The organism is Actinacidiphila guanduensis, from assembly GCF_900103985.1.
GTDB lineage: Bacteria > Actinomycetota > Actinomycetes > Streptomycetales > Streptomycetaceae > Actinacidiphila > Actinacidiphila guanduensis.
Genome location: NZ_FNIE01000006.1, coordinates 172,670 through 229,510, shown reverse-complemented (window position 1 = coordinate 229,510; position 56,841 = coordinate 172,670). Strand labels below are relative to the sequence as shown.

49 protein-coding genes and 1 tRNA gene (2 of these 50 only partly in view) are annotated in these 56,841 nt (G+C 71.7%); 23 read left to right on the top strand and 27 right to left on the bottom strand.

All coding sequences use genetic code 11. The annotated features are described in order from the left end of the window. A protein-coding gene (locus tag BLR33_RS15185) for a TetR family transcriptional regulator (RefSeq protein WP_093784982.1) crosses the window boundary here: on the bottom strand, positions 1-259 show its start. The gene continues 389 nt to the left of window position 1, outside the view; only the first 259 of its 648 coding nucleotides appear in the window; it begins with the start codon at positions 257-259; the stop codon falls past the left edge of the window. Between the two features lie 300 nt (positions 260-559). Between BLR33_RS15185 and BLR33_RS15180 the strand changes: the two genes are divergently transcribed. Both BLR33_RS15180 and BLR33_RS15175 read left to right on the top strand, forming a co-directional pair. Further along, on the top strand, positions 560-1,336 hold the full coding sequence (locus BLR33_RS15180; protein WP_093784981.1) for a VOC family protein: 777 nt from the start codon (positions 560-562) through the stop codon (positions 1,334-1,336). A gap of 259 nt (positions 1,337-1,595) precedes the next feature. Then, entirely contained in the window at positions 1,596-4,013 is a 2,418-nt protein-coding gene (locus BLR33_RS15175; protein ID WP_176930274.1) for a serine/threonine-protein kinase, read from the top strand. Between the two features lie 404 nt (positions 4,014-4,417). Here BLR33_RS15175 and BLR33_RS15170 read toward each other — a convergent pair whose 3' ends face one another. Both BLR33_RS15170 and BLR33_RS15165 read right to left on the bottom strand, forming a co-directional pair. Then, entirely contained in the window at positions 4,418-4,597 is a 180-nt protein-coding gene (locus tag BLR33_RS15170; protein ID WP_093784980.1) for a hypothetical protein, read from the bottom strand. Positions 4,598-4,767: 170 nt separating this feature from the next. Continuing rightward, entirely contained in the window at positions 4,768-7,710 is a 2,943-nt protein-coding gene (locus tag BLR33_RS15165; protein WP_093784979.1) for an AfsR/SARP family transcriptional regulator, read from the bottom strand. A 472-nt stretch (positions 7,711-8,182) separates the two neighbouring features. Here BLR33_RS15165 and BLR33_RS15160 point away from each other — a divergent pair, with 472 nt between their 5' ends. Further along, entirely contained in the window at positions 8,183-8,947 is a 765-nt protein-coding gene (locus BLR33_RS15160) for an AMP-binding protein (protein WP_245771419.1), read from the top strand. 101 nt (positions 8,948-9,048) lie between these two features. Here the strand turns inward: BLR33_RS15160 and BLR33_RS15155 are convergent, their stop codons facing one another. Beyond that, positions 9,049-10,590 carry a CehA/McbA family metallohydrolase gene (locus BLR33_RS15155; protein WP_093784978.1) on the bottom strand — a complete coding sequence of 514 codons (1,542 nt, stop codon included), beginning with the start codon at positions 10,588-10,590 and terminating at the stop codon, positions 9,049-9,051. Positions 10,591-11,071: 481 nt separating this feature from the next. Here BLR33_RS15155 and BLR33_RS15150 point away from each other — a divergent pair, with 481 nt between their 5' ends. From BLR33_RS15150 to BLR33_RS15140, 3 genes are all read left to right on the top strand, one after another. Beyond that, the gene (locus BLR33_RS15150; protein ID WP_093785194.1) at positions 11,072-12,256 is read left to right on the top strand and encodes a phosphodiester glycosidase family protein; all 1,185 of its coding nucleotides are present in this window, start codon (positions 11,072-11,074) and stop codon (positions 12,254-12,256) included. A 263-nt stretch (positions 12,257-12,519) separates the two neighbouring features. Then, entirely contained in the window at positions 12,520-13,623 is a 1,104-nt protein-coding gene (locus BLR33_RS15145) for an ADP-ribosylglycohydrolase family protein (RefSeq protein ID WP_176930273.1), read from the top strand. Between the two features lie 155 nt (positions 13,624-13,778). After that, the gene (locus BLR33_RS15140; protein ID WP_093784976.1) at positions 13,779-14,978 is read left to right on the top strand and encodes an aminotransferase-like domain-containing protein; all 1,200 of its coding nucleotides are present in this window, start codon (positions 13,779-13,781) and stop codon (positions 14,976-14,978) included. A 243-nt stretch (positions 14,979-15,221) separates the two neighbouring features. On the opposite strand, the gene BLR33_RS15135 is transcribed toward BLR33_RS15140, so the two are convergent. From BLR33_RS15135 to BLR33_RS15125, 3 genes are all read right to left on the bottom strand, one after another. Continuing rightward, entirely contained in the window at positions 15,222-15,431 is a 210-nt protein-coding gene (locus tag BLR33_RS15135; RefSeq protein ID WP_093784975.1) for a DUF397 domain-containing protein, read from the bottom strand. A 181-nt stretch (positions 15,432-15,612) separates the two neighbouring features. Further along, positions 15,613-16,467 carry a helix-turn-helix domain-containing protein gene (locus BLR33_RS15130; protein ID WP_093784974.1) on the bottom strand — a complete coding sequence of 285 codons (855 nt, stop codon included), beginning with the start codon at positions 16,465-16,467 and terminating at the stop codon, positions 15,613-15,615. A gap of 419 nt (positions 16,468-16,886) precedes the next feature. Further along, a complete protein-coding gene (locus BLR33_RS15125) occupies positions 16,887-17,588 on the bottom strand; it encodes a GOLPH3/VPS74 family protein (protein ID WP_093784973.1) in 702 nt (233 codons plus the stop codon). Between the two features lie 1,322 nt (positions 17,589-18,910). Between BLR33_RS15125 and BLR33_RS35205 the strand changes: the two genes are divergently transcribed. Continuing rightward, positions 18,911-20,458 (top strand): D-alanyl-D-alanine carboxypeptidase family protein, encoded by a 1,548-nt coding sequence (locus BLR33_RS35205; protein WP_093784972.1) that lies wholly within the window; start codon positions 18,911-18,913, stop codon positions 20,456-20,458. Positions 20,459-20,650: 192 nt separating this feature from the next. Here the strand turns inward: BLR33_RS35205 and BLR33_RS15115 are convergent, their stop codons facing one another. The 3 genes from BLR33_RS15115 to BLR33_RS15105 form a co-directional block, all read right to left on the bottom strand. Further along, entirely contained in the window at positions 20,651-22,885 is a 2,235-nt protein-coding gene (locus BLR33_RS15115; protein ID WP_093785193.1) for a heavy metal translocating P-type ATPase, read from the bottom strand. A gap of 136 nt (positions 22,886-23,021) precedes the next feature. After that, the gene (locus tag BLR33_RS15110) at positions 23,022-23,234 is read right to left on the bottom strand and encodes a heavy-metal-associated domain-containing protein (RefSeq protein ID WP_093784971.1); all 213 of its coding nucleotides are present in this window, start codon (positions 23,232-23,234) and stop codon (positions 23,022-23,024) included. Between the two features lie 147 nt (positions 23,235-23,381). Further along, positions 23,382-23,825, bottom strand: a complete 444-nt coding sequence (locus BLR33_RS15105; protein ID WP_093784970.1) for a MarR family winged helix-turn-helix transcriptional regulator — start codon at positions 23,823-23,825, stop codon at positions 23,382-23,384. Positions 23,826-23,991: 166 nt separating this feature from the next. On the opposite strand from BLR33_RS15105, the gene BLR33_RS34760 reads away from it, so the two are divergent. Together BLR33_RS34760 and panD are read left to right on the top strand one after the other, a co-directional pair. Further along, positions 23,992-25,914 (top strand): FUSC family protein, encoded by a 1,923-nt coding sequence (locus BLR33_RS34760; protein WP_143031693.1) that lies wholly within the window; start codon positions 23,992-23,994, stop codon positions 25,912-25,914. A 119-nt stretch (positions 25,915-26,033) separates the two neighbouring features. Continuing rightward, on the top strand, positions 26,034-26,456 hold the full coding sequence (gene panD, locus BLR33_RS15095; RefSeq protein WP_093784968.1) for an aspartate 1-decarboxylase: 423 nt from the start codon (positions 26,034-26,036) through the stop codon (positions 26,454-26,456). A gap of 27 nt (positions 26,457-26,483) precedes the next feature. On the opposite strand, the gene BLR33_RS15090 is transcribed toward panD, so the two are convergent. Then, on the bottom strand, positions 26,484-26,690 hold the full coding sequence (locus BLR33_RS15090) for a hypothetical protein (RefSeq protein ID WP_093784967.1): 207 nt from the start codon (positions 26,688-26,690) through the stop codon (positions 26,484-26,486). Between the two features lie 266 nt (positions 26,691-26,956). Here BLR33_RS15090 and BLR33_RS15085 point away from each other — a divergent pair, with 266 nt between their 5' ends. After that, positions 26,957-27,748 (top strand): VOC family protein, encoded by a 792-nt coding sequence (locus BLR33_RS15085; RefSeq protein WP_093784966.1) that lies wholly within the window; start codon positions 26,957-26,959, stop codon positions 27,746-27,748. Between the two features lie 40 nt (positions 27,749-27,788). On the opposite strand, the gene BLR33_RS15080 is transcribed toward BLR33_RS15085, so the two are convergent. After that, positions 27,789-28,787 carry a pseudouridine synthase gene (locus tag BLR33_RS15080; protein ID WP_093784965.1) on the bottom strand — a complete coding sequence of 333 codons (999 nt, stop codon included), beginning with the start codon at positions 28,785-28,787 and terminating at the stop codon, positions 27,789-27,791. Between the two features lie 365 nt (positions 28,788-29,152). Then, on the bottom strand, positions 29,153-29,644 hold the full coding sequence (locus BLR33_RS15070; RefSeq protein ID WP_093784963.1) for a helix-turn-helix domain-containing protein: 492 nt from the start codon (positions 29,642-29,644) through the stop codon (positions 29,153-29,155). A gap of 234 nt (positions 29,645-29,878) precedes the next feature. Here BLR33_RS15070 and BLR33_RS15065 point away from each other — a divergent pair, with 234 nt between their 5' ends. The 3 genes from BLR33_RS15065 to BLR33_RS15055 all read left to right on the top strand — a co-directional run bounded on the left by BLR33_RS15065 (position 29,879) and on the right by BLR33_RS15055 (position 31,983). Further along, a complete protein-coding gene (locus BLR33_RS15065; RefSeq protein ID WP_093784962.1) occupies positions 29,879-30,058 on the top strand; it encodes a helix-turn-helix domain-containing protein in 180 nt (59 codons plus the stop codon). A 442-nt stretch (positions 30,059-30,500) separates the two neighbouring features. Beyond that, positions 30,501-31,331, top strand: a complete 831-nt coding sequence (locus BLR33_RS15060) for an SAM-dependent methyltransferase (protein WP_093784961.1) — start codon at positions 30,501-30,503, stop codon at positions 31,329-31,331. Between the two features lie 166 nt (positions 31,332-31,497). Continuing rightward, positions 31,498-31,983 carry a DUF5709 domain-containing protein gene (locus BLR33_RS15055; RefSeq protein ID WP_245771416.1) on the top strand — a complete coding sequence of 162 codons (486 nt, stop codon included), beginning with the start codon at positions 31,498-31,500 and terminating at the stop codon, positions 31,981-31,983. 104 nt (positions 31,984-32,087) lie between these two features. Here BLR33_RS15055 and BLR33_RS15050 read toward each other — a convergent pair. Next, positions 32,088-32,160, bottom strand: a tRNA-Arg gene (locus tag BLR33_RS15050). A 120-nt stretch (positions 32,161-32,280) separates the two neighbouring features. Here BLR33_RS15050 and BLR33_RS15045 point away from each other — a divergent pair. Next, on the top strand, positions 32,281-33,420 hold the full coding sequence (locus BLR33_RS15045) for an LLM class flavin-dependent oxidoreductase (protein ID WP_093784960.1): 1,140 nt from the start codon (positions 32,281-32,283) through the stop codon (positions 33,418-33,420). Beyond that, entirely contained in the window at positions 33,417-34,064 is a 648-nt protein-coding gene (locus BLR33_RS15040; protein WP_093784959.1) for a CE1759 family FMN reductase, read from the top strand. The genes BLR33_RS15045 and BLR33_RS15040 overlap by 4 nt, the downstream gene beginning before the upstream one ends. 67 nt (positions 34,065-34,131) lie before the next feature. Here BLR33_RS15040 and BLR33_RS15035 read toward each other — a convergent pair whose 3' ends face one another. Beyond that, positions 34,132-35,469 (bottom strand): hypothetical protein, encoded by a 1,338-nt coding sequence (locus tag BLR33_RS15035; protein ID WP_245771415.1) that lies wholly within the window; start codon positions 35,467-35,469, stop codon positions 34,132-34,134. A gap of 460 nt (positions 35,470-35,929) precedes the next feature. On the opposite strand from BLR33_RS15035, the gene BLR33_RS15030 reads away from it, so the two are divergent. Continuing rightward, entirely contained in the window at positions 35,930-37,456 is a 1,527-nt protein-coding gene (locus tag BLR33_RS15030) for an MFS transporter (RefSeq protein WP_093784958.1), read from the top strand. A gap of 118 nt (positions 37,457-37,574) precedes the next feature. Next, positions 37,575-38,399 carry an ABC transporter ATP-binding protein gene (locus BLR33_RS15025; RefSeq protein WP_093784957.1) on the top strand — a complete coding sequence of 275 codons (825 nt, stop codon included), beginning with the start codon at positions 37,575-37,577 and terminating at the stop codon, positions 38,397-38,399. A gap of 69 nt (positions 38,400-38,468) precedes the next feature. On the opposite strand, the gene BLR33_RS15020 is transcribed toward BLR33_RS15025, so the two are convergent. Beyond that, positions 38,469-38,945 carry a MarR family winged helix-turn-helix transcriptional regulator gene (locus BLR33_RS15020; protein ID WP_093784956.1) on the bottom strand — a complete coding sequence of 159 codons (477 nt, stop codon included), beginning with the start codon at positions 38,943-38,945 and terminating at the stop codon, positions 38,469-38,471. A gap of 247 nt (positions 38,946-39,192) precedes the next feature. On the opposite strand from BLR33_RS15020, the gene BLR33_RS15015 reads away from it, so the two are divergent. After that, positions 39,193-39,807, top strand: coding sequence for a TetR/AcrR family transcriptional regulator (locus BLR33_RS15015; protein ID WP_093785190.1), 615 nt, complete (start codon positions 39,193-39,195; stop codon positions 39,805-39,807). Between the two features lie 264 nt (positions 39,808-40,071). After that, positions 40,072-41,580, top strand: coding sequence for an MFS transporter (locus BLR33_RS15010; RefSeq protein ID WP_093784955.1), 1,509 nt, complete (start codon positions 40,072-40,074; stop codon positions 41,578-41,580). Between the two features lie 245 nt (positions 41,581-41,825). On the opposite strand, the gene BLR33_RS15005 is transcribed toward BLR33_RS15010, so the two are convergent. From BLR33_RS15005 to BLR33_RS14995, 3 genes are all read right to left on the bottom strand, one after another. After that, positions 41,826-42,440, bottom strand: coding sequence for a hypothetical protein (locus BLR33_RS15005; protein WP_093784954.1), 615 nt, complete (start codon positions 42,438-42,440; stop codon positions 41,826-41,828). Positions 42,441-42,459: 19 nt separating this feature from the next. Continuing rightward, a complete protein-coding gene (locus BLR33_RS15000) occupies positions 42,460-43,245 on the bottom strand; it encodes a dioxygenase family protein (RefSeq protein ID WP_093784953.1) in 786 nt (261 codons plus the stop codon). Positions 43,246-43,365: 120 nt separating this feature from the next. Further along, the gene (locus BLR33_RS14995) at positions 43,366-43,890 is read right to left on the bottom strand and encodes a GNAT family N-acetyltransferase (RefSeq protein ID WP_093784952.1); all 525 of its coding nucleotides are present in this window, start codon (positions 43,888-43,890) and stop codon (positions 43,366-43,368) included. Between the two features lie 193 nt (positions 43,891-44,083). Here BLR33_RS14995 and BLR33_RS14990 point away from each other — a divergent pair, with 193 nt between their 5' ends. Continuing rightward, positions 44,084-45,079: a sigma-70 family RNA polymerase sigma factor gene (locus BLR33_RS14990; RefSeq protein WP_093784951.1), complete on the top strand. Its 996-nt coding sequence runs from the start codon at positions 44,084-44,086 to the stop codon at positions 45,077-45,079. Between the two features lie 126 nt (positions 45,080-45,205). Beyond that, complete coding sequence (locus BLR33_RS14985) at positions 45,206-45,925, top strand: VIT1/CCC1 transporter family protein (protein ID WP_093784950.1); 720 nt, start codon at positions 45,206-45,208, stop codon at positions 45,923-45,925. A gap of 30 nt (positions 45,926-45,955) precedes the next feature. On the opposite strand, the gene BLR33_RS14980 is transcribed toward BLR33_RS14985, so the two are convergent. Next, the gene (locus BLR33_RS14980) at positions 45,956-47,185 is read right to left on the bottom strand and encodes a low temperature requirement protein A (protein ID WP_093785189.1); all 1,230 of its coding nucleotides are present in this window, start codon (positions 47,183-47,185) and stop codon (positions 45,956-45,958) included. Between the two features lie 127 nt (positions 47,186-47,312). Continuing rightward, a complete protein-coding gene (locus tag BLR33_RS14975) occupies positions 47,313-48,485 on the bottom strand; it encodes a PLP-dependent cysteine synthase family protein (protein ID WP_093784949.1) in 1,173 nt (390 codons plus the stop codon). A gap of 113 nt (positions 48,486-48,598) precedes the next feature. Between BLR33_RS14975 and BLR33_RS34355 the strand changes: the two genes are divergently transcribed. Beyond that, positions 48,599-48,913 (top strand): hypothetical protein, encoded by a 315-nt coding sequence (locus tag BLR33_RS34355; protein WP_107408883.1) that lies wholly within the window; start codon positions 48,599-48,601, stop codon positions 48,911-48,913. Positions 48,914-48,977: 64 nt separating this feature from the next. Here the strand turns inward: BLR33_RS34355 and mscL are convergent, their stop codons facing one another. From mscL to BLR33_RS14940, 6 genes are all read right to left on the bottom strand, one after another. Continuing rightward, positions 48,978-49,454, bottom strand: coding sequence for a large conductance mechanosensitive channel protein MscL (mscL, locus tag BLR33_RS14965; protein ID WP_245771414.1), 477 nt, complete (start codon positions 49,452-49,454; stop codon positions 48,978-48,980). Between the two features lie 102 nt (positions 49,455-49,556). Beyond that, positions 49,557-49,961 (bottom strand): hypothetical protein, encoded by a 405-nt coding sequence (locus BLR33_RS14960; protein ID WP_245771413.1) that lies wholly within the window; start codon positions 49,959-49,961, stop codon positions 49,557-49,559. Positions 49,962-50,315: 354 nt separating this feature from the next. Beyond that, positions 50,316-51,167 carry an S-methyl-5'-thioadenosine phosphorylase gene (locus tag BLR33_RS14955; protein WP_093784946.1) on the bottom strand — a complete coding sequence of 284 codons (852 nt, stop codon included), beginning with the start codon at positions 51,165-51,167 and terminating at the stop codon, positions 50,316-50,318. A gap of 102 nt (positions 51,168-51,269) precedes the next feature. After that, positions 51,270-51,575 carry an FmdB family zinc ribbon protein gene (locus tag BLR33_RS14950; RefSeq protein WP_093784945.1) on the bottom strand — a complete coding sequence of 102 codons (306 nt, stop codon included), beginning with the start codon at positions 51,573-51,575 and terminating at the stop codon, positions 51,270-51,272. 66 nt (positions 51,576-51,641) lie between these two features. Beyond that, positions 51,642-52,922 (bottom strand): MFS transporter, encoded by a 1,281-nt coding sequence (locus BLR33_RS14945; protein WP_093785187.1) that lies wholly within the window; start codon positions 52,920-52,922, stop codon positions 51,642-51,644. Positions 52,923-53,118: 196 nt separating this feature from the next. Continuing rightward, on the bottom strand, positions 53,119-54,645 hold the full coding sequence (locus BLR33_RS14940; RefSeq protein ID WP_093784944.1) for a potassium/proton antiporter: 1,527 nt from the start codon (positions 54,643-54,645) through the stop codon (positions 53,119-53,121). Positions 54,646-54,788: 143 nt separating this feature from the next. Here BLR33_RS14940 and BLR33_RS14935 point away from each other — a divergent pair, with 143 nt between their 5' ends. After that, positions 54,789-56,841, top strand: the 5' portion of a protein-coding gene (locus tag BLR33_RS14935) for a penicillin acylase family protein (RefSeq protein WP_093784943.1). Its footprint extends 662 nt past the window's final position; the window shows 2,053 of its 2,715 coding nt (coding positions 1-2,053); it begins with the start codon at positions 54,789-54,791; its stop codon lies off the right edge, out of view.

Genomic DNA, 56,841 nt, shown 5'->3' with positions numbered 1-56,841 from the left:
CCGCGACCAGGTCGGTCAGCGCGGTGCCCTCCTTGGCCATCTCGTCGGCGAGCTCCAGGACGGCGCCCTCGACGTCGGGGAAGTACTGGTAGAACGTTGCGGGGGAGGTGCCCGCCATCCGGGCGACGTCAATCACCTTGACGTCCCGGTACGGCGACGTGCTGAGCATCTCGCCGAGGCAGTCGAGCAGCTTCTGCCGCGTCGCCTGTCCCCGGCGGCCCGCCACACGGCCGTCGACGGTACGAACTTGTCCTGTCATGCCGTCAGTTTACCGGCGGGTGATCGACGCGCGATTTGGCGGCGTGCAAACGGGGAGGCACCTGTTCCGTTTGGCGAACCGCCAGTTCAACGCGGGTTTCTCAGGTCTCAGAGGCACCACGGGAAGCTTGTTTTTATGCCCGCAATGGAATGATTTGCCCATCGTCTGCAGGCGCCGGAGAAAATTGACCGTATGTTCGAATTCGCGTCCGTGCAGTGGGGAAGATCACTTACTACGGTGGCCCTGACGGCGTGCCGAGACGGCGCCGCGGACCGTTTTGGACGTACGAGAGGACCTGTCATGCCAGCATTCGGTGAAGGCGCACCCTGCTGGGCGGACGCCGCGCTGCCCGACCTCGCCGCCGGCCGCCGGTTCTACGGCGAGCTGCTCGGCTGGACCTTCGAGGACCAAGGCGAGGAGTACGGCAACTACACGATGGCCCTGCGCGACGGAAAGGCTGCCGCCGCGCTCATGAGTGCCATGGAACCCGGCACCCCCGCCGCCTGGTCGCTCTACTTCTCCACCGCCGACGCGGCCAGGACGGCCGCCGAGGTGGGCAAGGCCGGCGGCCGGGTGGTCTTCGGACCCCACCCGGTCGGCGAGGCAGGGGTGATGGCGGTCGCGGTGGACCCCGCGGGCTCGAACTTCGGGCTGTGGCAGCCCGGCGGGCACCCCGGCTTCGGCACCGTCAACGAGCCCGGCGCCTTCTGCTGGGCCGAGATCGTCACCCAGGACGCCGAGGCCGTCGACGCCTTCTACACCGCCCTGTTCGGTTACCAGGGGCGCCAGTTCGGCGGCGGCGCGGACTTCGACTACAAGGCGTTCTCGCTGCCCGGCGGCGAGAACCCGGTGCTCGGCCGCCTCAAGGACACCTCCGGCGGGCGCACCGGCTTCCAGGTGTACTTCACCGTCGCCGACTGCGACGAGGCCGCGGCCACCGTGCGGCGGCTCGGCGGCGAGGTCGTCTTCGGCCCCCAGGACTCTCCCTTCGGCCGCACCGCCCTGGTGGCGGACGACCAGGGTGCCCGCTTCGCCGTCATCGACACCCAGCGCACCGTGGGGGAGGTGCCCGCCTGAGCCCTGCCGCCGCCGTCCGGGCCTCCAGGGGAGCCGGCCGGGTTCCCCACCGGCGCCACCGCGGATCCGGCCGAGCGGGGGGCCGGTTGGTAACGAGTTCGCTCCGTGGGCGTGTCGCGGCGGCCGCGGGTTCGCAACCGGCCCGCATCCCAGGAAGAATCGGCCCGTACCCTGGCACGGGAGCCAGCGAGGGGCCGCACGGGCCGCAGCGCACGGGGAACGGCCGCGGACAGCGCGGGTACGGGGAGGTGGCAGGGCAGTGGTGGAGCCGCTGACGCAGCACGATCCGAGACGGATCGGCCCTTTCGAGGTGCTGGGACGGCTCGGGGCGGGCGGCATGGGCCTGGTGTTTCTGGCCCGCTCGGCGTCCGGTCGCCGGGTTGCGATCAAGACCGTGCGCGCCGAGCTCGCCGAGGACCAGCTCTTCCGCGTCCGCTTCACCCGGGAGGTCGAGGCCGCCCGCGCGGTCTCCGGCTTCTACACCGCCGCCGTCGTGGACGCCGACCCGCGCGCCGCCGTCCCCTGGCTCGCCACCGCCTACGTCCCCGCCCCCTCCCTGGAAGAGATCGTCAACGAGACGGGCCCCATGCCCGCCCAGGCCGTGCGGTGGCTCGCCGCGGGCATCGCCGAGGCGCTGCAGTCCATCCACGCCGCCGGGCTCGTGCACCGGGACATGAAGCCGTCCAATGTGCTCGTGGTCGAGGACGGCCCGAGGGTCATCGACTTCGGCATCGCCTCAGGGGTGTCCAACACGCGGCTGACGATGACGAACGTCGCCGTCGGCACACCTGCCTACATGTCGCCCGAGCAGGCCCGCGACTCACGCAGCGTGCGCGGCGCCAGCGACATCTTCTCCCTCGGCTCCACCCTGGTCTTCGCCGCCACCGGCCATGCGCCCTTCCACGGCGCCAACCCTGTCGAGACCGTCTTCATGCTGCTGCGCGAGGGGCCCGACCTGACGGGGCTGCCCGGCGAGCTGCGGCCGCTGATCGAGTCCTGCATGCGGATGGAGGCCGAGCAGCGCCCCACCCCGGCCGACCTGCAGGCCCAGCTCGCGCCCCACCTGTTCTCCTCCGGCAGCGACGACACCGGCACGGCCTCGGCCTGGCTGCCGCCCGCCGCCGTCGCGCTCATCGAGGAGCGCCACCGGGGCCGCTCGGCCGGCGTCGCAGGGGCGCGCGGAGGCCGCTCCGCAGGCCCTCAGGTGCCCGTGCGGCCCGCGCAGCCCCCAGCGGCACCGCCGCCCCCGCAGCAGCCTCCGCGACCCCAGCAGCCCCCGCGCAGCATCCCCGGCCCCGTACCCCTCCAGCAGCCCGCCGCCCAGGTGTCGGCGGCCCCCGTGCAGCTCGCGGGCTCGGCGCCCATCGGGCCGGGGCTGCGTGCCGCCAGGAGCACACCGGACAAGTCGGCCGCGGCACCCGCGGCGGGCACCGAGTGGGTGGTCGGCCGCGGCGCCCAGCTCGCGGCCGAGGGCAAGGGCACCCACCGCGCGGTCCGGCCGGCCTCCGTGCCGGTGCCCGCGCAGCCGCACCCGGCCACCCCGCCGGGGGAGTGGCGGCCCTGGCGCTTCCGCATGTCCAACGACGTGTGGGGCACCCCGGTGGTCGACTCCGGGCTCCTTTACGTGACGTCCTTCGAGGTGCACGCCCTGGACGTGGCCAGCGGGCGCCGCCAGTTCAAGACCCGCGACGTCGCCTGGACGATGACGGTCTCCGCCGGCCGCATCCACGCCTCCGACGGGCCGAACCTCTTCGCGCTCGACGCGTCCGACGGGGGTGAGCGGTGGCGCACCCCCATCGACGGCTGGGTGTACGCCGTACGCGCCGCCGCCGGCTGCGTCGTCACCGGAACGCGGGGCGGCGGCATCCAGGCGTGGGACGCCGACCTCGGGACCCTGCGCTGGGAGCGCTCGGGCGCGCAGACGGAGTTCGAGTCGCCCGACGCCGGACCCGTGGTCGTCGAGCGCGTCGTGTACTACCAGGGCGGCGGAGTGCTGCACGCGGTCGACGCGGCGGCGGGCGGCGAGCTGTGGTCCTATCCCGTGGGGGAGCCGGCCGTGGCGGGCTCCATGGTGACCAGCCCCGTCGTCGCCGACGGCGTCGTGTACCTCGCCTCGGGCACCGGCGTCCACGCGCTCGATGCGCGTACCGGTGCGCGGCGTTGGCACTTCGAGGCGCCCGCGGTGATGTTCGCGCCGCCCGCCTACGTGCCCGGCCCCGGCTCTGCCGGCGGAGGCGTCTACGTGGTCGACCACCTGGGCACGGTCTACGCGCTGGACCCGGCCGACGGCCGGGACCGCTGGCGGGTGGCCACCGAGCCGCGCCAGACCGTCGAGCCGGTCGTGGTCGCGGCGGGAGGTGTCCACCTGGGTGCCGGGAGCGCCCTGTACACCCTGGACGCGGTGAGCGGCACCCCTCGCTGGCGCTTCGCCGCCCAGGACGAGATCGTCGGGTCGCCCGCGGTCGCCGACGGACGCGTGCACTTCGGCTCCAAGGACCACTGCCTGTACACCGTGGACGCCCAGGGCGGCCAGCTCCGATGGAGGCTGGAGACCGGAGGCGAGATCACCGGCTCCCCGGTCGCGGCGGACGGTGTGGTCTACGCCTGCTCCAAGGACCGCTGCGTGTACGCCCTGGACGCCGCCAAAGGTACCGGGGCGACCTCCCGCCGGAGCTGAGCGGTGGATCGGCAGCCGCCTCCTGAGGTGCCGGGGCGGCATCTAAGGCCGCTGCCTGAGGTGTCAGGTCCGCCTCCATGGATGGCAGCCGGCCACTCAGGAGGACAGGCTCGCCGCATGAGCAGTCCGCCACTCGGGACGCCACGGTGGTCGCCTGTCCGCCGGACATGCGGAAAGGCCGACCGCAGCGCCCCCTCCACGCTGCGGCCGGCCTCGTCGTCCCCGCGGTGGGCAGGCCCCCTGAGCCGGCTCACCGCTCCCCTGGACGACGCCCCCTGATCCCCCCTTCCGAGCGGCACCGAAGGTCCGCCGACCACCGGTGCTTCCCGGCTCCCCCAAGCCGGGATCCCCCCCGTTGCGTCAGGCCGGCGCCCCCACGCGCGGCCCGACACGAGTGCGTCCGATCAGCCCTTGGGGGCCGAGTCCTGGAACTGGTTGTTCGGCTTGACGGTGCCCGTCGACCCAGTCGACGAGGTGGGGGCCGCGGCCTCCTCCACCGTCTCCGGCTCGCCGTCCTGGAACTGGTTGTCGGGTGTGACGTTGTGGCCCGCTGCAACGGGCTCTGAAGGCTTCTCGGTGCTCATCGGCCTGCTCCTGTGCTGTGTGCGGACGTACTGATGCCGAGGCCCACCCGGCGGCAACCCCCGTCTACCACCGGGTGGGCGGTTCGGTGCGGCGATGAAATCGTGGCAGGTGACGATAATCAACCGATAAACGGCCCCCACGGCCCTGCCGACGGACCGTCATCCGGCTGTCATCCGGCTGCTGACGAGGGCGTTTGCTGCGCCAGGAGCAGGCGCACGTCCTGGCTCTCCGGTGCCCCGAGACCGGAGAACAGGCCCAGGGCGTCGTTCCAGCAGGCGACCGCGCGCACCGGTTGGTGCATGCCCACCAGGGCGTGCCCGAGAACGACCAGGGCGTTGGCGGTGCGCCAGTCGCCGCCCACCTCCCGAAGGATCACCAGCGACTGCTCGACATGGGCGGCGCTCTGCCGCCACCGCTCCGCCGCCAGGTGCACCTCCGCGAGGCGGAAGAGGGTCATGCCCTCCCAGAACTGCTGCCGGGCGTCGCGGAAGACCTGCAGGGCCTCGGTGAGGCAGCTGAAGGCCTCGTCCAGGCGCCCGGTGGCGGTCAGCGGGATGCTCAGCGCGTAGAGGGCGTTGCCGAGGCGGAACCCGGCGCCCAGCTCGCGGTAGATGGCCATGACCTCGCGGCCGGTGTTCACCGCCTCCTCGTCGTTGCCCATGCCCAGTTGCGCCCAGGAGAGGTTGGACAGGGCCGCGCCCTCGCCGTACTTGTTGCCGTCCGAGCGGAACGCCTGCAGGGCGGAGGTGTGGTACTGGAAGCACTCCTCGTAGCGGCGGTCCTTGTACGCGATGATGCCCCGCAGGTTGGGCGCGTAACTGCACGTCAGCGGATCCTCGGCAGCCAGGCCGACGACCATGGCGCGCCGTGCCTCCTCGTCGGCCTCCGCGAAGCGGCCGGTCATCCGCAGCAGCTGGGCCACCAGGAGACGCGAGCGGCCCTCCACAAGGGTGTCGGAGCAGGCGTAGGAGGCCTCCACCAGGGCGCGGGCGGCCTGCTCGTACTGACGCGCGTGGATGCCGGACTCCATCAGGTCCCAGGCGGTGAAGAGCAGGTCCGCCGCACGGCGGGCCGAGCCCTCGCAGCCGCCGGCCGCCGACTGCTCGACGGCCGCGAGCAGCCCCTGGGCCTCGGAGAAGAGCCACTCCAGGGCGGCGTCGCGGCTGCCGAAGGCCAGGCCGGGGTGGGTGGTGGGCGCCAGGTGGTCCAGGACGCGGTCGCCGGGGTTCTCCCACGTGTAGACGCCCACGGCCGAGGCGAGGTAGAAGTCCAGCAGCCGCGAGAGCGCCGAGCAGCGCTCCGCCTCGGTCTCGTCCTGCTCGGCCCGCTCGCGCGCGTACAGACGCAGCAGGTCGTGGAAGCGGTAGCGGGCGGGGGCGGCGGACTCGATGAGGCTGATGTCGACCAGGGCCTCCAGCAGCTCCTCGGTCTCATAGGGGTCCAGACCGAGGACGGCGGCCGCGGCCTCCAGGGAGATGTCCGGCCCGTCGGGCAGCGACAGCAGCCGGAAGGCACGTGCCTGGGCGGGGGACAGGTGGCCGTAGCCGAGGGCGAAGGTGGCCTTCACCGCGAGGTCGCCGGCGCGCAGCTCGTCCAGCCGGCGGCGCTGGTCGGCGAGCTTGCGGGCCAGCACCGAGACCGTCCAGGTGCGGCGGGCGGCGAGCCGTGCTGCTGCGATGCGGATCGCCAGCGGCAGGAACCCGCAGGCCCCCACCACGTCCAGTGCCGCCTGCCGCTCACCGGAGACGCGCTCGTCGCCCACGATCCGTGTGAAGAGCTGCAGCGCCTCTTCCGGCGACATGACGTCGAGGTCGACCAGGTGGGCGCCTTCCAGGTCGACCATGCGCACGCGGCTCGTCACCAGGGCGGCGCAGCCGGGCGTCCCGGGCAGCAACTGCCGGATCTGGGCGGCGTCGTGGGCGTTGTCGAGCAGGGCCAGGACGCGGCGGCCGTCGAGGATCGAGCGGTAGAGGGCGGCACGCTCGGCCAGGGACTCGGGGATGGCGGGATTGGAGACGCCCAGGGCGCGCAGGAAGCCGCCGAGGACGGCCTCGGGATCGGCGGGGCGTGCGTCGGTGCCCTGGAGGTCGACGTAGAGCTGCCCGTCGGGGAAGGCGTCGCGGACGGCGTGCGCGACATGGACGGCGAGGGTGGTCTTGCCCACACCGCCGATGCCGGCCACCGCGGACACCGACATCACGCCGCCTTCGGTGCCGCGGTCGGACGCCTCCGCGAGCTGGCGGCCCAGTTCGCGGACCACTGCCGCGCGGCCGGTGAAGTCGGACACTGTGGCGGGCAGTTGCGCCGGGCGCACGATCTCCTGGGCGGCGGGTGCGGCGCTGACCGGCGCGGCGAGGTCCGGGTCGGCCTCCAGGATGCGCTGGTGCAGGTCGGCGAGTTCGGCGCCCGGGTCGATGCCGAGTTCGTCGGCGAGCAGGCGGCGGGTGTCGGCGAAGACGCCGAGGGCCTCGGCCTGCCGGCCACTGCGGTAGAGGGCGAGCATCAGCAGTGCGCGCAGCCGCTCGCGCAGCGGGTGTTCGGCGGACAGCGCGGTCAGTTCGGAGACCGCCTCGGCGTGGGCGCCCAGCTCCAGGTCGAGTTCGAGGCGGGCCTCGATGAGACCGATGTGCCACTCGGCAAGGCGGTTGCGCTGGGTCTCGGCGTAAGGCCCGGGCAGTCCGGCCAGCGGCTCGCCGTGCCACAGGTCCAGCGCCGTGGCGAGCAGCTTGCGCGCCTGCCCCGGGTCCGTGGGGCGGACCCGCTCCGCCTCCGCGGCCAGGCGCTCGACGACCGCGCAGTCCAGGGCGTCGGGCTCGACCTTGAGCGCATAGCCGCCGGAGTCCGTCACCAGGGCGTCCGGCCCGAGCGCCTTGCGCAACCGGAAGGCGTACGAACGCAGGGCGGCCAGAGCGGTGTTGGGCGGAGTCTCGCCCCACAGGGCGTCAAGGAGCTCCGACGCGGTGGCCGTTCGCCCGCCGCGCAGCAACAGGGCGGCCAGCAGGGCCCTCTGCTGGGGCGCCCCGGTGCGGATCGACTCCTCACCGCGCCAGGCGCGCACCGGGCCGAGGACCGCGAACCGCAGGCTCCCGCTCGGCTCCGCCCTGGTTTCCATCGTCTGCCCCCTGAACCGCCCGCGGCGGGTCTGCCCCGGGAAGCTGTCATCCGCGCCCGTATATCTGTCGTTCATCGCCGGACGGAACAGTTCTCGCATGGCCCGCGGAACCGTGGATTCGGCCCGTCGGAGCCAGTTTGCCGTGTCGGGCCGCCCGGGTCACCCCGTGCATGGTCCCGATCCGGCCTCACAGCGAATGTTGGGCTGAATCAGAGGTTCCGTCTGTGCGCGTGCGGAGGTTGTGCTGTGTGGGGAACGTCGGACCGGGTGCGCCCGCTGCGAACGGGCAGGTGACGGGGACGCCATGTGCACCTGGTGTGCGATCGGGTCACCCGATTCAGTGGTTTCGGGTGATTTCCCACAGGAAAGTACCTCTGTGTCCGACGCGGTGCTTCCCTGGCCGGCACCGCTCGGCGCCCACCCGGTCCAGGGGGTACGACCCGTTCCGCCCGCATCCGCCGGGGCGGATCCGGTGACCCGCGGCGGCGGCAGGCACAGCCGGCCCCGGCGCGGCCGCGGCGGTGGCAGCCGCCTCGGTGCCCGGGACAGCGCGCGCCTGCCCGGCCCGATGCTGCGCCTGCGGGCCGAGCGCCGTCCGCAGGGCGTGCCCGCGCTGCCCTACGGCGGGCCCGCCGCCTCCGGCACCGCCGGGTGCAGCTACGCCGAGCTGGACCGCCGGGCGCGTGCGGTCGCCGCGCGGCTCGGCAGCCTGCTGCAGCCCGGCAGCCGGGTCCTGCTGGTCTACCCCGAGGGCCCGGACCTGGCCGGCGCGTTCCTCGGCTGCCTGTACGCCGGCATGTCCGCGATACCGCTGGTGCAGTCCGCACCCGTGGCGCCGGCCGCCGTCGGTTGGGCGGTGCGCCGGTGCGATCCCGCGCTGGTGCTCACCGGCGGCCAGGGATGGACGCCGCTCGCGGTGGACCGCACCCGCACGGACGTCGTGGAGGCCGACGGCATCCGGGTCTCCGGCGAGCCCGTGTGGCGGCTGGCCCAGCAGTGGCAGCCGGTCGGCGTGCTCCGCGGCGCCCCGGCCTACCAGCGATACCACGACGACGGCGCGGCCGGCGGCCGGCTGGAGCCGGCGATGTCGCACAGCGACCTGAGCGACGTCATGGACGAACTCGCCCAGGCCGTCCGGCTCGGCACCGACGAGGAGAACGTCGGCTGGATCGCGGCCGTGCACGGGGTCGAGGACGCCGTGTGGCGCATCCTGCTGCCCATCCGCATCAGCGGCTGAAGCGCGGCCGGACCAGTCCGCCCCGCGGGCGGCCGGACGGCCGCCGGGGCGTACGGACGGGTTCGGCCGCCGCGCGAGGTCTCGGGACGCGCGCCAGGACCCTACGAGCGGTCCAGCCAGATCGGGTTGGTGATCGCGGCGGCGGGGCCGGGCAGCCCGGAGGCGCCGCCGTCGGCGGCAGGGTGGCGGACCTCGGCGCGCACATAGGCGGCCAGGGACGTCGTCGTCACCCATTCGACGACACCGGACGCGGGCAGCGCCTCGGCGACGACCTGGCCCTCGTCCGTGAGCAGCCGCACCACGCAGGTTGCGGGCACCCCGGAGACCTCCAGCCGGACGGTCACGTCGGTATCCGACGGCAGCCGCAGGCGCTCGCCGATGCCGGCGTGCCGGCCGCGCGGACCGGTGGCGGAGAAGGACAGCTGCACGTCGGCGTTCTCCGCGATCCATGTGTGCCCGGCGCGGATGCCGGCCTGCAGGGATCGCCGGTCCAGGCCGTCAGCGAGGACCACCGTCTGCGGCAGGCCCACCAGGTCGGGGTCGCGGTGCGCGTCGGAGTTGCCCATCGCCGGGATCCAGTGGCCGTCACCGCGGCGCACCGCACCGGTGAGCAGGTTGTCCCAGGTGAGCAGCGACGCCTCGTCGTCAGGGGTCCAGGGGCCGTTCCACACCTCGATGGCGTCGGCGTTCCCATAGCCGAACTTCCACTGGCCGGCCAGGCTCGCGCCGTACGGGTGGGCCGGCACCACGATGCCGCCCACCCGCCGGATCTGCCGCGCGAAGCGGTCGAAGGCGTCGTCGCGGGCCCGGTAGCGCCAGTCGATCCAGGTGCCGCCGTCGAGCCCGATGGCCAGGTAGTGGCCGTTGCGGGTGGTGACCTCCTCGCCGGTGAGGATCAGCAGGTCGTTGCCGGCCAGCATGCCGAGCAGCGGGTGCGCCGAGGAGGTGTTGTGGTCGCTGGAGTTGATGAAGTCCAGCCGGGCGGCCCGGGCGAGGGCTGCGAGCTGCTCCAGGGTGCGGCCGCCGTCGGAGTGCACGGTGTGCAGGTGGCAGTCGCCGCGGTACCAGCCGCGGCCGTGTCCGCGTACCTGCTCGGGCGGGTAGTCCGGCGGCGGTGTGCTGCCCGGCGTCCCCTGGTCGAGGGTGACCGTCACCGAGTAGTCCAGGCCCTGCGGCGCGACCGTGTACGGGCCGAGGACGACGTGCCAGGTGCCCGCTCCGACCGGGCCGGGCAGGTAGCCGGGTGTCGCCTCCTCGGCGCTGATCTCGAACCCGGTGCGCGCCCCACCCGACCAGCCGCGGAAGCCGCTGCCGCCGATGTCGGTGCCGCGCTGGTCGAAGATGCCGATGTCGCGGGCATTGCCGAGGGTTCCGGCCGGCACCGGCGGCTTGTCGTAGGTGTACGACACGGAGATCCGGCGCACGCCGCGCGGCACCTCCACGGGCAGGTACACGAAGTCGGCGACGCCGGTGGGCAGGTGGCCGGTGACGGTGCGGGTCAGGCTGCCCGAACCGCCGGCGGGGGCACCGCCTCCCGCGCCGGACCCGGAGTCGGAGGCGGCTGCGAAGTCCACAGGGGCCAGCGTAAGGACGCCGGCTGCGCCCGCACTCGCGGAGAGCTTGAGAACATCTCGTCGGTCCATGACATCAACGGTCACTCGTTCGGGTGACGTGCGCGTCGCGGCTTCCTGTGCGCGGGGCAGCGGGGAGCCGCCGGAACCGTGCGCTCCGTGAGGCGAGCGGGGCAGGTGGGGATCAAGCACTTGGCCGCCTTGGATGCTGCCCGGGCGCCCTGGAGGCAGGGCAGGGCGGCAACCGCCGCCATGGAGGCGGCCGTGATCCGCCGCCATGGAAGCGGCACCAGGGCTCGCCGCCATGGCGGCCAGGTCCGTTGGGCCTCCATTGCGTCGGGTCTGCGCCCTGTGCCCCATCTGCTCGGCCGCGCAGGTGAATTCACCCGGCCGCCGCTCCGCTGTTCCGTCGCCGCCCTGGCGCCGCCTGCCGCGAACTGCTGAAGTCCTCCTGAACACCAGTGGGTTGTGTGCGCCTGGAGGGGGAGACGTGAACAGTCGCAAGGTGACGCGGGGAAGGGCGTTCGGGGCGTCGGCGCTGGCACTGGCCGCCATGGCGGCCACCGTCGCAGGTGCCTCCCCGGCGGCGGCCGCGGCCGGCACGCTGCCGTACGACGAAGTGGAGACGGTGGCGCGGGGCGTGCTGCTCGGCCAGTTCACCCTGACCGCCTCCCACGGCACGGTGACCGGCTACGTGCTGACCGCCGACCTCGCCGACCCGCGGGTGCGGGTGGGCCTGCTCACGCCCGGCTCGGTGGCCGCGCGCGAGGAGGTCTCGGGCCTCGCCGACGCCGCGGGCGCCGTGGGCGCGGTCAACGGCGACTTCTTCAACATCAGCGAGGAGCACGCGGGCGTCACCCCCACCGGCTCCTCCGACGGCCCCGAGATCGCCGCCGGCCGCGCCCTGAAAGCCGCGGTGCCCGACTCCCAGCGCTTCGGCCCCGCGATGGCGCCCGGCGACACCACCAAGGACGTCATCGGCGTCGGTGCCGACCGCCGTGCCCGGCTCGACTCGCTCACCCTCGAAGGCTCCCTGCGCACCAGGGACGGCAGCCTCCCCCTCACCGGGTACAACCAGTACGCGCTGCCCGAGGGCGGCATCGGCGCCTACACCTCCGACTGGGGCGCGGTCTCCAGGCAGCGCGCCGTATGCGGTTCGGACACCTCCAGGGCCGCCGCGTGCAGCACCGACACCTATGAGGTAGCGGTCCGCCGCGGCCGGGTCGTCTCGGTGGCGGACGCCCCGGGGGCGGGTGCCATCGCCAGGGGCACCACCGTGCTCGTCGGGCGGGACGCGGGAGCGGACAGTCTGAGCGCCCTGCACGTCGGTGACCGCGCGGCCGTCTCCGAGCACCTTGCGGCGAGCGGCACCCGCGTCCCCTTCGCCTTCGCGGTCGGCGGCTTCCCCGTGCTGCGCGGTGGTGCCCCGCTCGCGGGCCTAGACACCAAGACGGCCGCCACCCGCACCGCGGCTGGCTTCGGCGACCACGGACGCACCCTGTACCTGCTCGCCCTGGACGGCAACGCGGAGTCCGACGCCGGCCTGACCGTCGCCGAGGTCGCGGACGTGATGCGGCGCGCCGGCGCCGACGACGCGGTCAACCTGGACGGCGGCGGCTCCACCACCCTGGTCACCAGGAGCCCGGGCCAGCCCGCCTCCCAGGTGCGCAACCACCCCTCCGGTGTCGCCGAGCGCCCGGTCGCCAACGCCGTGGGCGTCTTCAGCACCGGACGCTGACGTCCCAGCACCGGCTGCCCCGTGCGCCCCGGAATGCGCCCGGCGCACCACGGGCGGATGGCGCGCCTTGCCGCGCGCCCCTTGCGCCGAGGGGCCTGCGACCCGTATCCGTTACCGGTGGATACCCCGGAAACCCCGGGGGAAAGACGGCCCTTGCGGGACCTTCCCGCACCTGCCGTCGGCCCCCTTCGGCTCCTGGGTGCGTCGGATATCGTGCTGGCGCAACACGGGTTCGGATCGGGGGATGTTCGAAGGGGACCGCTTTGACCGCTGTCTGGGGACGCGCGCAGCAGCAGGACTTCCGCAGCCGCGTGCGCGGGTGCCTGCTCGGCGGTGCGATCGGCGACGCCCTGGGCGCGGGCGTCGAGTTCGACTCTCTTGAGGCCATCCGGCAGGCCCACGGTCCGGACGGCGTCACCGACTACGTGCCCGCCTACGGCAGACGCGGCGCCGTCACCGACGACACGCAGATGAGCCTGTTCACCGTCGAAGGGCTGATCCGCGCCCAGGTGCGCAGGGACACCGGCGCCTGGCACCCGCCCACCGACGTCCACCGTGCCTACCGCCGCTGGGCGGCCACCCAGAGCGAGTGGGGCCCCGACGAGCGCCGCAAGGACACCGGCTGGCTCGCCCGCGAGGAGTGGCTCTACGCGCGAAGGGCGCCCGGCAGCGCCTGCCTGAGCGGACTGTCCGACGACCGGATGGGCACCCTGGAGGCGCCGAAGAACCCCGGCTCCAAAGGATGCGGGACCGTCATGCGCTCGGCGCCTTTCGGCCTGCTCGTCGGCTGGGAGCCGCAGTTGGTCTTCCAACTGGCCGTCGAGTGCGCGGCCCAGACCCACGGCCACCCCACCGGGCAGCTCGCCGCCGGCGCTTTCGCGGTGATCGTGCACGGCCTCGCGCGCGGAGAGGCGCTGGACGGCTCCGTGCAGCATGCCCTGGCCCTCCTGGGTGCCCGCCCCGGCCACCAGGAGACCACCGACGCCCTGCAGAGCGCCTTGGGCGCCGTACGGCAGGGCATGCCGTCCCCGCAGCGCGTGGAGGCCCTGGGGGAGGGCTGGACGGCCGAGGAGGCGCTTGCCATCGGCGTCTACTGCGCCCTGGTCGCCGAGGACGTACGGCACGGCCTGCTGCTGGCGGTCAACCACTCCGGTGACAGCGACTCCACCGGCTCGGTCTGCGGCAACCTCCTGGGCGTCCAGCACGGTGAGACCGCCCTGCCGCCCGCGTGGATAGCCGAGTTGGAGGGCAGGGCGACGATCCTGCAGCTCGCGGACGACTTCGCCATGGAGATGACCCAGGCACCCGCCCTGCACGGCCCCGCGGGCGCGAGCCCGGCCTGGCTCGACCGCTACCCGGCCGCCTGAACCCGTATCTCCGGGGGCGCGGCCCCCGGATTGCAGAGGCGCCCTGAGGGCTTTCGCGGCGGTCATTGCAGCGCCCCTGTGCGGCGTACCGCCGGCACTGCCCACGATCCGGTCAACGGCTGGACATCTCCCGCCGGGTCCCTAGGCTGCCCGACATGACGACCAGCCTGCCGACAAGCCGCGCCGCACTCCCGCAACTCGCCGCCCGCGCCCGTCAGGTAGCCGCCTCCCCGGTACGCGAGATCCTCGCGCTGACCGCCCGCCCCGAGGTGATCTCCTTCGCCGGAGGGCTGCCCGCGCCCGAACTGTTCGACGCACAAGGGCTGCGGGAGGCGTACGACCGGGTGCTCGCCGAGCGCCCGCGGCAGGTGCTGCAGTACTCCACGACGGAGGGTGACCCGGAGCTTCGCGCGGCCATTGCGGCGCGCCTCACCTCGCGCGGCCTGGCGACGGAGCCGGCCGGCCTCCTGGTGACCGGCGGCTCCCAGCAGGGCCTGTCGCTGCTGGCCACCGCTCTGCTTGAGCCCGGTGACGCCGTCCTGGTGGAGAACCCCACCTACCTCGCGGCCCTGCAGTGCTTCGGCTTCGCCGGCGCCAGGGTCGTCCCCGTGCCGACCGACGCCGGCGGAGTGGACCCCCAGGCGCTGGAGGAGCTGGTGGTCCGCGAGCGCCCCAAGCTGCTCTACCTGGTGCCCAACTTCCAGAACCCCACCGGCCGCACCATGAGCGCCGAGCGGCGCCGGGCCGTCGCCGACGTGGCCGGCCGGCACGGACTCTGGATCGCCGAGGACGACCCCTACGGTGAGCTGCGCTTCGAGGGCGCCCACGAACCCCACCTGGCCGCTGCGGAAGAGGCGGCGGACCGCACGGTGCTCCTGGGCAGCTTCTCCAAGGTGCTCGCACCGGGCATGAGGCTGGGCTTCCTGCGCGCTCCGGCGCACCTGCTGCGTGCCTGCGTGATCGCCAAGCAGGCGGCGGACCTGCACACCTCGACCGTCGACCAGGCGGCCGCCGCCCGCTACCTCGCCGACCGCGACTTGGACGCGCACTTGGCGCGGGTGCGCGACGCCTACAGCGCACGCCGCGACGCCCTTGTGGCGGGGCTGCCCGCCGCCCTTCCGGCCGGCAGCACCTGGAACCGGCCCGAGGGCGGCATGTTCGTGTGGGTGCGGCTGCCCGACGGCCACGACGCGACCGAGACACTGAAGGCGGCCGTCGCCCACGACGTCGCCTTCGTGCCGGGAGCGCCCTTCTTCGCCGCCGACCCCGATCACGCGGCCCTGCGGATGTCCTTCACCGCGCACACCCCGGAGGAGATCGGGGAGGGGCTGACGCGGCTCGCACGCGCCTTCTGACCCGCCGTCCGGCCGTGCCCCTTGACTGCCCGCCCGGCCTCCCAGGACGCCAGGCGGGCGATCAAGGGAGCGTCAAGCCGCGGGCCGCGCTGACGCTTTGAAGCGGCCCCGGAACAGCAGTGAGCCCCCTCGGCCAGGACGGCGGCCAGTCGAGAGGGCTCCGGTGCGGTGGTACGGATCGTGCATGCGGTGCTTTTCGTGCCGTTGGTGCGATTCTGTCCGGCCGGACCCTCCGGCCGCGGGTCAGCGCAGGTCGAACGCGCCGGCGTCCACGTCGCTGACGAAGGACTCCCACTCCTGCGGCGAGAAGGTCAGGACCGGCCCCTGCGGGTCCTTCGAGTCGCGCACGACAACAGCCTCGGCGGCGGGGGACTTCACCTCCACGCAGGCGCCGTTCCCGGTCGATCGCGAGGACTTCGTCCACGCGGGGGTGCTGCCCAGCTTGATGGCCATCTCTGCTCCGGTCTGTACGACGGGCGGCGTGGGACACGCCGGTGACTTACCCGATCGACGCTACCGGCGACTCTCCGGACGCCGCGGGTGACTTCACCCGACCGGATGGCATATTCCCTACAACTCTTCCAAAGGAATCATGCCGAGGCGTATCCTGCCGCGCCGCACCCCTCGATGACCGTCACACGTAGCGCTCGGCCGCCTCGGTGATGAACACCCGCGTCTGCTCGGCGCTGAGCGCCTGGGCGCGCAGATGCTCGTACATGACGCTGTACGCCTGCACGTCGGTGTCCTTCTCCAGGTACAGGTCGCTGTTGACACCCTCCAGGTACACCACAGTGGCGTCGGTGGTGTCGGTGAACTCCAGGACGGCGAACTGGCCGCTGAGCCCGGGGTGCGCGCCCGCCTCGAAGGGCAGCACCTGCACCGTGACGTGCGGCAGGTGGCTCAACTCCACCAGCCGCATGAGCTGCTCGCGCATGATCTCGGCGCTGCCCACCTTGCGGCACAGCGCCGCCTCGTCGATCACCGCCCACATCCGCAGCGGCGAGTCCGGGTCGGTGATGCGCTCCTGGCGGCGGATGCGCACGTTCACCCGCTTCTCGACCTGCTCCGGGGTGGCCTCCGGCAGATTGCCCGCGATCATGGCGGCGGCGTACTCCGTGGTCTGCAGCAGGCCCGGCACCACCTGCGGCTCGAAGACCCGAAGGCTGGCGGCCTCGGTCTCCAGGCCGATGTACACGCTGTAGGGGATGTCGCCGAAGGCGTGCCACCAGCCCTGCTGGCGCGACTCCTTGGCCATCTGCATCAGCGACTCGACGATCCGCACGTCCTCCACGCCGTAGACGCCGCACAGATCGCGCACGTCGCGCTGGCTGATGCTGCGGCGGCCGTTCTCCAGGCGGCTGATCTTCGACTGCGAGACCAGCAGCCGCGCCGCGACCTCCTCGGCCGTCATCCCCTTCTGCTCGCGCAGCTTGCGCAGCTCCGAACCGAGCCGTCGGCGCCTGACGGTGGGGTTGACGTTGGCGACCACTTGGGACTGCACCTCCACGCTGAACGTACCGATGTGTCAGCAGCCTGCCACTACCGGTCATCTGCGCGCTGGCGAATGGGCGGACAAGGTTGCCCGGGAACAACAGTTCAGGAAGAAACGCGGTTTCGGGAACCGGCCGCCCCCGCAGGGGCGTTGTAGCGGGTGGAGTCGGGCGAACCCGCAACGGGGCCCGGGCCGGACCTGGCCGGGCGTCGCGCGCGGGGCGACCGGGACCGGACACGGGGTCCGGTACGCAGTCGCCCCGCACGCCACAGCGGCTCCCGAACGGGCCTGGTGGCGGGCGTACTTCGGCGGCCGGATGCCAGGTCCCTGCCGGCACCCGCCGTCGCCGCCCATGTGCACGGCGAGCTACCTGCCGTGTACTGTGTGTCGCGTGAGTGTCATATGCTGTGAGCCGGTCAGCGGGCCCCGGCCCGGGCCATGGAGCTGTGCCCCGCCGAGCGCTGCGCCTGGGCGGGCGGGCGCTTGGGCTGTGCCGCCACCCCGTTCTGCACATCCATCACGGCGTGCGCGACGAGGCCGCCCATCGGGTCGTACCTGATCAGGTCCCGCAGGCGCGATCGTGACGACCGGCCCTCGTTTCCCGGGTACAGGTGCTTGCCGAGGCCCACGGAGTGGGCGAGCGCGGCCAGCGCGGCGGTCCGCGGGTCCGGCGGGACGCCGGTGCGGATCGCACTGTCCAGCCGGGACCTGATCTCCCGGCTGACGGCGCTGTCGGTCGCCTGGTACCGCGTCGTCGGCAGCACCCCGCACATCTGGCCGGGCACGGCGTGCACCATGCCGCACCGCTCCAGGTGCGCGAGATAGGTCTGGCGCAACCCCAGCCGGGGCCCGCCGATCCAGTGGACGGCGCGCACTGGACTGCCGCGGCGGCGCAGCAGTTCGAGCGCGGAGTCCAGAGTCGGATCTCCAGTCGGCCGTGGGTGCACCACGGCTATACGATCCCCGTCAGGGGCTATCCGTCCGGCCAGGGCCAGCTCGACGAGCTGCGCCCCGGCGAGGCCGAGGTCGAGCGACTGCGGCTGCGCCGTGGTCCCGGTCGTCGGGTCCAGGGCGAGCAGCAACAGCTCTTCCGGAATTGTTCTGCGGCTCTTGCCCATCCATGCCTCCCCGCGTGGATGAATGACAGGGTGACGCCTCTCACACCGGCCTGTCGAGAGCGCCTTGGCCATATCGGCGGGAACCGGCTGGTATGTCGTTCTCGTCTACGGGGTGGGTGGGGTGTCGCAGAGGGCCTGCGGGCCTGTCTTGGGACACTTGCCAGTGTGATCCAGGGCAGGTAGAGGCGCCATATGGCGGCGCTTTCCGCCGATGTGTGCACGATTCATCACGATGCGTGGAGGAGGTCTGCGTGGCGGGCGACGCCCCCGGCAGGGAGCAGCAGCACAGGACGTCGGGGGAGGTGGACAGGAGTTCAGCCGCGGATCCGAGGCTGGCGGTGTTCCAGACCGCAGGTGAGATCCGAGAGGTCGCCGCGCCCGGGGGTGGGCGCGAGCGGCGCGGCGCGTCGGCAGCTTCGGACCACCCCTCCGAAGGGGGCGCCGGCATCGCGGAGATCGGAGAAGATCGCAGCTCAGAGTCCCGTTCCGGCGCTGCCGCCACTACTGCGGCGTCTGCTGCGGGGCGGGCTGCGAATACGGTGCGAGGCCGGTCGGCCGTGGACGCCGAGAGCGCTTCGGCTACGCCGGACGTCGCCCCCGAGGCCGCTCCCGAACCCGGTCCGGCCCCTCGCGGGCCCAAAAAACCGGAACCGAATCGTGACCATGGCGGCGGGGCGGTAGAGGCTCCTGAGACGCCTGGGGCGGATGGTGCCGGACGCCCGCGTACGCCGGCGCGTACCACCCCGCCCCGCGAGAAGCAGAGCCGGGACGACGGCTCCGACGGGCGGAAGACGGAAGGCGAAACCGGCGAGGAATCCGGGGACGCCCCCTCGAAGAGCACTGCCGCTGCCCCCCGGGTGGCCGAAAACGGCGCACGGACAGCGGGCGGCCAAGAGGGTGGGACTGCTTCGGCGCCGGCGAAGGGTGCGGAGCGGGAGGCGGCGAAGTCCGGGCGGGCGCCCGAGGACGAGCCCGGGAAGGCCGCTGCGGGTGCCGCGGGTGCGGCCGCCGTCCAGGACGCGAAGCCCGCTGCCGGGGGGAAGCCGGCGCGGCCCGCGGCGAAGGCGGACCCGCAGTCGGCGGCGAAGCCCGCCACGAAGGCCGCGGACGGCCGTTCCGAGGTCTTCGGCGGGCCCGGCGGGCCCGGGCCCGCCGAAGGCGCCGACAGGGCAGCAGAGGGGGCTTCGGCGGCCGCTGCGGCCGACGCGCCTCCTGCGCCCGCAGAGCCGCGCCGGCCGGTCGTGAAGCCCCTCGTCTCGGATCTCCCCCCGGAGCGCCCGGAGGAGCCCCCCACGCGCCGTCTGGGGGCCTTCCGCGGGTCTGTGGCCTTCGGGACCCCGGGCAAGCCCACACGCGCCGACACGGGCACCTCCGCGCCCGCGCCTGGAACGCGCTCCACAGCGGTCCCGCTGCCCCCCGAGCAGCCGCCCGCCGCCGGAACCGCCTCCACGGCCAAGGCACCTGCGACGCCCCCCGCTCCGGAGCCCGCCGCAGCCGCCGGCAAGGCCGGAGCGCTGCCCGCGGAGCAGGACGAGGTGGTCGGTCCCGAGGGCACCCGCGGCATGCCGGTGCCACCCGTGCCCGACCAGGCGCCGCTGAAACTGCTGGCCGAACTGACCAACACCCCGCCCCCGCCGCAGACCTTGGTGCGCACGATCCTGCGGCGGGTCAAGATCTGGACGCCGCTGGTGGTCCTGCTGGCGCTGGTGTTCGTCATCGTCCAGGCGGTCCGCCCGCTGCCGTCCGTCTCGCTGGCCCTGACCGCCGCCCCCTCGTACACCTTCGCGGGCACCCCCCTGCCGGACGCGATGCCGTGGCCGACCGAGGGCCAGTCCACCGCCGAGGTGGAGGGCCTGGGCTCCCTGGGCGTGCACGGCACCCAGACGCCGGTGCCGATCGCCAGCGTCACCAAGGTGATGACCGCCTATGTGGTGCTGCAGGACCACCCGATCAGCGGCAAGGAGAGCGGCCCGAAGATCACGGTCGACGCCCAGGCCGCCCAGGAGGCGAAGTCGGAGGACGAGTCCCACGCGCCGGTCAAGAAGGGCCAGCAGTTCACCGAACGGCAGATGCTGCAGCTGCTGCTGATCCCTTCCGGCAACAACATCGCGCGACTGCTCGCCCGTTGGGACGCCGGCACCCAGGACGCGTTCGTCGCCAAGATGACGGCCGCCGCCAAGCGCCTGGGCATGACCAGCACCACCTACACCGGCGCCAGCGGCATCGAGGAGACCACCGTCTCCACGGCGGTCGACCAGCTGAAGCTCGCCCAGGCGGTGATGAAGTACGACGTCTTCCGCTCGGTCGTCGCCCAGCCGAACGTCGACATCCCCGGTGTCGGGCGGATCTTCAACAACAACAACGACCTGGTGAACGTCGGCGTGGTCGGCATCAAGACGGGCTCCACCACTCCCGCGGGCGGCGCCCTGATGTGGGCGGCGCACCGCACCGTCGCCGGCAAGGAGCAGCTCATCCTCGGCGTGGTGCTCGAACAGCACGCCGGCACCACGGTGGACGACAGCCTCCAGGCCGCCCTCCAGCGCAGCCAGCGGCTGATCGAGTCGGTGCAGGGCGGGCTCACCTCCACCACGGTGGTGAAGAAGGGCGAGGTCATCGGCCACGTCAGCGACGGGCTCGGCGGAAGCACACCGGTCGTCGCGGCCAAGGACCTCACCGCCATCGGCTGGCCCGGCATGAAGGAGCAGCTCTCCCTCACTCCGGCCAAGGACCTGCCGCACAGCGCCAAGGCGGGCACCCAGGTCGGCACCCTGGGCTTCGGCAGCGGCTCGGCCCGCACCTCGGTTCCGGTGGTGCTGCAGAGCGACCTGTCCGAGCCGGGCTTCGGCGCGAAGCTGACGCGGCTGGGCTGAGGTTGTTGTGACGGCCGGCTGAGCCCGGCCGTCACGACCGGGCAGAACGCGAGCGGCGGGCGGACGACTTTCGAGTCGTCCGCCCGCCGCCTACGTGGAAGGCCCTGCGATCCCAGGCGCCTTGACCTGCACGCCCTGGAGACCAGATCTGCCATCAAAGGGGCGCCGGCCCCCGCCGCCATGGAGGCGAGGTCAGGAGGCGTCGCCCAGGGGCGCGAAGCGCCGCAGGCGCAGGCTGTTGGCGACCACGAAGACCGAGGAGAACGCCATAGCGGCGCCGGCGATCATCGGGTTGAGCAGCCCGGCCGCGGCCAGCGGGAGCGCCGCGAGATTGTAGGCGAAGGCCCAGAACAGGTTCGCCTTGATGGTGCCCAGGGTGCGGCGGGCCAGCCGGATGGCGTCGGCGGCGGCCCGCAGGTCCCCGCGTACGAGTGTCAGGTCACCGGCCTCCATGGCCGCGTCCGTCCCCGTGCCCATCGCCAGGCCCAGATCGGCCTGGGCAAGCGCGGCCGCGTCGTTGACGCCGTCGCCCACCATGGCCACGCTGCGCCCCTCGGCCTGCAGCCCCCGGACCACTGCCACCTTCTCCTCGGGCAGCACCTCGGCGTGCACGTCCTGCGCCGCGATGCCCACCTGGGCGGCGACGGTGCGCGCGGCCTGGACGTTGTCCCCGGTCAGCAGCACCGGGCGCAGCCCCAAGGCGCGCAGCCTGCGGACGGCCTCCGCGCTGGTGGCCTTCACGGTGTCGCCGACGACGAGCAGCCCGCGGACGCGCCCGTCCCACGCCACGGCCACCGCGGTGCCGCCCCGCTCCTGCGCTGCCGACTTCGCGGCGGCGAGGCCGGCCGGCAACTCCAGCGACCACTCGTGCAGCAGCCGCTCCCGGCCCACGACGACGGCGCGGCCCTCGACAGTGCCGCGGACGCCCAGCCCGGGGACGTTCGCGAAGTCCTCGACCTCCGGCAGCGGGCCGGTGCGCTCTGCCGCCCCGGCGGCGACCGCCTGTCCGATGGGGTGCTCGGAGGCGTGCTCCACGGCGCCGGCGAGGCGCAGCACCTCCACCTCGTCCTCGCCTTCGGCGGTGTGCACCTCCGTGAGCGCCATGGCGCCGGTGGTCACGGTGCCGGTCTTGTCGAGCACCACGGTGTCGACCGCCCGGGTCGACTCCAGTACCTGGGGGCCCTTGATGAGGATGCCCAGTTGGGCGCCGCGGCCTGTTCCGACCAGCAGGGCCGTGGGGGTGGCCAGGCCCAGCGCGCACGGGCAGGCGATGATCAGCACGGCGACCGCCGCGGTGAACGCGGCCGTCGGGCCCTCGCCCAACGCGAGCCACACCGCGAGGGTGCCCAGCGCCAGCACGATCACGGCGGGCACGAAGACCGCGGAGATGCGGTCGGCCAGGCGCTGGGCGGCGGCCTTGCCGTTCTGGGCGTCCGCCACCAGGCTGGCCATCCGCGCCAGTTGCGTGTCGGCGCCCACCCGCACGGCTTCGACGACGATCCGGCCGCCCGCGTTGACCGTGGCGCCCGTCACCGGCGAGCCGGGGCCGACCTCCACGGGGACGGCCTCGCCGGTGAGCAGGGAGGCGTCCACGGCAGAGCCGCCCTCGCGGACCACGCCGTCCGTGGCGATCTTCTCGCCGGGACGCACCACGAAGCGATCACCGACGGCCAGTTGGCCGACGGGCATACGGATCTCGCGCCCCTCGCGCAGCACCGCGACGTCCTTGGCGCCCAACTCCAGCAGCGCGTGCAGCGCGGCGCCGGCCCGCCGCTTGGCGCGCGCCTCGAAGTAGCGGCCGGCCAGGATGAACGCGGTCACGCCCGCGGCCGCCTCCAGGTAGATCTCGCTCGCCCCGTCACCACGGGAGATCGTGAACTCGAAGGGGTGGGTCATGCCGGGCATTCCGGCGTCGCCCAGGAACAGCGCCCATAGCGACCAGCCGTAGGCGGCCAGGGTGCCGACCGACACCAGGGTGTCCATGGTGGCCGCACCGTGGCGGGCGTTGGTGAGGGCGGCGCGGTGGAAGGGCCACGCCGCATAGGTGACGACCGGCGACGCCAGGGTGAGCGCCAGCCACTGCCAGTTCGTGAACTGCCAGGCGGGCACCATCGACATCAGCACCACCGGCAGGGCCAGGACGACCGCGGTGGTCAGGCGCTGCCGCAGGGCGGTCAGTTCGCGCTCCTCGCGCTCGCCTCCATGGCGGCCGCCCTCGCGCCCCTGGGTGTCGGGTTCGGGCACCGGGGGCGGGGGAGCCTCGGCGGTGTAGCCGGTGGCCTCGACCGTCGCGATGAGGTCGCCCACCGCGACCGTGTCGGCGTACTCGACCTTCGCCTTCTCGGTCGCGTAGTTGACGCTCGCGCTCACCCCGTCCATGCGGTTGAGCTTCTTCTCGACGCGGGCGGCGCAGGACGCGCAGGTCATGCCGCCGATCGTCAGCTCGACCCGCCGCAGCTCCGGTACGCCGTGCGCACGCGCGGTGGTGGTGGCCACATCCGCTCCCCTGGTCGGTGGTGTCGCCCGCTGCCGGGCTCTGTCTGTCAGGGTCTGTCAGGGTCTGTCAGGCGCGGCCGACGAGCTCGTAGCCGGCCTCGTCGACGGCCGCGCGCACCGCCTCGTCGTCCAGCGGGTGCTGCGAGGCGACGGTCAGCAGGCCGGTGCTCGCCACGGCGGTGACGGAGGTGACGCCCGGGATCGCGGCGACCTCCTTGCCGACCGCGGACTCGCAGTGTCCGCAGGTCATACCGGACACCGAGTAGACGGCCTCGCTCATGCTGTGCTCCTCATCTGCGGGGTACGCGGCCTGGTGCCGCGTACGGCGGGCGGTTCGGACGGGCGGATTCCCGCTGTCCCTGTCGTCAAGCTTATACCCCCTAGGGGTATTCCGGACGGAGGGGTACTGCTCGGAGCGGGGTGCGGTTCAGCCGTCGTCGGCCAGCCGGTCCAGCAGGGCGGCCGCAAGGCGCAGCACCTCGCGCTCGGTCTCGTTGAGCTCGCTCGCCATCCGCTCGCGCAGCCAGGCGTCCCGGTGCTCGACGTCGCGCGCCATGGCCGCCAGCCCGCTCTGCGTGAGCTCCAGCCGCCACTGCCGCCCGTCCTGCGGGTCGCGCACCCGGGTGACGAAGCCGTCCTCCCGCAGTGCGGCCAGGGTGCGGGTGAGCGACTGCGGCTGCACGCGCAGGGCGGCGGCCATGGCGCCCGGCGTGCTCGGGCCCTCGCGGTACAGGTGCGCCAGCGCGCCGAGGCGGCCCGGCGGAAGGCCGTCCGGCAGTCGCTCGGCGCGCAGCCGGCGCGCCAGCCTGTTCACCGAGCGCCGCAGAACGGCGGCGCGGTCGGTCGGCGGAGGCGGTGGGGGAGGGAGCATGAGGCGGTCATTTCCTAAGGGAAGCGTATGATCTGACGCTGGAAGTCACCTGTTTGGGTGGACAGGGATGTCGTCGCGGTCCGATAGTCGTACGCAAGGCTTATGAATTCTTCCGGGTGGCGTCGCGTGCACCTCACCCGTACGAGTGATCGCGAGGGGAACCGGGATGCTCATCGCACTGCGACTGCTGGACCCCGGGCGGGTACGACTTCGAATCGCCATACGTACGATCATCGCCGCCATCGCCGCCTTGCTGATCGCCGACGCGGTCAGCCGATCCGCTCATCTGCCCGGCGGCATGGTGGTGATCGCGACCGTCGTCGCCGTGATGGTCTCCCGCACCCTGCACGCCACCACCCTCCCGCACCGCCTGACTGCGCTTGCCTACGTCCCCGCCGTCGGCATCCTCGCGACGTTCGTCGGGCGGCTGATGGCCCAAAGCGCCTTCGTCGGCGGCACCGTGTTCATCGCGGCCGTGGGCGGCTCGCGCTACCTGATGCGCTTCGGCGGCAAGGTACGCCGCCTCGGCCGCCTCGCACTCACCCCGCTCATCGCCGTCCTCGTCACGCCGGTGCCGCCGAACGCGGCCAAGACCACAGGTCCGCTGTGGGGCGCCCTCTGCGGGGTGATCGCCGTGGCGTGCGTACTGCTGTCCCAGACAGCCGTCCGCTCCCGACCCGCCCGCGAAGCGGCAGCAGCCGCCGAGGACTTCGCCCGGGCGGCGGTCCGTCTGCGCACCCTCACACCGGGCAGCCCCGCTCGGGCCCGTACCGCCCGCGCCATGCACGCCGCCGCCCTCGTCGTCCAGGACCGCCTCGACGCTGCCTGCCTGCCCTCCGCCCCCGGCGCGGCCCACCCCGCCGACACGCCGAACCCTCCCGCACCCGACCGCGCGGCCCTCGACGCCCTCGCCTCCGCCGTTCTTACTGCCGAGATCCACTTCCTGCACGCCGCCGAGGACACCGACAGCACTGCCCCGTCCCACGTCCCGGCTGCCGCCTCGACCGATCCCCTGGCTGCCGTCCACGCAACGGCGGCCGCAGCACGGGCCGTCCGAGCCGGCGAACGGCCCGCGGCCGAGGCCGGCGCGCCCAAGCCGCGCCCCGGCGGATGGCGCGACCCGCAGCCGCAAGGCCGGCTGTCGGCACAACTGGTCGCCGCCATGGCGGCAGCCTTCGCCGTCGGCCACCTCTTCTTCCCGCACCGGTGGGCCTGGACCCTGATCACCGCGTTCGTCGTGTGCAGCGCAGCCCGCGGCCGAGGCGACGTCGTCCACCGCAGCGGGCTGCGCGTCCTGGGCGCGTTCACCGGCGCCGTCACCGGCACCCTGGTCGCCCACGTGGTAGCAGGCGACGCGCCCCTCGCCGTGACCGTCATCTTCTGCTACCTGCTGATCGGCCTGTGGCTGCGCGAAACCACCTACGCGGCGTGGGCGTTCAGCGTGACCAGCCTGCTCGCCGTGCTGTACTCGCTCGACGGCGAACACGGTGCCGCCCTGCTGGTCCAGCGCCCCGAAGGCATTCTGCTCGGCTCGGCCTGCGGTATCGCCGCGGCCTACTTCGTCCTCCCGCTGCACACCGAGACCGTCATGCGCGGCCGCGCCGCCCACGCCCTGAGGGTGCTCCAGGACATGCTGACCGCCGCACGCGAAGGCGACCCCGCCGAGGTACGGCGCCAGGCACGGCAGTTGGACCGGGCCGCGCACGACCTCGCCTCCGTGGCCGCCCCGGCCCGGGCGCACCGACGGCTGCTCGGCCGGCGCAAGGGCGCCGCCCGACCGCACGCCGCCGACTGGGCCGACTCGCTCGCCGCCTGCGCCCGCGCCGCCCGCGCACTGGCCCTCGCCGACACCGCCGACCTCGCTGCGAGCCGTCCCGCGCTGGGCCTGACCGCCATCAATCTCGGCCAGGTCCGTCGCCGCCTCGGCGGCCGCCCCGACGCGGCACCCCCGCGCCCGGCCCGCACCGGCCCACCGCACCTGATCCGGCTCAACACCTCCCTCGCCGAGCTCTACCACCGCCTGCCCGCACCCACTGCGGCCCCCGTCCCGCCGCCACCCGCCAGTCCCGCACCGGCCCCGGCCGGCTGAGATCTTCCGCACTCCGCGACCGCCGCCCGTCCGCGTCCTCGATCCCGCGCTCTACCCTGGTGGCGTCGGCGCGTACCCGCACAGGGACGCGACCTGCCACGTCACCAGGAGGCGGCACCGTGCTGCGCACCATGTTCAAGTCCAAGATCCACCGGGCCACCGTGACCCAGGCCGACCTGCACTACGTGGGATCGGTGACCGTGGATGCCGATCTGATGGACGCGGCGGACCTGCTGCCCGGCGAGCTCGTCCACATCGTCGACATCACCAACGGCGCCCGGCTGGAGACCTACGTCATCGAGGGCGAACGCGGCTCAGGCGTCATCGGCATCAACGGAGCCGCCGCGCACCTCGTGCACCCCGGCGACCTGGTGATCCTCATCAGCTACGCCCAGGTCGACGACGCCGAGGCCCGCGCCCTGCGCCCGGCCGTGGTCCATGTGGACGCCGCCAACAAGATCACCGCACTGGGCGACGACACCGCCGAGCCCGCCCCGGGCACCGACGCCGTACGCCCCCCGCACGCCGTCGCTCGCGTCTGAAGGCGCCGAACTCTCTCCGACAGCTGCTCAGGCCGCCGCGGTCACCACCGCGGCGCCGCGCACGGGACCGGCCACCGGGCGTATCTCCACCCGGGCGGCACGGGCGGCCGCCGTCCACTGGGCGCGCAGCCGCGCCAACTCGGCGAGCTGCTCGGCCGTCCACGGCCGGTCGCCGTGCGCCTGCACATATGCCCGCAGTGCCGCGTTCGCCTGATCGAGATCTACCCCGTACATGCGAACAACAGTAGACCGGCCCACTGACAGTCCCGTACCGGAAAACCACTCCCTGTGCTCGCCCAGGCGGCTCGCGTTGCCGCGCCGCGCCCGTGACCTGGCACGAACGGCGGTTGTCGGCGGCTCCTGCCATGCTGAGTGTGAGGGAGGACACAGCGGCCGTATCGCCTGCATAACCGCGCAGAACCTGGCACACCGCCCATCCGGCGCAGGACGCTTCCACCTCCCCTGAACCGCACCCGCACCAGCCCACGGAGGACGGCACCATGCTCACCACCGACTACGTGCCCGGCGCGCCCGACTGGGTGGACCTCGGCAGCCGGGACGTCGCCACCGCGGCGGCCTTCTACACCGCGCTCCTCGGCTGGGAGTACCAGCCCGGCGGACCGGAGTCCGGCGGGTACGGCACGTTCCGCCTCGCCGGGCAGACTGTGGCCGCGATCGGCCCGCTCCAGGACGAGAACGCCCGGCCGGCCTGGACGGTGTACTTCGAGACCGCCGACGCCGACGCCACCACCGCCGCGGTCCAGCAGGCCGGCGGCAGCCTGCGCTTCGGCCCCATGGACGTGGCCGACCAGGGCCGTCTGGCCGGCTACACCGACCCCGGCGGGGCCGAGTTCGCCGTCTGGCAGCCCGGCGGCACCAAGGGGCTGGACCGGGTGGGCGCGGGCGCCCTGTGCTGGACCGAGCTCTACACGGTCGACGCCGAGCAGGCCAAGCGCTTCTACACCACGGTCTTCTCATGGGACACCCAGGACATGCCGCTGCCCGGCGGCGCAGGCACCTACACCGTCGTCTCCCGCGCCGGCGGCGGCCCGGAGGGCTCGCACGGCGGCCTGATGCAGCTCGCCACCGACATGCTGCCCGAGGGCACGAGCTACTGGCAGCCGTACTTCGCCGTCATCGACACCGACGCCTCCGTGGCCGCCGCCACCGCCCGCGGTGCCACCGTCCTGATGCCCGGCACCGACGTCGAGGGCGTCGGCCGTATCGCCCTCCTCCGGGACCCGGAAGGCGCCTACTTCGCCGTGCTGCAGCCCGCGGAGTCGATGTCCTGACCCCATGGGCCCGCACGGTCCGCGGAGCCTGGGCTTTCCTTCAGCGGCCCGGCGTCTGCGGGGGCCACGCCTGCAGACGCCGGGTGCTCTCCAGGCGTATCTGCCGGCCCGTCAGCGGGTCGGTGAACTCCAGAGCCCGCGCGAGCAGTTGCAGCGGCCGCGCGAAGTCCTCCGCCCCGTCCCCGAGCAGTGGGCCTTCCGCCGCGACCGAGCCTCCCGCCGGGGCCGCGGACATCTGCGGGTAGACCGGGTCGTCCAGCAGCGGCAGGCCCAACGCGTTCATGTGGACGCGCAGTTGGTGCGTGCGGCCGGTCGCTGGCAGCAGCAGGTAACGGCCGAGGCCGCCGCGCCGCTCCAGCAGCTCGATCCTGCTCTCCGCGTTGGGCGGCCCGGGCACCTCGCGTGCCGCGATCCGCCCGCGCTCCTTGACGATCCTGCTGCGCACCGTCCGCGGCAGCTCCACCGAAGGGTCGTACGGTGCCACTGCCTCGTACTCCTTGCGCACCGACCGGTCCCGGAACAGCGACTGGTAGGCACCCCGGTCCTCCGGGCGTACGACGAACAGCACCAGCCCCGCCGTCAGCCGGTCCAGCCGGTGCGCGGGCGCGAGCAGCGGCAGGCCGAGGTCGCGGCGCAGCCGGGCCAGCGCGGTCTCGGTGACGTGGCTGCCGCGCGGGGTCGTGGCGAGGAAGTGCGGCTTGTCGGCGACCACGATCCGCTCGTCCCGGTAGGCGACCTCCACCGCGAAGGGCACCGGCCGCTCCTCCGGGAGGTCCCGGTGGAACCACAGCCACGTTCCTGGCGCGTACGGGGTGCGCGGACCGATCGGACCGTCCAGCGTCACGAAGCGGCCGCGCGCCAGCATCGCCTCGATCCGCCCGCGGCCGACCGCCGCACCGTAGCGCTCCAGCAGGTAAGCGCCGACGGTCGGCCAGGCGTCACCCGCTTCGGCGCCGGGCAGCCTGACCCGCACCGCGTCGACGCCTTGGCGCTGCCCAAGCGGGGAGGGCGGCGCATTGCGGCCCGGCCGTCGTCCCACGGCGCCTCACCCCTCTCCCGGCTTGTGCCACGGCCGCCCGCTCGCGCTCCCGAGCGCGGCCGCCCGCGGGGACGGCGTGGAGCGCTGCGGTATCGAGTCGAGCAGCGACGGCGCGACGTACACCAGATAACCCTCTTTGCACGGCCTGACCCACAACAGCACCCCTTCGGGCAGGGACGGCGTGCGCAGTACCCGAATCACAACCGGCCTCCTGGATGTTCCAGGCGGTGGCCCCTCACCGGCCCGACCATGCAACCACACCGCGCCGACATCGCGGGCCGGCGATGTCGCGGCCTGTGGAAAACTCCGCGCCGACCGGTGCGCCGGCGTTCCGGCTCCCAGTGGTGCGGCCGGTGCGGCCGGTCTCAGTCCTGCTGCTCGTCCACGATCTCGCCGAGCCGCTCGATGTAGCCCTCGCGCTTCTCCCAGGCCACCAGCGCCGCGCGGATCTCCGCCTTCGTCGCGGCGGGCTTGCCCTTCACCACGACCACCATCTCCGCGTTCGGCGCGAGCGGCACGATGGTCGTGTCCAGGGTGGTGCCCTCGGTGAGCGCCTGCGAGATCCGCAGCGGGAGTTCGGCCCCCTTGCCATGCCCGGAGCCGAACCCGTCCGACTCCGGCGGCAGCAGCGGCCCCTCACCCTTGAGGATGCTCTCCACCGAGCCGGTCTCCCAGCCGAGGGCGCGCTCGACGGAGCGCAGGGTGCCGGTGACCTTCTTGAACCCGCGGCCGCGCTCGATCGTCTGGATGACCGTCCGCCCCACGCCGAGCTGCTTGCCGAAGGCCTTCTGGCTCAGCCCCCTGCGGTCCCGCTCGGTCCGCAGGACCTGGGCGAGCCGCAACCAGTCTCCGTCCATGGGCCCACATGATGCCGTACTTCATGCAACCACGCAGGCGTCTTGCGAGCTTTTGACCTGCAAGAAAAGTGACGAGATGCGGCCTGTGGGTTGCATGACGGGTGATCGGGAGCACCGCCAGTGGTGCTTCTGATCCGATAATGGCTCTGAATCAGAGCCGATAGACCACGAAAATGCTTGCGGAAGTGCGTCGGTAACAACTAGTTTCAGAGTGTGAGAGCGAATGGCGCGGCTATGAGGGCCCTTCGTAGGGCTCGAAATCTGAGCCTTCGCGACATGCAGGCATTGACCGGTCTCGACAGGGGATATCTGTCCCGCCTCGAGCGCGGCCTCGCGGGAGCAAGCGACGACACCATCCGCAGATGCGCGGCCGCTCTCGACGCACCCATCGACGCCATCACGCACGACAACTGAGCTGCGCGGACGGACCTGCGCCGGCCGCGTACCTGCCTGCCCTGCCGTTCGATCCTCCACCCCGGAACGGCGAATCGAACTGTCGTTCATTCGAACGAGTGAACCCTTCTCGAACCGGGGATTCATCGCCCGCCCGGCCCGTTCCACTCGTGTGCCGGGGACCGCAGCGCGGTCGGCCCCTCGCCGGCCCCCGGCACGCCACCGCCCAGCCTCTACGGGCCCTGGGGCAACGGACATTGACAATTCCACAGTGATGGCACCGGTGTGTTTTCCGCCTGCCGGATGGCAGACTGCTCACCGGCCGCCGGGGGGAGGAGGCGGGTCCGATCCGTACCGTGAGCCGCCCGCTCCGTCGGACCTGCGCCGGCCAGGCGGAGCGTGTCGGTGCGCTCCGGTGTCCGCCGCACCGTCTTCGGCAGCCGCGACACCCGAAGGAGCGCCCATGTCCGACGACCCGTCCCGGACACCACGCCCGATGGACTACGAGCTGCCGCAGATCGACACGAGCGTCGCCCACTCCGCGCGCGTGTACGACTACATCCTCGGCGGCAAGGACAACTACCCACTGGACCGCGCCGCGGCCGAGCGGATGCTGGAGAGCTGGCCCAGCCTGCGGATCTCCATGCAGGAGAACCGGCGGTTCATGCACCGGGCCGTCCGGTACATCGCCGAGCAGGGCGTCGACCAGTTCCTCGACATCGGCACCGGCATCCCCACCTCGCCCAACCTCCACGAGATCGTCCAGGAGGTCACCCCCGGTGCCCGGGTCGTCTACGTGGACAAGGACCCCATCGTGCTGGCCCACGCCGGGGCCCGACTGACCAGCACTCCCCAGGGGCGCACCGCGTACATCCACGCGGACATGAACGACCCGCAGGCCGTCCTGCGCGCCCCGGAACTCGCCGCCACCCTCGACTTCGGCCGCCCGGTCGGGCTGTCGATGATCGCGGTACTGCAGTTCGTCCTGGACGACGAGCAGGCGTACGGGCTCGTCCGGCAGTACCTCGACCTGCTGCCCTCCGGGAGCTACCTGGCGATCTCCACCGTCACCACCGACTCCAGCCCCAAGCCGGCCGGCACGGTGGTCGCCGAGTACGCAAGGCGCGGCATACCCGCGCGCAACCGCACCAAGGCGGAGGTCGAGCCGTTCTTCGACGGCCTGCAGCTGGTGGACCCCGGTGTGGTCCTCGTCCACAACTGGCGTCCGGTGCCCGGCAGTGACGTCCTGGACACCGACGTGGCGATGTACGGCGGCGTGGCCCTCAAGCCGTAGCCGTCCGCGCTCCACCTGCCGCTCTTCGGGCACCTGTCGCATCCGGACGCGCAGGCGATCTCGGCGCGGGACGGTTCGTCCGCGACTGAGGGGGAACCCGCCGCTCAGGGCGGCTGCCGGATCTCGCGCCCCGTACCGGCGACCTTGGAGAAAGGGAGTGGTGGACATGACCGAGGGCTCGATGGGCGACGACGTCTACCAGCCCACCGGCGACAACGAGGAGCAGGAGGACGCCGGGGCGCTGGACATGGAGGACGCCCTCGGCGAGGACGACTACGACGAGCTGCTGGACAAGGGCTACTCGCCGCCGGAGCGGCCCTACGGGCTTCGCGGCAGCGGTACCACTGCGCGCGAGCAGCGCGAGGGGGAGAGTCTCGACGAGCGCCTTGCCGAGGAGACCCCGGATGTGGGCGAGGATCGGGCGGAGGAGGGTAGCGACGGTCTGGGCGACAACCCGGACAGCGACGGCGAGCCCATCGACCCCGAGGCCGGCGAGGAGCGTGCCGGCCGCCTCCTCGCGCCGGACCAGGACCCGGAGCTGGGGACCGATGACGACGTGCTCGCGGAGGACGTCGGCATCGACGGGGGTGCGGCGTCGGCAGAGGAGGCGGCGGTCCACCGGATCGACGATCCGGACACCGACCGGCTGTAGCCGGCTACCGGAAGGGCGCCGGAGAAGGCCGGAGAGCGCCGAGGGCCAGGTCCGGGGAGTACCCCTGGCCTGGCCCTTCGATCGATCAGCACTGGTCGCGTGTGTGCCCCAGGCAGGATTCGAACCTGCGACACCGGCTTTAGGAGAGCCGTGCTCTATCCCCTGAGCTACTGGGGCGGGCGGGTTGTGCGACCTCGCACAGCGTACCGGATCGGCTCCGGGCGATCGGCGGGGAATAGGTGCCGGAGCCCGGATGTTCGGGTGGTTGAACAGTCAACCAAATGGACGGTGGGAGCCATGCAGTTCGGGATCTTCACAGTGGGCGACGTCACCACGGACCCGACCACGGGACGGACGCCGAGCGAGCACGAGCGGATCAAGGCGATGGTGGCCATCGCGCAGAAGGCCGAGGAGGTCGGCCTGGACGTCTTCGCGACCGGCGAGCACCACAACCCGCCGTTCGTGCCGTCCTCGCCCACGACGATGCTCGGCTACATCGCCGCGCGGACCGACCGCCTGATCCTGTCCACGTCGACCACCCTGATCACCACGAACGACCCGGTGAAGATCGCCGAGGACTTCGCGATGCTGCAGCACCTGGCCGGTGGTCGCGTCGACCTGATGATGGGTCGCGGCAACACGGGTCCGGTCTACCCGTGGTTCGGCAAGGACATCCGCCAGGGCATCCCGCTGGCCGTCGAGAACTACGCGCTGCTGCACAAGCTGTGGCGCGAGGACGTGGTCGACTGGGCCGGGCGGTTCCGCACACCGCTGCAGTCCTTCACCTCGACGCCCAGGCCGCTGGACGGCGTGCCGCCCTTCGTGTGGCACGGCTCCATCCGCAGCCCGGAGATCGCCGAGCAGGCGGCGTACTACGGGGACGGATTCTTCGCCAACAACATCTTCTGGCCCAAGGAGCACTTCAAGCGTCTGATCGGCCTGTACCGCGACCGCTTCGCGCACTACGGCCACGGCACGCCCGAGCAGGCCATCGTCGGCCTCGGCGGCCAGGTGTTCATGCGCAGGAACTCCCAGGACGCGGTCCGCGAGTTCCGGCCCTACTTCGACAACGCCCCCGTCTACGGGCACGGGCCGTCGCTCGAGGAGTTCACCGACCAGACGCCGCTGACCGTGGGCTCCCCGCAGGAGGTCATCGAGAAGACCCTGACGTTCCGTGAGTCCTTCGGCGACTACCAGCGCCAGCTGTTCCTGATGGACCACGCCGGCCTGCCGCTGAAGACCGTACTGGAACAACTCGACCTGCTCGGTGAGGAGGTCGTCCCGGTGCTGCGGGAGGAGTTCGCCAAGGGCCGTCCGGCGCAGGTTCCGGACGGGCCCACCCACGAGGCCCTGGTCACACGCCGTGACCGGGAAGAGGCAGAGGCGCAGGCGGCCGCGACCGCCTCGTCCGACGAGGCCGAGGAGGTGCGGGCGTGACGACGTTCGACGCGAACACCGGCGGGCGCGCGACAGGGAGGAAGCGGATCGCCGTGGTCACAGCGGGGCTGAGCAAGCCCTCGTCGACCCGCCTGCTCGCCGACCGCCTGGCGGCCGCCACCGGCCGCCTCGCGGAGGCGGACACCCAGGTGATCGAACTGCGCGAACTCGCCGCCGAGATCGCGCAGAACATGGTCACCGGGTTCCCAGGACCCCGGCTGCGCGAGGCCATAGACGCGGTCACCTCGGCCGACGGTCTGATCGCCGTCACCCCGGTCTTCACCGGTTCCTACAGCGGCCTGTTCAAGTCGTTCTTCGACGTCATCGACAAGGACGCCCTGGCCGGCACGCCGGTCCTGATAGGTGCGACCGGCGGCACCGCACGGCACTCGCTGGTGCTGGAGCACGCGATGCGCCCGCTGTTCGCCTACCTGCGCGCGGTCGTCGTCCCGACCGCCGTCTACGCCGCCTCCGAGGACTGGGCCTCCGGCGGCGAGACGGCCCTGGCCGCCCGGGTGGAGCGGGCCGCGGCGGAGCTGGCCGCCCTGGTTGCGGCCCGCCCTGGCCGCCAGGGAAGCGAGGCCGCACCGGAGGCAGTCGTGCCGTTCGAGGAGCAACTGGCCGCCCTGGCGGCGGAAGGGTGAGCTTTGCGGCGGCGCCTTGACGGCGCCGTCCGCGGCAGTGACGTACGGGGGTCGAATTGACGCGCCGTCAGTGCGCCGGCGCCGGGGGTGGCGTGCGGCCGGTCGACCCGGGGCGGCTGCGGCGGTCGTCCAGGAACTCGACGACCGCCAAGGCGCCCACCGTCGCGAAGGCGATCCAGAAGATGACCATGCCGGTCGGGAACGACCACAGGAGCAGCACGACCGCGGCGACAAGCACGACGAACCAGCGCACGGCGTAGCGGTAGCGGTGCACCCACGGCCCCACCGGCCCGGTCGAGTGCACGCCGACCGCTTCGCGCACGGCGGCGATGCCCGATTCCCATCCCTCCCGCAGCCGTACCGCCCACCGGCCGGGCCCGCTCAACCAGGCCCCCAGCGCGACCACGATGCCCAGGACGACCACCATGCGTACGGTGACCCGCAGGAAGTGGATGAGCTGGTCGTAGACGGCGCCGGCCGCGCGCTCGTCGGTACGCGCCGGGAGGTTCTCCAGGTAGACGATCCGGAAGACCGCCAATGCGATCCCGAGCACGGCCACACCCGCGGCAATGGCCAGCGACGCGGCGACCAGTGCCCTCCTGCGCCGGCGGGCCAGCAGCACACCGCCCCCGGCGAGGACCACCGTGACCACCGGCAGCCAGTCGCCCATCAGCTGCAGCACCCTGAAGCCGGTCCTGACGCGCTTGACGTTCTCCGACTTGACCAGCGTGTACTGCGCGTGGACGTCGGGGATGCGCCCGGCGACGGTGAGGCCGCGGTCCACCAGATGCTTCCTGACCTCCGCGACGATGGGCGCGAGGTCGAGGACAACCGTGTCCCCGTTCACCCGGACCGCCGTTCCGGTGTCCCCGGTCAGCGCGCCGATGAAGGCGGTGTGCGCCTGCCGGTTGAGCTGCTTCCACAAGGCGGCGAACCTGTCGCTCGCCACGAACGAGGCGACCTGGCCGTGCACGAAGTCCCGCAGCCCGCTCGTGACCGGCCCGCCGAGCGCGCCCAGCGCCTTCTTCACCTCCGGCCGCTGGGACGGCGCGACCTGGGAGAGCAGGGCATCAATGTCGATCCGCGCCATGATCGCCCGGGTGACCTCATCGGTGACCGCCGCCTGCACGTCGGGCTGGGAGGCCAGCGGGGCCACGGTACGCACGTAGCGGTCGGTGTTCGCCATCTCATCGCTCACCCACACGGCCACGGCGGCCAAGGGGGCGAGCAGCGCGGCAAGGGTGATGAACACCGCGGAGAGCGCCGAGCGCCACCGCCGCCCGGTGCGCAGCCGGCCGCGCAGTTCGGCCAGCTCACGTCGCTCGTCCTCGCCGAGCGGACCGCCGCCCCGGTCGCCATCCGCTCCGTGCCCGCCGTCCGCTCCATAGGGGTGTGCGCCGGCCATGCGTGCACTCCCTCGACACCGGAGACGTTGCTGTGATCATCAGAAAACGGCCTCCCGGCGGCGAGCGCGCGCCGTGTTGGTACGTCCGGGCGGCGCGTACACCCCGGACTGCGGGCGCGCCCATCAGGGCGGGCCGGTCAGGTGACACGCGGCGGGGCGGGGTTGGTCACCGGGACGGACGGTTAATGATCGTTTTGTCGGTGCCGCAGGCCCGGTCCCTCACCGGGCCGGCGGCGGTCGGTCCGCACCGATGGGTCGCCGCGCGGCCGACCGCTCCGCGACCGTCATCGCCACCAGGGACGGTCACCCGATGGCGGTCGCGGGCGCCAGTACGCCGCCAGGGCGGCCGCCGAAGCCGCCCCGGATGGCCGTCACCCATCTCGGATGGCAGGCCGGCGAACCTGCGCCTAGCGTGGAGGAGCCGGGGGGACGCGCGTTCGCGCCTAAGGAGACCCACGTCATGGCCCGTGGCACCCAGGACACCTCCACAGCATCAGCGGTCGGCGGCCCCAAGGGGAGCAGCCGCCGCGACCAGGAGGCCCCGGCGCAGCGATGGTGGGTGCTCGGCGTCGTCGCCCTCGCGCAGCTGATGGTCGTCCTGGACGCGACCATCGTGAACATCGCCCTCCCCTCCGCCCAGCAGGACCTGGGGTTCTCCAACGGCAACCGGCAGTGGGTCATCACCGCCTACGCCCTCGCCTTCGGCTCCCTGCTGCTGCTCGGCGGCCGCCTCGCCGACCTCTTCGGACGCAAGCGGACGTTCCTGACCGGTCTGGTCGGCTTCGCGGGCGCCTCCGCGATCGGCGGAGCGGCCCCCAGCTTCGAGGTGCTGATCACGGCCCGCGCGCTGCAGGGCATGTTCGGCGCCCTGCTCGCCCCGGCAGCGCTGTCGCTGCTGACGACGACGTTCACCGACGCCAGAGAGCGCGCCAAGGCATTCGGCATCTACGGAGCGATCGCCGGCGCGGGCGGCGCGGTCGGACTGCTGCTCGGCGGCATCCTCACCGAGTACCTGGACTGGCGCTGGTGCCTGTACGTCAATCTGATCTTCGCCTTCCTCGCCTTCGTCGGCGGTATGCGCCTGCTGCACCCCGGCATCCCGCCGAACCGCCCCAGCCTCGACATCCCCGGCACGATCGTCGTCTCCGCGGGCCTGTTCGGCATCGTCTACGGCTTCTCCGACGCCCAGCAGCACAGCTGGGGCGCGGTCACCACATGGGGCTTCCTGGTGGCCGGGGCGATCCTGCTGATGGTCTTCGTGTGGTGGCAGCGACGGGCCCAGCACCCCCTGCTGCCGATGCGAGTCGTCGGGGACCGCGACCGCGGCGCCTCGTACCTGGCCATGTTCATCTCGGGCGCCGGCATGTTCGGCGTGTTCCTGTTCCTGACGTACTACCTGCAACGCACACTGTCGTACTCCCCGGTGATCACCGGGATCGCCTTCCTGCCGATGGTCGCCGTCATCATGGCGACCTCGGTGACGACGACCAACGTCCTGGTGCCCAGGTTCGGTGCCAAGCCGATCGTCCCCACCGGCATGCTGCTGTCCGCGGGGGCCATGGCCTGGCTGACCGCCCTGGACGCGAACAGCACCTACCCCGCCCACGTCCTGCCACCGCTGCTCCTGCTGGGCCTCGGACTCGGCATGATCTTCGCCACCGGCATGAACCTCGCCACCGCGGGCGTCCAGCCGAACGACGCCGGCGTGGCCTCCGCCATGGTGAACACCTCGCAGCAGGTCGGCGGCTCGATCGGCACCTCACTGCTGAACACCCTGGCCACCAGTGCGGCCAGCCGCTACATCGCCGACCACCGCCCGACCCCCGGGATCGCCGCCCAGGCGCAGCTGCACAGCTACTCCACCGCCTACTGGTGGTCGGCCGCCTTCTTCGCCGTCGGCTTCCTGGTCACGGTGCTGCTCTACCGCCCGGGCGTCCCCAAGAGCCTGTCGTCCTCGGAGGGAGCGGGCGCCGCACCACCCGTGTGAACCGCCGGTCCGGTGTCCGACGGCTGCCATCCCAGCAGTCCGCACCCTCTGCGAGCTGCGGCGATCCACATCGCGGAACGCACCGACGGAAGGTGGCGGATACAGCTAACGTTTCCGCATGGCAGTGAACGGTATCCAGGAGCCGGGCCGGTCGCCCAAGACCGTCGCATCACTCGACGGAGTGAGCGTCCGCCGCTACACCACCGGTCAGGTCATCCTCGACGACATCACCTGGACGGTGCGCTCGGGTGAGCACTGGGCGCTGCTGGGTGCCAACGGCGCCGGCAAGACCACCGTTCTTCGGATGATCGGCGCGTTGATGCACCCGACCACCGGTTCCGTCGAAGTCCTCGGCCACCGCTTGGGCCGCGTCGATGTTCGCGAGCTGCGCGCCCACATCGGCCTGGTCTCCTCGGCGCAGAAGGTGCCCCAGGATGCCGCGGCGCGCACCGTCGTCCTGACCGGTCACACCGGCACCGTCCAGCCCCTGTGGCGGAAGTACGACGACGAGGTGCGGCAGCGCGCGGAGGAACTGCTGGCCGAACTGGAGATCAAGGACCTCGCCGAGCGGCCGTTCGGCGTCTGCTCCGGCGGCCAGCGCGCCCGCATCCTGGTGGCGCGCGCCCTCATGGCGGACCCGTCCCTGCTGCTGCTCGACGAACCGTTCAACGCCCTCGACCTGCCCTCGCGCGAGGACCTCATCGACGCCATGCACCGCCTGGCGCTCACCCGCCCGGAGCTGGCGACGATCACCGTCACCCACCACCTGGAGGAGCTCTCGCCCTCGATCGGCCACGTGCTGCTCCTGAAGGAGGGCCGGGTGCTCGCGTCCGGAGCGGCACAGGAGGTGCTCACCGGCGAGCAGATGACCAGGTGCTTCGGCCGCCCCATCGAGGTCAGCCGCCACGAGGGCCGCTGGCTGGCACGCTCCGGCCGCAGCTGAACCGACCGATGGCCGTCAGGTCCGCCGTCCGGATTCCTGTACGGCCCTGTCCGGCGGGCCGGTGGTCCGCTAGCGCAGCCAGGGGACGTCGGCGCCTTCCGGCTCGTGCAGCCCATCGGCGATGATCTGCGAGATCTCGCCGAGCTGCTTCACCTGATCGGGTGACAGCCGGTCGAAGATCGCTGTGCGCACGGCGGTGACGTGGCCGGGCGCGGTGCGCACCAGTTCCTCGTAGCCGGCGTCCGTCAATACGGCGATCTGACCGCGCCGGTCGGAAGGGCAGCTCTCGCGCCGCAGCCAGCCGTTGCCCTCCAGGCGCGCGACCGCGTGGGAGAGCCGGGACCGGGTGATCTTCGTCTTCTCGGCGAGCTCGGTCATCCTCATCCGCCGCCCGGGCGTCTCCGACAGTGTGCTGAGGAGGGCGTAGTACATGTGCGGCATGCCGGCGTCGCGCTGCAGCTGGCGGTCGAGGTGGTCCTCCAGCAGCGTCGTCGCGTGCAGGAACGCCCGCCAGGCCGCCTGCTCCTCGGTGCTCAGCCACTTCATAAGCTCAGCATAAGGGGAAACTTTTGAAGATTCAATAAAATGCTCGCGAAATGTGTGATGCACATCACTCCGCCGAGGGAAATATGCGGGGACCGACTCCCCGTTTCACAGTCGAAGGCGAAACGGGGAGTCGTCACCCGTTTCGGGCAACGCCTCGCACCCCAGGAGCCGACCGGCCGCCCGGGCCCGCCGCGGAAAGGAGACCGCTGTGACCCTCGACGTCACCGCCCCCGCCCGCCCGCGCACCATGCGCCTGCGCGCGGACGCCTCCCGCAACCGCGAGCGCATCGTCAACGCGGCCTGCGAGGCCATTGTGGAGTACGGCCCCGACGTCCCCCTCGACGAGGTCGCCAGACGTGCCGGCGTCGGCAACGCCACGCTCTACCGCCACTTCAGCGACCGCGGCGAGCTCATCCGCCAGGTCGCCCTCGCCGTGATGCGCCGCATCACGCAGCGCGCCGAGGCACTTGCCGAGGAGCCCGACCCATTCGGCGCCCTGGAGCGCTTCGTCTTCCAAGCCGCCGAAGAGCGTGTGGGCGCCTTGTGCCCCATGGTGTCCGACACCTTCGACGGCCACGACCCCGAGGTCGCGCAGGCCACCGAGAGCCTGCAGCGCGCGACCACCGCACTCATGACCCGCGCCCAGGACGCCGGACAGCTGCGCACCGATGTGGCGGTCGGCGACCTCATGGTCGCGCTGACCCAGCTCACCCGGCCGCTGCCGGGCGTCTGCGCCATCGGCTTCGACCGATTCGTCCAGCGCCACCTGCAACTCTTCCTCGACGGCCTGCGCGCACCCGCGCGCTCGACGCTCGAGGGGACCGCCGCGACCCTGGAGGACCTGAAAGGCTGCCACAAATAGATCGCACCCAGTACCAGTCGGGTTATAGCGTTGGGCACTTCGCCGCTCGCGCGGCCGCCCTCGGCGACCCAGCAAAGCGGCCCCGGGCACGATCCGGCGCCGTACATGCCCCCCCGACCTCCCAGGAGACCGCTCGCCTCCTCGACGCCGGCCCGGGTCACGGCCTCGATGTGCTGCCGGACCAGTAACACCGCCGGACCAGTAACACCTCACTGACAAACGTCCCCACGTCCTGTCACTCCGCATCCTTTTGTGAGAACACTCATGCCTGACAATCTCCAGCCGGACCCGAAGCGCTGGACAGCGCTGATATTCATCGCGCTCGCCCAGCTGATGGTCGTCTTGGACGCCACCGTGGTGAACATCGCGCTGCCGTCCGCCCAGAAGGACCTCGGCATCTCCAACGGCGACCGCCAGTGGGTGATCACCGCCTACACCCTCGCCTTCGGCGGCCTGCTGCTCTTCGGCGGGCGCATCGCCGACCTGTGGGGGCGCAAGAACGCCTTCATCGTGGGCCTGCTCGGTTTCGCGGCCGCCTCCGCCCTCGGCGGCGCCGCGGTGAACCCCGCGATGCTTCTCGGCGCCCGCGGCCTCCAGGGCGTCTTCGGCGCCCTCCTCGCCCCCGCCGCGCTGTCCCTGCTGGCGGTGACGTTCACCGACGCCAAGGAACGGGCCAAGGCGTTCGGCGTCTACGGCGCCATCGCGGGCGCGGGTGCGGCCGTCGGCCTCATCCTTGGCGGCGTCCTGACCGAGTACCTGAACTGGCGCTGGGTGCTCTTCGTCAACATCGCCTTCGCTATCGTCGCCGTCCTCGGCGCCATCGCCTACATCCACGAGCCAGCCCAGGGCCGCAACCGCAACCGTCTCGACATCCCGGGCGTCGTCCTGGCCAGCGCTGGCCTGGTCGCCCTGGTGTACGGGTTCAGCCGCGCCGAGTCCGACGGCTGGGCCGCCGGTGTGACGATCGGCCTGTTCGTCGCCTCCGTGGTGCTGCTCGCCGCGTTCGCCGTGGTGGAGGGCCGGGTCAAGGCGCCGTTGCTGCCGCTGCGCGTCGTCACCGAACGCAACCGCGGCGGCGTCTACCTGTCGCTCGGCCTGGCCATCATCGGCATGTTCGGCCTGTTCCTGTTCCTGACGTACTACCTGCAGCAGGTCCAGGGGTACTCCGCGCTGAAGTCCGGCTTCGCCTTCCTGCCCATGGTGGCCGGCATGATCGTCGGCTCCACGCAGATCGGCGCGCGCCTGATGCTCCGGGTGCGCCCGCGCCTGCTGATGGCTCCCGGCTTCATGGTCGCCGCCGTCGGCATGGCCATCCTGGCGCAGATCAAGGTCGACTCCAGCTACGCCGAGGTGCTGCTGCCCGGCCTGGTGCTCATGGGCCTCGGCATGGGCTCGGCGTTCATGCCCGCCATGAGCCTGGCCACGCACGGTGTGCGCCCGGAGGACGCCGGTGTGGCGTCCGCCATGGTGAACACCTCGCAGCAGGTGGGCGGCTCCATCGGCACCGCCCTGCTGAACACCCTGGCGGCCAGTGCGACCACCTCCTGGTTCAAGTCGCACACGCACAGCCCGGCGGACATGAAGAACGTCCTCTTCGTCAACGAGGGCAACGTCCACGGCTACTCGGTCGCCATCTACGTGGCGATGGGCATCCTGATCCTGGCCTCGGTTCTGGCGTTCGTCCTGATCAACGCCGAGGTCCAGAACCACGCCGAGCGCGCCGAGGGCGACGGCTCGGTCGAGGACATGGCCGTCCCGGTGATCGTGCACTGACCCCAGCGCACTGACCGCCGCCGCGTACGCGGCACCACAACGGCAGGTCCCCGCCACCACCGGAACACCGGAAGTGGCGGGGACCTGCCGTTCGTGTGCCGGCCCGCGTCACAGGGCGATGGTCGCAAGGGTTGCAAGGCGCCGGTCAGAAGGCGCCGGCCGCAAGGGGAGCGGAACCGGCGCCCTTGGCGGCAGGTAAGGGCAGTTGTCCTGGAGCACGGTTCTTACACCGCTGCGTGGACGCCCTACAGGCCCTCGGGCCAGTTGTAGGAGGCGGGCACCTTCACCTGCTCGTTCGCGGCGCCGTAGACCACGGCGATCTCCTCGTGCGCGGCCAGCTTCAGGTCCGCCGGGTTGCCCGACCACTGCTTGCCGTCGGCGTACACCCGAAGTTCCTTGCCGCCGCCGGTCTTCAGCGGGCCGAGCGCGTCCTTGGTGATCGGCACGTTCCACTCGGTCATGAACTCCCCGAGCGTGAAGTCCTTCTTCACCGGCGACTCGATGTGCACCACCCCTGAGGTGTCATGGGTGTGCAGCGGGCTGATCTGCTGCCTGGCCTCGTCGATGCCGACCTCGGCGGGGACCGTGACCGCTTTGCCGTCCACGAAGACGTCCAGATGGCTGTGGATGTGCAGCACCTGGCCCTCCTGCCCGAGCATGGGCAGTCCCGCGGCCTTCACCTGCGCCGAGGCGTCAGCGGGAGCGGGCCACAGCACGCTTGAGGCGGTGGCCTTGCTGTCCGTCCCGTCGGCCGCATGGCCGGAGCCCGCCGACTTGCCGCTGCCGGACCCGCAGGCCGCGAGCAACAGCGCTGCCCCGCTCATGACGGCCGCGCCGGTCAGGATGCGTCGTTTCTGCATGTGGGTGGCGTCCTTCTTCTCAGCCGAACTGGACGGAGCGCTTGGCCAGGCCCATCCAGAAACCGTCGATGATGCTCCTGTGACTGCCGAGTTCGGACTCGGCGGCGCCGAGCGTAACGAACAGCGGCGCGAAGTGTTCCGTGCGCGGGTGGGCGAGCCGCCCGGCCGGGGCGGCGTGGCGGAAGTCGAGCAGGGCGTCCACGTCCTGCGCCTGCAGCGCGCGGCTGCCCCAGTCGTCGAACTCCGCCGACCAGGTAGGCGGCTGCGCTCCGCCGTGGCGCAGCGCCGCCAGGTTGTGCGTGAAGAACCCGCTGCCCACGATGAGCACGCCCTCGTCACGAAGGGGCGCGAGCCGCCGCCCGATCGCCATGAGTTCCTGCGGCTCCAGGGTGGGCATGGAGATCTGCAGCACGGGGATGTCCGCGGCGGGGAACATCTCGACCAGCGGCACGTAGGCGCCGTGGTCCAGGCCGCGGTCGGGGACGTCCTGCACAGGGCGACCGGCGCCGCGCAGCAGGCCCCGTACCTGGGCGGCCAGCTGCGGCGCACCGGGAGCGTCGTAGGTCACCCGGTAGTAGTGCTCGGGGAAGCCCCAGAAGTCGTACACCAGGGGGACGGGGGCGGTCGCGCCAATGGCGAGCGGTGCCTCCTCCCAGTGGGCGGACACCATCAGGATCGCCTTGGGGCGCGGCAGGTCCGCGGCCCAGGCGGCGAGCTCGCCCGGCCACACGGGGTCGTCGGCGAGCGGTGGCGCGCCGTGCGAGAGGTAGAGCGCAGGCATGCGCTCCGGTGCTGCCGTGGTCATCGCGCACCCTCCTTGAACATTCAAGCGTATGGTCCGACGGTACCATGTGCTTGAAGCTTCAAATACGGCCGCGGGTCGCTGGGCGGCCGTTCCCGGCCGGGTGACGGTCGGATGTGATCATCAGGGGAGCTGCTTTTCGTACCACGCCACGTCGTGATAGCGACCGAACTTGCGGCCCACCTCCTGGTAGAGGCCCACGCGGCGGAATCCGAACCGTTCGTGGAGGCGGACCGACGCCTCGTTCGGCAGGGTGACACCCGCGTATGCGCGGTGGACGTCCTCTCCCGCGAGGAGCTCGAAAAGCCGCTTGTACAACAACGTGCCGACACCCTGGCCGCCGGCGTCCGGAGCCAGGTAGATGCTCGTCTCCACCGACGTCGCATAGGCCGCTTTCGGCCGGAACGGACTGCTCGTCGCATAACCGAGCACGCGATCGCCCGAACGGGGTATCCGGGCAACCAGGAGGCGGTGGGGGCCGTCTTCCGGATGGGAGAGCAGCCACGGGCGCCGTTCGTCGAGGCTGAGGGGGCGGATGTCGAAGGTGGTCGGCGTCTCGCGCACGTAGTGGTTGTAGATGTCGGTGAGCGCCGGCAGGTCACCCTCCGTACCCGAAGTGACCTGCACGTTCATACGATCCGACATCATGTGACCCCTCTGTGTGGCGGAACAGGGTACTGCATGATCATAAAAAACAGGTGACGACATGGGAATTGTGTCCGTATTCCAGTCGTTATCCAGATCGGATGGGGCAGCCGAAGGACAACACCGGCAGCACAGCGGAAGCAGTCCCGCCGCCCGATCCGCACAAGACCGATCGCACCTTCGAGAGGGAGCTCGCATGGCAACCCGTGCCGTCGCCCGTCGCAACGCAGGCGGGACCAGCAGCGTTCGCGCCGCAGGCGGGGAAGTCGCCGACCGCGACCTCGTCGGCATGTACCTGGACGAGATCGCGCGCACACCGCTGCTCGACGCCGCCAGGGAGGTCGAGCTGTCCCGTGACATCGAAGCGGGCGTCTACGCCGAGCGCATACTCGCCGCGGACATCGACCTGCCCGAAGGCGCGGGCGCGCAGGCCACGCGCGAGGAGCTCGAAGCGCTCGTCGCCGCAGGCGAGCGGGCCAAGGACATCTTCATCCGCTCCAACCTGCGCCTGGTCGTCGCCGTCGCCCGCCGTTACCCGCGCAGCGGCCTGCCCCTGCTGGACCTGATCCAGGAGGGCAACGCAGGACTGGTGCGCGCGGTGGAGAAGTTCGACTACGCCAAGGGCTTCAAGTTCTCCACCTACGCGACGTGGTGGATCCGCCAGGCCATCACCCGCTCCATCGCCGACCAGTCCCGCACGATCCGCCTGCCCGTCCACCTCGTCGAGGAGCTCGGCCGCATCCGCCGGGTGCAGCGCGAGTTCAACCGCGAGAACGGCCGCGACGCCGAGCCCGCCGAGATCGCCGCCGAGCTGGGCAGCAGCCCCGAGCGGGTGTCCGACGTCCTGGACTGGGCCCGCGACCCCGTCTCGCTGAACATGTCGGTGGACGCCGAGGGCGAGACCGAGTTCGGCGACCTCGTCGAGGACGGCGCGGCGCCCTCCCCGGAGGACTCCGTGCTGGTGATGCTGCGCCGCGAGGAACTCGACAGCCTGATCGACCGGCTCGACGACCGCACCGCCTCCATCATCCGCGCCCGCTACGGCATCGTCGACGGCCGCGAACGCACCCTCACCGAGGTCGGCAAGGAGCACGGCCTCACCCGGGAGCGCATCCGGCAGATCGAGAAGCACGCCCTGGCCGACCTCAAGCGCATGGCCCGCGCCACGGGCCTGGACTACGAGGCCGCCTGACACCCACAACCGCCGCGACCGCCCAGGCCGCGGCCCCCAGACCCGGACCCCGGTGCATCCCCCCCGCGCCGGGGTTCGGCCTGTCCGGACGGCCCCCAGAAGCCCTGAGATGAGACCCTGCCTGCCATGAGCGACAACCCCGATGCCCACCCGGGCGAACCGCACCACGACGGCCTGGGCACCCGGCTGAACTGGCTCCGCGCCGCCGTGCTCGGAGCCAACGACGGCGTGGTCTCCACTGCCGGCATCGTCGTCGGGGTCGCCGGCGCCACGGACTCCCGCTCCACCCTCCTGACCGCCGGACTCGCCGGCCTCCTCGCCGGATCGCTGTCCATGGCGGTCGGCGAGTACGTCTCGGTGAGCACCCAGCGCGACTCCGAGAAGGCCGCCCTCGCCCTGGAACGCGAAGAGCTCGCCGCCACCCCGCAGGCCGAACTCGAAGAACTCACCGACCTGCTCGAAGGACGCGGCATCACCCGCAACCTCGCCCGCCAAGTCGCCGAGCAACTCACCGCCCGCGACGCCCTCGACGCCCACGCCCGCGTCGAACTCGGCATCGACCCCGACGAACTCGCCAACCCCTGGCACGCCGCCTGGGCCAGCTTCATCTCCTTCACCGTCGGCGCTCTGCTCCCCCTGCTGGCGATCGTGCTCCCGCCCCACGACTGGCGACTGCCCGTGACGGTGATCTCCGTCCTGGTAGCGCTCGTCGGGTGCGGCTGGGGCAGTGCCCGCCTCGGCAACGCCCCCGTCCCGCGCGCGGTGATGCGCAACGCCGTGGGCGGCGCACTCGCCATGGCCGTCACCTACGCGGTGGGCACTTTGCTGGGAGCAGCAGGCGTGTGAGTGTCGCGCCGGTCTGAAGGTGGCGCGTGATCACTCGGGGGCGTCGGCGAGCCGTCTGTGCGTGTCGAGCCATACCCCTGCCGCAACGGTTGCCGCACATACCAGACCGGCCCACAGGACCGCATGCGTGCCGGAGAACGTGCAGGCCGCGACCGCGACCGCCGCAATCGGCAGCACCGCCTGCTCGGCCGCGCCGCGCTTGTGATGGCGGGCGTGCAGCAGCCACACCATGAACAAGAAGACCGCCGCCGGCAGGGCGACCGCCGCCGCAGCGGTGCGTGCCGAGACGTCCGCTGTGTCGACCGCCCGCTCCACGGCCACCTCCAGGCCGGCGCCGATGGCGGCAGCGGAAGTGAAGACCGCGAAGTGGCCGTACCCCCAGAGGAAAGCCATACGGCTGGACACCAAGTGCTCCTCAATCGGCGTGGCGAAGTAGATCCACCACGCCGAGAAGACGATCAGCAGCCCGCCTGCGGCGATCGGAACCAACAGACCCAGCGCGCGATGCTCGTCGGCTGCCGACTGCACGGCGACCGTTGCGGCCGACACCGACTCACCCAGGACGATGATCGTGAACAGGCCGTAGCGCTCCGCGATATGGCCCGGGTGCCAGGACGTCGACGTCGCCAACTCCGCCAGCGGCGGTACCAGTACCTCGGCAACTGCCATCACCGCGAACGCCCATACCGGCGGCGCGCCGAGCGGCAGCAGCAGCACCATCCACCCGACCTGGCACACGGCCACGCCCACCGCATAGCGAAACGCGGTGGCGCGTGCCGCCCCGCTCTCGGCCACTCCCGCCCGCACCCACTGCGTCACGAGCGCCAGGCGCATCACCGCGTAACCGATGGCCACCAAGCGGAAGTCACCGTCGGCGGCAGCCCTCGGCACACCGGCCGCCAGCACCAGCACCCCTACGATCTGCACAAGTGTGGTCACCCGATAGGGCACGTCGTCCGTGTCGTAGGCGGAGGCGAACCACGAGAAGTTCATCCACGCCCACCAGATCGCAAAGAAGATCATCAGATAGCCGACGATGCCGTGGCCCGCGTGACCCTCCACGACCTCGTGCACCAGCCGCTGACCCGCCTGCGCGACCGCGACTACGAAGCACAGGTCGAAGAACGCCTCCAGCGGTGTCGACGCCCGATGCTCCTCGTCCTTGCTTCGGGCTGTCATACGGCGAACGGCGGCGCCCGCTCGGGCAGCTGGAGACACCGAAGGCGTCGCGACGGAACTCTGCTGGGTGGGATCACTCATGCTCCACACCTTGGGACAGCTCCTGGCCCGCGCGCACGTCAACGCGCGAAGCGGCATCACGCGTCCGGGGAGTCGCCTGCCCAGGATCGCCTCGAGGAAGGCGGTGCCCCCAGCCCACGACGCAGGCTCAGTCGGCGGCCCCGGACACCGGCTCGCCGAGCCTGCCCGTGCGCAGGAAGCCCTCAAGTTGCTTCGCATACGGCCCGATGTCGATGCCCTGCCCCGCCAACCAGGCGTCCGAGTAGTACTTTTCGACGTAGCGTTCGCCCGGATCGCACAACAGGCCCACCACGCTGCCCTGCTCACCCCTCTCGCGCATCTCCGCCACGATCCGGAAGGCCGCCCACAGACCCGTTCCCGTCGAGGCTCCAGCCCTGCGGCCCAGCAGGCCTTCCAGCACGCGGATGCTCGCCACCGACGCCGCGTCCGGAACCAGCATCATCCGGTCGATCGCGCCGGGGACGAAGCTCGGCTCCACCCGCTGGCGGCCGATCCCCTCGATGCGGGAAGCCTTCGCCGTCGTGGCCGTGGGGTCGCCGTCCCGCCAGCCGGGGAAGAACGCGGAGTTCTCCGGATCGGCCACACAGATGCCGGTGGTCGCCTGCGCGTAGCGCACGTACCGGGCGAGCGTCGCCGACGTTCCGCCGGTGCCGGCCGTCGCCACGATCCACCTCGGGACCGGGTACCGCTCGGCGGCCATCTGCCGGAAGATCGACTCCGCGATGTTGTTGTTGCCCCTCCAGTCCGTCGCCCGCTCCGCGTACGTGAACTGATCCATGTAGTGACCGCCGGTCTCCTCCGCCAGGCGGGCGGCCGCTTGGTACACCTCGCTCGGGTCGTCCACCAGGTGGCAGGTCCCGCCCTGGAACTCGATCAGCTCCACCTTCGCCCGCACCGTCCCGCGTGCCATGACGGCCACAAACGGGACACCGATCAGTCGCGCGAAGTACGCCTCCGACACCGCCGTCGAGCCGCTGGACGCCTCGATCACCGGACGGTTCGGCCTGATCCATCCGTTGCACAGGGCGTACAGGAACAGCGAGCGGGCCAGCCGGTGCTTCAGCGAGCCGGTCGGGTGCGTCGACTCGTCCTTCAGGTACAGGTCGACGCCCCACTCCCGGGGCAGTGGGATCGACAGCAAATGGGTATCGGCGGACCGGTTGGCGTCGGCATGGACCTTCGCCACAGCCTCGCTCAACCACAGGCGGTACGCGGGGTCGCTTCGGTCGATGTCCTGCTCCGCCGCGGGTTGTGCGGCGTGGAGCGGGCGGGGCGACGGCGCCGGCTCGGGTGTGTGCATGGCCCCAGGTATATCCGCCTGGGGAACTCAAACGGACACTTGGGGTATCTGCGTACAACCCCTTGGGCAGGGCGTCGGCCTGCGTGTCCTGGAACCCGCCGTACCCTTGATGCATGACCACTGGCAGCGAACCCGGGACCGCATCTGCCCGGTCGGACCAGGGCGCCGACATCGACGCGGTGGCGGCCGCCGGACCGGGCGGCCCGGAAGGGGCCGAGCCCGTTGCGTCCGAGCGGCGCCCGGGTTCTGCTTCGCCCACCGCGTCGGGCGTGAGTCGGCCGGCGGTCCCGGCCGGGCTGGTCTTCGACGACCCACTCGACAGGCCCTCGGCCGACGACACCGATGCGGGCTGGAGCGAGCCGGGCAGCGGCCCGGGAGACGACGACTTCACCCGCTTCCTCAACGAGAAGCCCCCGCACCACCTGTAAGGCGCCTGCTCCCCGGCTTGTCCCCGGGATGTGCTGTAGGCGATGACGAGTTGCGCCGCGCCGATCAGTGGGCGGCACCACCGCGGGGCGCCACCAGGGCGTCGCGGATGTCCCGCAGCAGGACGATCTCGTCGGCCTCGGGGACCTCCTCGGTCGCGACCGGCTCGAGCGCCGCCCTCTTGGCCGCCTGGCGGGCCAGGTAGCGGGCCATCGGGGCGACCATCAGGAAGTACACCACCGCTGCCGTGATCAGGAAGGTCAGGGCGGAACTGAGCACTGAGCCCCAGAGGATGCGCACCCCGCTGACGACGTCGCCCTTGTCGTTCACCGTGCACGGGCCTTTGAGACACAGCGAGTACCCAGCGAGGTCCTTCGTACCGAAGGCTCCTACGAGCGGATTGATGAATCCGGTCACCACAGAGTTGACCACGCTGCTGAACGCGGCACCGATGACCACTGCGACCGCGAGGTCGATGACGTTGCCCCGCATCACGAATTCCTTGAACCCTGCCAGCAGACTCGGGCTGCTCTTGTCGCTCACCGTCGTTCCCCTCCTTGGGCGCCGCGTCGGCGGAATCTGGGATTCCGCCATGGAAGTCAGTCGGGGAACCGCCTGTCCAATCGCGTTTCACGAAAGAGTGATTCAGCACAGCGCCACCCCCAGGGGGGAGGTTGCGGCCGCGCCGGACAGAGCCGCCGCGGTCCGCCGGGGGACGGCCAGCACAATCAGCGCGCCGCCCAGGCCGCCGGATTCGCTTGCTGCCGGGGCCGATCCGGCCCGGTCCGGCGCGGGCGGCACAGCGATCACGCCCGCGCCGGCAGCCAGCACTCGCCCACTCGCGAACACGTCCACCCGCACGCCGGGGCGCAGCAGTGCCACCGCCGCGGGGTCTGCGATCCGCACGGGTGCGCGGACCAGATGATCACTGGGTCTTTCCCTTGCCACCGCTGCCGGTTCGCCCTTGACCGTCGGTGTTCGTCCCGGAGGCCGGTCGTGGGCGGCCGACAGCGCCAGCGCCATGGCCACCACGGCCAGCCCTGCGGCCATCGCCTTGTGTCGCCGACGCAGGGCGGCCCGCAGCGCACCGCGGCGGCCGGAGCCCCTGATCGGCGCGAATTCCGGTACGGCGACCCGCGGAGGAACGTAGGACTCCGGAACAGCGGGCGCGGAGAGTGCGGGCCCCGCCGGGAGGGGGGTAGAAGTAAACGGCGAAGAAGTCGTGAGCACGGGAAACACCACCTGGCACGGAAGGACCCGCCGATGGATATCGGCTGGTCCGTCCACGATGGCGTAATTCGGGAAAGCGCGTCGGAGCCCCTGTGGACAACTCCTGCATCTGTGGATAACTTCACCGCGCTCAAGGGTGAAAAACCCTCGGGGCCCCGAGAGGCCGCGATCCGACTACGGCAGGTCGATCCCGGGTTCCTGGCCACCGAGCGGGCTCACGCACAGACATGTGCGGTCGCTGTTGGCGGGAAGCGCGCCGACGACGTCGAACAGCACGTTGCGCATCCTGCCGACGTTGGCGGCGAAGACTTCGAGGACCTCTTCGTGGGAGACCCCCTCACCGGTGTCCGCACCCGCGTCCAGGTCGGTGACAAGCGTCAACGACGTGTAACAGAGGCCCAGTTCCCGGGCGAGCACCGCTTCGGGGTGTCCCGTCATACCGACGACCGACCACCCCTGGGCCGCGTGCCACAGCGACTCGGCGCGCGTGGAGAAGCGCGGGCCTTCCACGACGACCAGCGTCCCGCCGTCCACAGCGTCCCAGCCGCCCGCGCGGGCCGTGTCCACAGCGACGCGGCGCCCCACGGGGCAGTACGGGTCGGCGAACGTCACATGCACCACGTTCGGGACGCTCCCGTCGAGGCGCGGCTCGCCGTCGAAGTACGTCTGCGCCCGCGACTTCGTACGGTCCACCAACTGGTCGGGCACCAGGAGCGTGCCGGGTCCGTACCGGGTCTGCAGACCGCCCACGGCGCACGGCCCGAGGATCTGGCGCGCGCCCAGCGAGGCCAGCGCCCACAGGTTGGCCCTGTAGTTGATGCGGTGCGGCGGCAGGTGGTGCTTCCTCCCGTGCCGTGGCAGGAATGCCACCCGGCGGCCGGCGACCTCGCCGAGGAAGAGTGAGTCGCTGGGCGCCCCATAGGGAGTATCGACTGTGACTTCCATCACGTCGTCGAGGAACGAGTAGAACCCCGATCCTCCGATGACACCGATCTCGGCCTGCACCTCACCGCTGCTGTTCGCCATGGCGGCCACCCTATTGCGTGGGCACAGGCGCGACGAAACCCCCGCCGCTGGCGGCAGGGGTTCGCGGGAGCCGGTGTCGCGGACGGAGCCTTCAGCCGACGGTCAGGCGGCCGACGTGCTGCTGGACGAGGAACCCGACGACGAACTGCTCGAGCTGCTGGACGAGCCGCTGTCGGAGGACTTGCTCTCCGAGGTGGAGCTCTTGGATGCCGGGGCGCTGCTGGAAGACGACCCGCGGCTGTCGGTCCGGTAGAAGCCGGACCCCTTGAAGACCACGCCCACCGCCGAGAAGACCTTGCGCAGGCGTCCGCCGCAGTTGGGGCACTCGGTCAGCGCGTCGTCGCTGAACTTCTGCACCGCCTCAAGGCCCTCGCCGCACTCGGTGCACTGGTACTGGTACGTCGGCACTTGCTCCTCCTGGCACTCTCACTGATTGAGTGCTAACGATGCTCAATAGTGCAGTATTTCCCGGCGTCAGTCCACCGGGACCGGCTGACGGTGACCAATCACACCGGCGGCGACCACCCCTCCGGCGCGCGGCACCAGCCGCCCGCGAAGTCCCACAAGCACCGCCAGGGCGACAGCCGTACCGGCCAGAGGCACCAGGAAGCCGGCGCTGGAGCCCGCCGCATCGGTCAGCAGACCCGCGACGGTGACAGCAACCGCCTGCCCGAATGCCACCGCGCCCGTCATCCATGTGTACGCCTCCGTACGCGACCGGCCCGGTACCAAGGTGTTCACCAGGGCGTACCCCGTCACGATCGTCGGCGCCACGAACACCCCGGCTGCCAGGACGGTCAGGGCCATGGGTACAAGACCGTCGACCGCCCACAGGGGCACGCACGCCAAGGTCAGCCCGGCATAGGCGGCCAAGAGGCGCGCGCGGGGACCGTGCCGCCACGCCACAAGCCCGTAGACCACGCCCGAGAGCATGTTGCCGGCCGCGAATGTGCCGTACACCACACCGTTGAGTCCCGGGTGCCCAGCCTCCTGGGTGTACGCCGCCACGGAGACCTGCATCCCGCCGAAGACCGCCCCGACTCCGAGGAAGGCGACGACGAGCGGCCGAACGCCCGGGACGGCAAGCGCCGAGGAACCCGTCTTGACAGCTCCGGGGGACAACTCCTGTCCGGCGGGTGCCCGGCGGCCCTGTGCTGCGAAGACCAAGCCGCCGATCACCGTGAGTGCCGCCTCTGCGACCAGGCCGGCCGCCGGGTGCACTCCTGTGCACAGCGCCGTCGCCAGGACGGGCCCGACGACGAAGGTCAGCTCGTCGGTGACCGACTCGAATGCCGCAGCGGTCGTGATCAGGGGCGACTCGCTGCCGAGTGCGGCCGCCCAGCGAGCGCGCACCATGGGGCCGATCTGCGGCGCCGTCGCCCCGGTGGGCACCGCAGCGATCAGCAGCGCCCACGATGGCGCGTGGGCGAGGCAGAGCGCCACCACGCATGCGACAGAGGCCGCGTGGAGGACGACACCGGGGAGCAGGACTGCGCGCTGGCCACGGCGGTCGGCCAATCTGCCGGCACTGGGCGCGCAGAGTGCCATCGCCGCTCCGGTGACGGCCGCGGCCGCGCCCGCGGTTCCGTAGGAGCCGGTCACGTGCCGGACCAGCAGCACCATGCCGATGGTCAGCATGGCGAACGGCTGTCGAGCCGCGAAACCGGGAAGCACGAACGCCCAAGCGCCCGGCGTACGCATCAACTGCCGGTAGCCGGGCTTCTTGCCGCAGCTGTCTGCCCGGGAGGTTGCCATGGAGGAGGTGGGCACCTTGGATGCCACAGCCTGGTCCTTCTGCCGCCTGGTAGTGCGCACGCTGGCCAAGCCAGGCCGGCACCGAGGACCGTCCGCTCAGCGCGGCAGCCCGCGCCGGTCCTGCATCAGGCAGAGGTTGTACTCGTCAAATACCTGAACATCATACGGATCGGCGTCGCTGTGGTTGCGGACCCGGTCACTGACTGCCCAGCCAACCGGCCAGCTTGCCGCCGTGACCCACAGCCCGCAGCCGTTCCTCCGCGCTGTCGCGCACGGGGTCGGTCGCCACGACAAGCAGTTCGTCGCCGCGGCGGAGCATCGTGGACGGCAAGGGAACGAAGCTCGAACCGTCACGCACCACGAGCATGACGGCCGCGCCCTGCGGCAGCCGCAACTCGTCGACCTCCACGCCGTGCATCCGCGAGCCCTTGGGGATCGCGACGGAGAGCAGGTGTCCTTGGAGGCGCTCCAGGGGCGCGGACTCGATGCCCAGGTCGGCGGCGTCGCCATTGCTGTTGCCCAGGCGCAGCCACCGCGCCACCCAGGGAAGGGTCGGCCCCTGGATGAGCGTGTAGATGATCACGAGGACGAAGACGATGTTGAAGATGCGCCTGCTGTCGTCGACGCCGGCCACCATGGGGATGGTCGCCAGGACGATCGGCACCGCGCCCCGCAGTCCCGCCCAGGACATCAGCGCCTGCTCGCGCCAGGGCACCCGGAACGGCACCAGGCTGACGATCACCGAGGCTGGACGGGCCAGCAGCGTCAGGAATAGACCGATGACGATGGCGGGGACGATGTCATCGCCCAGTTCGTGGGGCGTCACCAGGAGGCCGAGCAGGACGAACAGGCCGATCTGCGCGATCCACCCGAGGCCCTCGGCGAAGCCGCGTGTGGCGGGGCGGTGGGGCAGCTTGGCGTTGCCGAGGATGAGCGAGGCCACGTAGACCGAGAGGAAGCCGGAGCCGTGCGCCATGGCGCCGGCCGCGTACGCGCAGACGGCGATCGCCATGACGGCGATCGGGTACAGACCGGAGGCCGGCAGGGCGACCCGCTTGAGCCCGTAGGCGCCTATCCACCCGACGGCGACACCGATGGCGGCGCCGATCGCCAGCTCCAGCCCGATCTCCCCGATCAGCTGATACCAGTGCTCCACCGGACCGGACGTCGAGAACGCCACCACCAGGATCACCACAGGGGCGTCGTTGAAGCCGGACTCGGCCTCCAGGACGCCGGTCACGCGCCTGGGAAGCGACATGTTGCGCAGCACCGAGAAGACTGCCGCAGCGTCCGTCGAGGACACCACGGCACCGATGATGAGCGCCTGCCGCCATCCGAGTCCCACAGCGAAGTGAGCCGCTGCCGCCGTCACGAGGACGCTCACCAGCAGGCCGACGGTCGCCAGGACCGCGGCCGCTGGCACCACCGGCCTGATCTGGGGCCACTTGGTGCCGAGGCCGCCCTCTGCCAGGATCACCACCAGCGCCGCGTAGCCGAGCACCTGGGTGAGTTGGACATCGTCGAAGGTGAAGCCGAACACCCCGTCCTGTCCGATGATCACACCGATGCCGACGTACACGAGCAGGGTGGGCAGACCGCTGCGGGAAGCGAGCCGTACGGCCACGACGGCGACCAGAAGCACCGAGGCGCCGATCAGCAGGATCTCGTTCAGGTGGTGGACAGTCAGGGGCCCGGTCCTTTCAACTTCGTTGCCTTGGCTAATATTTTACCCTCTCTTGGTATTCGGGCGGCCGGGGCCCGGCCGCCCGGCCTCCGTGTCCGTCGGCCACAGCGCATGCGCCTATGGTTGCCCTTGCACATCGAGCACTTGATCACCCGGTCCGCCCTGCCCCTTGAAGGACAGCGATGCCCGCACGGAAGAAATCCCGCCGCGTACGCCTGATCGTGATCACGTTGGTGCTGCTGCTGGTGGCGGGAGTCGGATATGGGTCGTACTGGAGCATCAGTACCGTGCGCGCCTCCTTCCCGCAGACCACCGGTTCGCTGACGCTTCGCGGCCTGTCCGGGCCGGTCGACGTCAAGCGCGACGCCAATGGCATCCCGCAGATCTACGCCGACACCCCGGAGGACCTCTTCCGTGCCCAGGGCTACGTCCAGGCGCAGGACCGCTTCTACGAGATGGACGTGCGTCGGCACCTGACCGCCGGACGGCTGTCGGAGATGTTCGGCAAGAGCGAGGTCGAGACCGACGCCTTCGTGCGCACCCTCAACTGGCGCGGCGTCGCGCAGAAGGAGTACGCGAAGCTCAGCTCGACGACGCAGAAGTACCTGCAGGCCTACTCCGACGGCGTCAACGCCTACTTGAAGGACCACAGCGGCTCGGCCCTGTCCCTGGAGTACGAGGCCCTCTCGATCAGCAACAACTACAAGCCGCAGCCATGGACACCGGTCGACTCCGTGTCCTGGCTCAAGGCGATGGCTTGGGACTTGCGCGGCAACATGCAGGACGAGATCGACCGCGCGCTCATGACGAGCCGGCTCAGCCAGGCGCAGATCAAGCAGCTGTACCCTGACTACCCCTATGACCGGAACAGTCCGATCATCTCCGGCGGATCGGTCGATCAAAGCACCGGTGATTTCACCGCGGACGGTTCCACCACTCCTCGGGGGCTCAACAGCAGCGTCGACTCCCAGCTCGCGGGTATTTCTCAGATCATCGACCAGATGCCCGCGCTGCTCGGTCCGAACGGCACGGGCATCGGCTCCAACTCGTGGGTCGTCTCCGGCCAGTACACGACGACCGGCAAGCCGCTGCTGGCCAATGACCCGCACCTGGCACCCGAGCTGCCGTCGGTCTGGTACCAGATGGGCCTGCACTGCCGGACGGTGAGCAAATCCTGCCCGTACGACATCAGCGGGTTCACCTTCTCGGGTATGCCCGGTGTGGTCATCGGACACAACCAGGACATCGCCTGGGGCATGACCAACCTCGGCGCCGACGTGACCGACCTGTACCTGGAGAAGGTCACCGCGACCACCTACCTGTACGACGGCAAGCAGAAGCCGTTCATCACACGGCGCGAGACCATCAAGGTGGCCGGCGGTAAGCCCCGTACGATCACCGTACGAGAGACCAACAACGGACCGCTGATCTCCGACCGCGACGACGAGATCCGGACCGTCGGCCAGACCGCGCCCGTCTCCGACCCCCCGGGCGGCGTCAACAGCGGCTACGCCGTCGCTCTGAAGTGGACCGCGCTGACTCCGTCGAAGACCATGGACGCCGTCTTCGAGCTCGATCGGGCCACCGACTTCACGCAGTTCCGCAACGCGGCCAAGGACTTCGCCGTTCCGTCGCAGAACCTGACGTACGCCGACACCAAGGGCAACATCGGCTACCAGGCGCCCGGACAGATCCCGATCAGGCCGAAGGGCGACGACGGCACCTGGCCGGAGCCCGGCTGGGACTCCCGCTACGCGTGGACCGGCCGGTACATCCCGTTTGCCTCGATGCCGTACGTCGAGAACCCGCCGAAGGGCTACATCGTCACGGCCAACCAACCGGTCGTGAACCAGGACGACTACCCCTACCTGCTCACCGACGACTGGGACTACGGCACCCGCAGTCAGCGGATCAACGACCTCATCGCGTCCAAGATCAAGGACGGCGGCAAGATCTCCATGGACGACATGCAGTCCATGCAGAACGACGACAGCAGCGAGATCGCGAAGCTGCTCGTGCCCTACCTGCTGAAGGTCGACATCACCAACGACAAGGGTGACTACGTCCGTGACGCACAAAAGCTGCTCGAAGGATGGGACTACAACCAGGATTCCGACTCGGCGGCTGCCGCGTACTTCAACGCTGTGTGGCGCAACGTCCTGAAGCTGGCGTTCGGCAACAAGCTGCCCAAGGAGCTGCGGCCCAAGGGCCAGTGCCTCAGGGTGCCGCCCGCCG

Excerpts from the sequence above, each read along its gene's own strand:
- BLR33_RS15180 (WP_093784981.1), top strand. The coding sequence starts at position 560 with ATGCCAGCATTCGGTGAAGGCGCACCCTGCTGGGCGGACGCCGCGCTG.
- BLR33_RS15170 (WP_093784980.1), bottom strand. The coding sequence starts at position 4,597 with ATGAGCACCGAGAAGCCTTCAGAGCCCGTTGCAGCGGGCCACAACGTC.
- BLR33_RS15165 (WP_093784979.1), bottom strand. The coding sequence starts at position 7,710 with ATGGAAACCAGGGCGGAGCCGAGCGGGAGCCTGCGGTTCGCGGTCCTC.
- BLR33_RS15155 (WP_093784978.1), bottom strand. The coding sequence starts at position 10,590 with ATGGACCGACGAGATGTTCTCAAGCTCTCCGCGAGTGCGGGCGCAGCC.
- BLR33_RS15150 (WP_093785194.1), top strand. The coding sequence starts at position 11,072 with ATGGCGGCCACCGTCGCAGGTGCCTCCCCGGCGGCGGCCGCGGCCGGC.
- BLR33_RS15140 (WP_093784976.1), top strand. The coding sequence starts at position 13,779 with ATGACGACCAGCCTGCCGACAAGCCGCGCCGCACTCCCGCAACTCGCC.
- BLR33_RS15135 (WP_093784975.1), bottom strand. The coding sequence starts at position 15,431 with ATGGCCATCAAGCTGGGCAGCACCCCCGCGTGGACGAAGTCCTCGCGA.
- BLR33_RS15125 (WP_093784973.1), bottom strand. The coding sequence starts at position 17,588 with ATGGGCAAGAGCCGCAGAACAATTCCGGAAGAGCTGTTGCTGCTCGCC.
- BLR33_RS15115 (WP_093785193.1), bottom strand. The coding sequence starts at position 22,885 with ATGACCTGCGCGTCCTGCGCCGCCCGCGTCGAGAAGAAGCTCAACCGC.
- BLR33_RS15110 (WP_093784971.1), bottom strand. The coding sequence starts at position 23,234 with ATGAGCGAGGCCGTCTACTCGGTGTCCGGTATGACCTGCGGACACTGC.
- BLR33_RS15105 (WP_093784970.1), bottom strand. The coding sequence starts at position 23,825 with ATGCTCCCTCCCCCACCGCCTCCGCCGACCGACCGCGCCGCCGTTCTG.
- BLR33_RS34760 (WP_143031693.1), top strand. The coding sequence starts at position 23,992 with ATGCTCATCGCACTGCGACTGCTGGACCCCGGGCGGGTACGACTTCGA.
- BLR33_RS15090 (WP_093784967.1), bottom strand. The coding sequence starts at position 26,690 with ATGTACGGGGTAGATCTCGATCAGGCGAACGCGGCACTGCGGGCATAT.
- BLR33_RS15085 (WP_093784966.1), top strand. The coding sequence starts at position 26,957 with ATGCTCACCACCGACTACGTGCCCGGCGCGCCCGACTGGGTGGACCTC.
- BLR33_RS15070 (WP_093784963.1), bottom strand. The coding sequence starts at position 29,644 with ATGGACGGAGACTGGTTGCGGCTCGCCCAGGTCCTGCGGACCGAGCGG.
- BLR33_RS15065 (WP_093784962.1), top strand. The coding sequence starts at position 29,879 with ATGAGGGCCCTTCGTAGGGCTCGAAATCTGAGCCTTCGCGACATGCAG.
- BLR33_RS15060 (WP_093784961.1), top strand. The coding sequence starts at position 30,501 with ATGTCCGACGACCCGTCCCGGACACCACGCCCGATGGACTACGAGCTG.
- BLR33_RS15055 (WP_245771416.1), top strand. The coding sequence starts at position 31,498 with ATGACCGAGGGCTCGATGGGCGACGACGTCTACCAGCCCACCGGCGAC.
- BLR33_RS15045 (WP_093784960.1), top strand. The coding sequence starts at position 32,281 with ATGCAGTTCGGGATCTTCACAGTGGGCGACGTCACCACGGACCCGACC.
- BLR33_RS15035 (WP_245771415.1), bottom strand. The coding sequence starts at position 35,469 with ATGGCCGGCGCACACCCCTATGGAGCGGACGGCGGGCACGGAGCGGAT.
- BLR33_RS15030 (WP_093784958.1), top strand. The coding sequence starts at position 35,930 with ATGGCCCGTGGCACCCAGGACACCTCCACAGCATCAGCGGTCGGCGGC.
- BLR33_RS15025 (WP_093784957.1), top strand. The coding sequence starts at position 37,575 with ATGGCAGTGAACGGTATCCAGGAGCCGGGCCGGTCGCCCAAGACCGTC.
- BLR33_RS15020 (WP_093784956.1), bottom strand. The coding sequence starts at position 38,945 with ATGAAGTGGCTGAGCACCGAGGAGCAGGCGGCCTGGCGGGCGTTCCTG.
- BLR33_RS15015 (WP_093785190.1), top strand. The coding sequence starts at position 39,193 with ATGCGCCTGCGCGCGGACGCCTCCCGCAACCGCGAGCGCATCGTCAAC.
- BLR33_RS15010 (WP_093784955.1), top strand. The coding sequence starts at position 40,072 with ATGCCTGACAATCTCCAGCCGGACCCGAAGCGCTGGACAGCGCTGATA.
- BLR33_RS15005 (WP_093784954.1), bottom strand. The coding sequence starts at position 42,440 with ATGCAGAAACGACGCATCCTGACCGGCGCGGCCGTCATGAGCGGGGCA.
- BLR33_RS15000 (WP_093784953.1), bottom strand. The coding sequence starts at position 43,245 with ATGACCACGGCAGCACCGGAGCGCATGCCTGCGCTCTACCTCTCGCAC.
- BLR33_RS14995 (WP_093784952.1), bottom strand. The coding sequence starts at position 43,890 with ATGATGTCGGATCGTATGAACGTGCAGGTCACTTCGGGTACGGAGGGT.
- BLR33_RS14990 (WP_093784951.1), top strand. The coding sequence starts at position 44,084 with ATGGCAACCCGTGCCGTCGCCCGTCGCAACGCAGGCGGGACCAGCAGC.
- BLR33_RS14985 (WP_093784950.1), top strand. The coding sequence starts at position 45,206 with ATGAGCGACAACCCCGATGCCCACCCGGGCGAACCGCACCACGACGGC.
- BLR33_RS14980 (WP_093785189.1), bottom strand. The coding sequence starts at position 47,185 with ATGAGTGATCCCACCCAGCAGAGTTCCGTCGCGACGCCTTCGGTGTCT.
- BLR33_RS14975 (WP_093784949.1), bottom strand. The coding sequence starts at position 48,485 with ATGCACACACCCGAGCCGGCGCCGTCGCCCCGCCCGCTCCACGCCGCA.
- BLR33_RS34355 (WP_107408883.1), top strand. The coding sequence starts at position 48,599 with ATGACCACTGGCAGCGAACCCGGGACCGCATCTGCCCGGTCGGACCAG.
- BLR33_RS14960 (WP_245771413.1), bottom strand. The coding sequence starts at position 49,961 with ATGGCCGCAGGGCTGGCCGTGGTGGCCATGGCGCTGGCGCTGTCGGCC.
- BLR33_RS14955 (WP_093784946.1), bottom strand. The coding sequence starts at position 51,167 with ATGGCGAACAGCAGCGGTGAGGTGCAGGCCGAGATCGGTGTCATCGGA.
- BLR33_RS14945 (WP_093785187.1), bottom strand. The coding sequence starts at position 52,922 with ATGGCAACCTCCCGGGCAGACAGCTGCGGCAAGAAGCCCGGCTACCGG.